Origin of the sequence: Pseudomonas sp. 31 R 17 (genome assembly GCF_900004915.1) — a bacterium.
GTDB classification, from domain to species: Bacteria; Pseudomonadota; Gammaproteobacteria; order Pseudomonadales; family Pseudomonadaceae; genus Aquipseudomonas; species Aquipseudomonas orientalis_A.
In genome coordinates, this window is sequence record NZ_CVTN01000056.1 from 224001 (window position 1) to 278546 (window position 54546).

The 54546-nt window shown below is 60.7% G+C and carries 58 protein-coding genes, 1 tRNA gene and 4 pseudogenes (1 of these 63 cut by a window edge); 39 read left to right on the forward strand and 24 right to left on the reverse strand.

The window, feature by feature from the left end; all coding sequences use genetic code 11:
• Nucleotides 1–181 precede the first annotated feature (181 nt).
• The 6 genes from BFP89_RS08045 to tusD form a co-directional block, all read right to left on the reverse strand.
• Entirely contained in the window at nt 182–1177 is a 996-nt protein-coding gene (locus BFP89_RS08045; RefSeq protein WP_065884971.1) for a glutathione S-transferase family protein, read from the reverse strand.
• 88 nt (nt 1178–1265) lie between these two features.
• Entirely contained in the window at nt 1266–2267 is a 1002-nt protein-coding gene (locus BFP89_RS08050) for a glycosyl transferase family protein (protein WP_065884972.1), read from the reverse strand.
• The gene (locus BFP89_RS08055; protein ID WP_065884973.1) at nt 2264–2599 is read right to left on the reverse strand and encodes a TusE/DsrC/DsvC family sulfur relay protein; all 336 of its coding nucleotides are present in this window, start codon (nt 2597–2599) and stop codon (nt 2264–2266) included. The genes BFP89_RS08050 and BFP89_RS08055 overlap by 4 nt, the downstream gene beginning before the upstream one ends.
• On the reverse strand, nt 2596–2874 hold the full coding sequence (tusB, locus tag BFP89_RS08060; RefSeq protein ID WP_065884974.1) for a sulfurtransferase complex subunit TusB: 279 nt from the start codon (nt 2872–2874) through the stop codon (nt 2596–2598). The genes BFP89_RS08055 and tusB overlap by 4 nt, the downstream gene beginning before the upstream one ends.
• A complete protein-coding gene (gene tusC, locus BFP89_RS08065) occupies nt 2874–3224 on the reverse strand; it encodes a sulfurtransferase complex subunit TusC (protein ID WP_065884975.1) in 351 nt (116 codons plus the stop codon). The genes tusB and tusC overlap by 1 nt, the downstream gene beginning before the upstream one ends.
• A 1-nt stretch (nt 3225) precedes the next feature.
• On the reverse strand, nt 3226–3618 hold the full coding sequence (gene tusD, locus BFP89_RS08070) for a sulfurtransferase complex subunit TusD (RefSeq protein ID WP_065884976.1): 393 nt from the start codon (nt 3616–3618) through the stop codon (nt 3226–3228).
• A 158-nt stretch (nt 3619–3776) separates the two neighbouring features.
• Between tusD and BFP89_RS08075 the strand changes: the two genes are divergently transcribed.
• Nucleotides 3777–4952 (forward strand): CaiB/BaiF CoA transferase family protein, encoded by a 1176-nt coding sequence (locus BFP89_RS08075; protein ID WP_065884977.1) that lies wholly within the window; start codon nt 3777–3779, stop codon nt 4950–4952.
• Nucleotides 4953–5043: 91 nt separating this feature from the next.
• Here the strand turns inward: BFP89_RS08075 and BFP89_RS08080 are convergent, their stop codons facing one another.
• Nucleotides 5044–5538: a SprT family zinc-dependent metalloprotease gene (locus BFP89_RS08080; protein WP_065885050.1), complete on the reverse strand. Its 495-nt coding sequence runs from the start codon at nt 5536–5538 to the stop codon at nt 5044–5046.
• Between the two features lie 128 nt (nt 5539–5666).
• The gene (locus BFP89_RS08085; protein WP_057721811.1) at nt 5667–6269 is read right to left on the reverse strand and encodes a Yip1 family protein; all 603 of its coding nucleotides are present in this window, start codon (nt 6267–6269) and stop codon (nt 5667–5669) included.
• 362 nt (nt 6270–6631) lie between these two features.
• Here BFP89_RS08085 and ttcA point away from each other — a divergent pair, with 362 nt between their 5' ends.
• Both ttcA and BFP89_RS08095 read left to right on the forward strand, forming a co-directional pair.
• Nucleotides 6632–7456 (forward strand): tRNA 2-thiocytidine(32) synthetase TtcA, encoded by an 825-nt coding sequence (gene ttcA, locus BFP89_RS08090; protein ID WP_065884978.1) that lies wholly within the window; start codon nt 6632–6634, stop codon nt 7454–7456.
• Between the two features lie 67 nt (nt 7457–7523).
• Complete coding sequence (locus tag BFP89_RS08095; RefSeq protein ID WP_034106798.1) at nt 7524–8195, forward strand: DNA-3-methyladenine glycosylase I; 672 nt, start codon at nt 7524–7526, stop codon at nt 8193–8195.
• Nucleotides 8196–8198: 3 nt separating this feature from the next.
• Here the strand turns inward: BFP89_RS08095 and BFP89_RS08100 are convergent, their stop codons facing one another.
• Genes BFP89_RS08100 through arsC form a run of 3 tightly spaced genes read right to left on the reverse strand, consistent with a single transcriptional unit; the run spans nt 8199 to nt 9554 of the window.
• Nucleotides 8199–8606, reverse strand: coding sequence for a DUF2069 domain-containing protein (locus BFP89_RS08100; protein ID WP_065884979.1), 408 nt, complete (start codon nt 8604–8606; stop codon nt 8199–8201).
• Nucleotides 8590–9204, reverse strand: coding sequence for an NAD(P)H:quinone oxidoreductase (gene wrbA / locus BFP89_RS08105; protein WP_065884980.1), 615 nt, complete (start codon nt 9202–9204; stop codon nt 8590–8592). The genes BFP89_RS08100 and wrbA overlap by 17 nt, the downstream gene beginning before the upstream one ends.
• Nucleotides 9201–9554 (reverse strand): arsenate reductase (glutaredoxin), encoded by a 354-nt coding sequence (gene arsC / locus BFP89_RS08110; protein WP_065884981.1) that lies wholly within the window; start codon nt 9552–9554, stop codon nt 9201–9203. The genes wrbA and arsC overlap by 4 nt, the downstream gene beginning before the upstream one ends.
• Before the next feature lie 115 nt (nt 9555–9669).
• Here arsC and BFP89_RS08115 point away from each other — a divergent pair, with 115 nt between their 5' ends.
• On the forward strand, nt 9670–10131 hold the full coding sequence (locus BFP89_RS08115) for a TlpA family protein disulfide reductase (protein WP_065884982.1): 462 nt from the start codon (nt 9670–9672) through the stop codon (nt 10129–10131).
• Between the two features lie 63 nt (nt 10132–10194).
• Here BFP89_RS08115 and BFP89_RS08120 read toward each other — a convergent pair whose 3' ends face one another.
• The 5 genes from BFP89_RS08120 to BFP89_RS08140 form a co-directional block, all read right to left on the reverse strand.
• Nucleotides 10195–10599 (reverse strand): META domain-containing protein, encoded by a 405-nt coding sequence (locus tag BFP89_RS08120; RefSeq protein WP_065884983.1) that lies wholly within the window; start codon nt 10597–10599, stop codon nt 10195–10197.
• On the reverse strand, nt 10596–11036 hold the full coding sequence (locus tag BFP89_RS08125; RefSeq protein ID WP_065884984.1) for a hypothetical protein: 441 nt from the start codon (nt 11034–11036) through the stop codon (nt 10596–10598). The genes BFP89_RS08120 and BFP89_RS08125 overlap by 4 nt, the downstream gene beginning before the upstream one ends.
• 71 nt (nt 11037–11107) lie before the next feature.
• Nucleotides 11108–12097: a 2-hydroxyacid dehydrogenase gene (locus BFP89_RS08130; protein WP_065884985.1), complete on the reverse strand. Its 990-nt coding sequence runs from the start codon at nt 12095–12097 to the stop codon at nt 11108–11110.
• 171 nt (nt 12098–12268) lie between these two features.
• A complete protein-coding gene (locus BFP89_RS08135; protein WP_065884986.1) occupies nt 12269–15022 on the reverse strand; it encodes a response regulator in 2754 nt (917 codons plus the stop codon).
• 295 nt (nt 15023–15317) lie between these two features.
• A complete protein-coding gene (locus tag BFP89_RS08140) occupies nt 15318–15833 on the reverse strand; it encodes a DUF2062 domain-containing protein (protein WP_065884987.1) in 516 nt (171 codons plus the stop codon).
• Between the two features lie 135 nt (nt 15834–15968).
• Between BFP89_RS08140 and BFP89_RS08145 the strand changes: the two genes are divergently transcribed.
• The 8 genes from BFP89_RS08145 (at nt 15969) to murB (ending at nt 22825) form a co-directional block, all read left to right on the forward strand.
• Complete coding sequence (locus tag BFP89_RS08145; protein WP_065884988.1) at nt 15969–18194, forward strand: DNA internalization-related competence protein ComEC/Rec2; 2226 nt, start codon at nt 15969–15971, stop codon at nt 18192–18194.
• Between the two features lie 109 nt (nt 18195–18303).
• Nucleotides 18304–18939, forward strand: coding sequence for a MotA/TolQ/ExbB proton channel family protein (locus BFP89_RS08150; protein ID WP_065885051.1), 636 nt, complete (start codon nt 18304–18306; stop codon nt 18937–18939).
• Nucleotides 18936–19364, forward strand: coding sequence for an ExbD/TolR family protein (locus BFP89_RS08155; RefSeq protein ID WP_065884989.1), 429 nt, complete (start codon nt 18936–18938; stop codon nt 19362–19364). The genes BFP89_RS08150 and BFP89_RS08155 overlap by 4 nt, the downstream gene beginning before the upstream one ends.
• Nucleotides 19364–20374: a tetraacyldisaccharide 4'-kinase gene (lpxK, locus tag BFP89_RS08160; protein WP_065884990.1), complete on the forward strand. Its 1011-nt coding sequence runs from the start codon at nt 19364–19366 to the stop codon at nt 20372–20374. The genes BFP89_RS08155 and lpxK overlap by 1 nt, the downstream gene beginning before the upstream one ends.
• A 24-nt stretch (nt 20375–20398) precedes the next feature.
• Nucleotides 20399–20584, forward strand: coding sequence for a Trm112 family protein (locus BFP89_RS08165; protein ID WP_003174668.1), 186 nt, complete (start codon nt 20399–20401; stop codon nt 20582–20584).
• Entirely contained in the window at nt 20581–21345 is a 765-nt protein-coding gene (kdsB, locus tag BFP89_RS08170) for a 3-deoxy-manno-octulosonate cytidylyltransferase (protein WP_065884991.1), read from the forward strand. The genes BFP89_RS08165 and kdsB overlap by 4 nt, the downstream gene beginning before the upstream one ends.
• Complete coding sequence (locus BFP89_RS08175) at nt 21345–21809, forward strand: low molecular weight protein-tyrosine-phosphatase (protein ID WP_065884992.1); 465 nt, start codon at nt 21345–21347, stop codon at nt 21807–21809. The genes kdsB and BFP89_RS08175 overlap by 1 nt, the downstream gene beginning before the upstream one ends.
• Entirely contained in the window at nt 21806–22825 is a 1020-nt protein-coding gene (gene murB, locus BFP89_RS08180; protein ID WP_065884993.1) for a UDP-N-acetylmuramate dehydrogenase, read from the forward strand. Before BFP89_RS08175 ends, murB begins: the two co-directional genes overlap by 4 nt.
• Before the next feature lie 70 nt (nt 22826–22895).
• Here the strand turns inward: murB and BFP89_RS08185 are convergent, their stop codons facing one another.
• Complete coding sequence (locus BFP89_RS08185) at nt 22896–23567, reverse strand: Bax inhibitor-1/YccA family protein (protein ID WP_053256786.1); 672 nt, start codon at nt 23565–23567, stop codon at nt 22896–22898.
• A 152-nt stretch (nt 23568–23719) separates the two neighbouring features.
• Between BFP89_RS08185 and BFP89_RS08190 the strand changes: the two genes are divergently transcribed.
• A tRNA-Ser gene (locus BFP89_RS08190) sits at nt 23720–23810 on the forward strand.
• Between the two features lie 116 nt (nt 23811–23926).
• Here the strand turns inward: BFP89_RS08190 and BFP89_RS27215 are convergent.
• A pseudogene (locus BFP89_RS27215) lies at nt 23927–24097 on the reverse strand (integrase); the annotation flags it as partial.
• A 287-nt stretch (nt 24098–24384) separates the two neighbouring features.
• On the opposite strand from BFP89_RS27215, the gene BFP89_RS08195 reads away from it, so the two are divergent.
• The 5 genes and pseudogenes from BFP89_RS08195 (at nt 24385) to BFP89_RS28385 (ending at nt 27913) form a co-directional block, all read left to right on the forward strand.
• Entirely contained in the window at nt 24385–24948 is a 564-nt protein-coding gene (locus BFP89_RS08195) for a glycoside hydrolase family 19 protein (protein ID WP_065884994.1), read from the forward strand.
• A pseudogene (locus tag BFP89_RS08200) lies at nt 24930–25283 on the forward strand (lysis protein); the annotation flags it as partial. The gene BFP89_RS08195 and the pseudogene BFP89_RS08200, both read left to right, overlap by 19 nt.
• A pseudogene (locus BFP89_RS08205) lies at nt 25231–26053 on the forward strand (DNA adenine methylase). The pseudogenes BFP89_RS08200 and BFP89_RS08205, both read left to right, overlap by 53 nt.
• Nucleotides 26054–26496: 443 nt before the next feature.
• On the forward strand, nt 26497–27507 hold the full coding sequence (locus tag BFP89_RS29670) for a polymorphic toxin type 44 domain-containing protein (protein WP_370671205.1): 1011 nt from the start codon (nt 26497–26499) through the stop codon (nt 27505–27507).
• Nucleotides 27485–27913, forward strand: coding sequence for a hypothetical protein (locus tag BFP89_RS28385; RefSeq protein WP_141689056.1), 429 nt, complete (start codon nt 27485–27487; stop codon nt 27911–27913). The genes BFP89_RS29670 and BFP89_RS28385 overlap by 23 nt, the downstream gene beginning before the upstream one ends.
• A 469-nt stretch (nt 27914–28382) precedes the next feature.
• Here BFP89_RS28385 and BFP89_RS28390 read toward each other — a convergent pair whose 3' ends face one another.
• Nucleotides 28383–28721, reverse strand: a complete 339-nt coding sequence (locus BFP89_RS28390; protein ID WP_141689057.1) for a hypothetical protein — start codon at nt 28719–28721, stop codon at nt 28383–28385.
• Nucleotides 28722–28861: 140 nt separating this feature from the next.
• Between BFP89_RS28390 and BFP89_RS29295 the strand changes: the two genes are divergently transcribed.
• Entirely contained in the window at nt 28862–29437 is a 576-nt protein-coding gene (locus tag BFP89_RS29295) for a hypothetical protein (RefSeq protein WP_256097330.1), read from the forward strand.
• Nucleotides 29438–29530: 93 nt separating this feature from the next.
• Here BFP89_RS29295 and BFP89_RS29675 read toward each other — a convergent pair whose 3' ends face one another.
• From BFP89_RS29675 to BFP89_RS08225, 3 genes and pseudogenes are all read right to left on the reverse strand, one after another.
• Nucleotides 29531–30412, reverse strand: a complete 882-nt coding sequence (locus tag BFP89_RS29675; RefSeq protein ID WP_370671206.1) for a methyl-accepting chemotaxis protein — start codon at nt 30410–30412, stop codon at nt 29531–29533.
• Nucleotides 30389–31156 (reverse strand): annotated as a pseudogene (locus BFP89_RS29680) (MCP four helix bundle domain-containing protein); the annotation flags it as partial. The pseudogene BFP89_RS29680 and the gene BFP89_RS29675, both read right to left, overlap by 24 nt.
• A gap of 272 nt (nt 31157–31428) precedes the next feature.
• Nucleotides 31429–32364 (reverse strand): AraC-like ligand-binding domain-containing protein, encoded by a 936-nt coding sequence (locus tag BFP89_RS08225; protein WP_065884997.1) that lies wholly within the window; start codon nt 32362–32364, stop codon nt 31429–31431.
• A gap of 332 nt (nt 32365–32696) precedes the next feature.
• On the opposite strand from BFP89_RS08225, the gene BFP89_RS08230 reads away from it, so the two are divergent.
• From BFP89_RS08230 to BFP89_RS08255, 6 genes are all read left to right on the forward strand, one after another.
• Nucleotides 32697–33755 carry an aliphatic aldoxime dehydratase gene (locus BFP89_RS08230; RefSeq protein ID WP_065884998.1) on the forward strand — a complete coding sequence of 353 codons (1059 nt, stop codon included), beginning with the start codon at nt 32697–32699 and terminating at the stop codon, nt 33753–33755.
• 81 nt (nt 33756–33836) lie between these two features.
• On the forward strand, nt 33837–34703 hold the full coding sequence (locus BFP89_RS08235; protein WP_065884999.1) for a transporter: 867 nt from the start codon (nt 33837–33839) through the stop codon (nt 34701–34703).
• A 152-nt stretch (nt 34704–34855) separates the two neighbouring features.
• On the forward strand, nt 34856–36370 hold the full coding sequence (locus BFP89_RS08240; protein WP_065885000.1) for an amidase: 1515 nt from the start codon (nt 34856–34858) through the stop codon (nt 36368–36370).
• Between the two features lie 70 nt (nt 36371–36440).
• Nucleotides 36441–37034, forward strand: a complete 594-nt coding sequence (gene nthA, locus BFP89_RS08245; RefSeq protein WP_065885001.1) for a nitrile hydratase subunit alpha — start codon at nt 36441–36443, stop codon at nt 37032–37034.
• A 38-nt stretch (nt 37035–37072) separates the two neighbouring features.
• The gene (gene nthB / locus BFP89_RS08250; RefSeq protein ID WP_065885002.1) at nt 37073–37729 is read left to right on the forward strand and encodes a nitrile hydratase subunit beta; all 657 of its coding nucleotides are present in this window, start codon (nt 37073–37075) and stop codon (nt 37727–37729) included.
• Nucleotides 37726–38979 (forward strand): GTP-binding protein, encoded by a 1254-nt coding sequence (locus BFP89_RS08255; protein WP_065885003.1) that lies wholly within the window; start codon nt 37726–37728, stop codon nt 38977–38979. Before nthB ends, BFP89_RS08255 begins: the two co-directional genes overlap by 4 nt.
• A gap of 86 nt (nt 38980–39065) precedes the next feature.
• Here BFP89_RS08255 and BFP89_RS29300 read toward each other — a convergent pair whose 3' ends face one another.
• A complete protein-coding gene (locus BFP89_RS29300) occupies nt 39066–39200 on the reverse strand; it encodes a hypothetical protein (protein WP_256095189.1) in 135 nt (44 codons plus the stop codon).
• Nucleotides 39201–39433: 233 nt separating this feature from the next.
• Here BFP89_RS29300 and BFP89_RS08265 point away from each other — a divergent pair, with 233 nt between their 5' ends.
• From BFP89_RS08265 to BFP89_RS08275, 3 genes are all read left to right on the forward strand, one after another.
• The gene (locus tag BFP89_RS08265; RefSeq protein ID WP_065885005.1) at nt 39434–40174 is read left to right on the forward strand and encodes a hypothetical protein; all 741 of its coding nucleotides are present in this window, start codon (nt 39434–39436) and stop codon (nt 40172–40174) included.
• Between the two features lie 140 nt (nt 40175–40314).
• Nucleotides 40315–40596: a hypothetical protein gene (locus tag BFP89_RS08270; RefSeq protein ID WP_065885006.1), complete on the forward strand. Its 282-nt coding sequence runs from the start codon at nt 40315–40317 to the stop codon at nt 40594–40596.
• 139 nt (nt 40597–40735) lie between these two features.
• Nucleotides 40736–42847, forward strand: a complete 2112-nt coding sequence (locus BFP89_RS08275; RefSeq protein ID WP_065885007.1) for a TonB-dependent receptor family protein — start codon at nt 40736–40738, stop codon at nt 42845–42847.
• Between the two features lies 1 nt (nt 42848).
• Here BFP89_RS08275 and BFP89_RS08280 read toward each other — a convergent pair whose 3' ends face one another.
• Nucleotides 42849–44666: a sigma-54-dependent Fis family transcriptional regulator gene (locus tag BFP89_RS08280; protein WP_065885008.1), complete on the reverse strand. Its 1818-nt coding sequence runs from the start codon at nt 44664–44666 to the stop codon at nt 42849–42851.
• A 359-nt stretch (nt 44667–45025) separates the two neighbouring features.
• Between BFP89_RS08280 and BFP89_RS08285 the strand changes: the two genes are divergently transcribed.
• From BFP89_RS08285 to BFP89_RS08335, 11 genes are all read left to right on the forward strand, one after another.
• Nucleotides 45026–46120, forward strand: coding sequence for an ABC transporter ATP-binding protein (locus BFP89_RS08285; protein WP_065885009.1), 1095 nt, complete (start codon nt 45026–45028; stop codon nt 46118–46120).
• Nucleotides 46120–47217, forward strand: a complete 1098-nt coding sequence (locus BFP89_RS08290; RefSeq protein ID WP_065885010.1) for an ABC transporter ATP-binding protein — start codon at nt 46120–46122, stop codon at nt 47215–47217. The genes BFP89_RS08285 and BFP89_RS08290 overlap by 1 nt, the downstream gene beginning before the upstream one ends.
• Nucleotides 47214–48080 (forward strand): carbohydrate ABC transporter permease, encoded by an 867-nt coding sequence (locus BFP89_RS08295; RefSeq protein WP_003174635.1) that lies wholly within the window; start codon nt 47214–47216, stop codon nt 48078–48080. The genes BFP89_RS08290 and BFP89_RS08295 overlap by 4 nt, the downstream gene beginning before the upstream one ends.
• Before the next feature lie 10 nt (nt 48081–48090).
• Entirely contained in the window at nt 48091–48891 is an 801-nt protein-coding gene (locus BFP89_RS08300; RefSeq protein WP_065885011.1) for a carbohydrate ABC transporter permease, read from the forward strand.
• Between the two features lie 11 nt (nt 48892–48902).
• Nucleotides 48903–49175 carry a DUF2160 domain-containing protein gene (locus BFP89_RS08305; RefSeq protein ID WP_065885012.1) on the forward strand — a complete coding sequence of 91 codons (273 nt, stop codon included), beginning with the start codon at nt 48903–48905 and terminating at the stop codon, nt 49173–49175.
• A 162-nt stretch (nt 49176–49337) separates the two neighbouring features.
• Entirely contained in the window at nt 49338–51080 is a 1743-nt protein-coding gene (locus tag BFP89_RS08310; protein ID WP_065885013.1) for an ABC transporter substrate-binding protein, read from the forward strand.
• Between the two features lie 157 nt (nt 51081–51237).
• Nucleotides 51238–51432 (forward strand): type II toxin-antitoxin system RelB family antitoxin, encoded by a 195-nt coding sequence (locus tag BFP89_RS08315; protein ID WP_065885014.1) that lies wholly within the window; start codon nt 51238–51240, stop codon nt 51430–51432.
• The gene (locus BFP89_RS08320) at nt 51432–51707 is read left to right on the forward strand and encodes a type II toxin-antitoxin system RelE/ParE family toxin (RefSeq protein WP_065885015.1); all 276 of its coding nucleotides are present in this window, start codon (nt 51432–51434) and stop codon (nt 51705–51707) included. Before BFP89_RS08315 ends, BFP89_RS08320 begins: the two co-directional genes overlap by 1 nt.
• Nucleotides 51708–51905: 198 nt before the next feature.
• Nucleotides 51906–53285 (forward strand): iron-containing redox enzyme family protein, encoded by a 1380-nt coding sequence (locus BFP89_RS08325; protein WP_065885016.1) that lies wholly within the window; start codon nt 51906–51908, stop codon nt 53283–53285.
• Between the two features lie 12 nt (nt 53286–53297).
• Nucleotides 53298–54242 carry a methyltransferase gene (locus BFP89_RS08330; protein WP_065885017.1) on the forward strand — a complete coding sequence of 315 codons (945 nt, stop codon included), beginning with the start codon at nt 53298–53300 and terminating at the stop codon, nt 54240–54242.
• 93 nt (nt 54243–54335) lie between these two features.
• Nucleotides 54336–54546: the 5' end (the start) of a zinc-dependent alcohol dehydrogenase gene (locus BFP89_RS08335; RefSeq protein ID WP_065885018.1), read on the forward strand. It continues 1034 nt past the right edge of the window; only the first 211 of its 1245 coding nucleotides appear in the window; the start codon lies at nt 54336–54338; the stop codon falls past the right edge of the window.

Consider the following 54546-nt stretch of genomic DNA (forward strand, 5'->3'; position numbering starts at 1 on the left):
GCTAACCCGGCGTCCTGCCGGGTTACCCACGGATTCAAGCCTGCGTTCGGCCAGCGTGGTTTAACGGGGCGCCTGAGATCAAGATCAAAAGCAGGTCAAGATCAAGAGCGACTCGCTTCGCATCGTGGTTACGGTTGAGCGCTACAGAGTTGTGTAGATACCTATGCCCCCATGATCCGGATCAGCTCCACACACCTTTGCCACTCAACCGCGCCCGATCATGCCCAACATCAAACCGCTGCAACGGCCCCTTCGGCACAATCCCCGTCGGATTGATGGTCCGATGGCTGGCATAGTAATGCCCCTTGATATGCTCGAAATCCACCGTCTCGGCCACGCCCGGCCACTGATACATCTCCCTTAGCCAGTTCGACAGGTTCGGATAATCGGCAATCCGCCGCAGGTTGCACTTAAAGTGGCTGTAATACACCGCATCAAAACGAATCAGCGTGGTGAACAGCCGTACATCCGCCTCGGTCAGGTATTCGCCGGCCAGGTAGCGATGCTCGCCCAAGTGATGTTCCAGGTGATCAAGCTCGGCAAATACATCATCAAACGCGCTTGCATAAGCCTGCTGCGACGTGGCGAACCCGGCGCGGTACACGCCGTTGTTCACGGCGGGGTAGATGCGCTCGTTCAGGGTGTCGATGGTCGAGCGCAATGCCTGCGGGTAGAAATCCAGGGTATTGCCGGTCAGTTCATTGAAGGCGCTGTTGAACATGCGGATGATCTCCGCCGATTCGTTGCTGACGATGCGCTTGAGCTTTTTGTCCCATAACACCGGCACCGTGACGCGCCCGGTGTAGTCAGCGGTGTCGGCGGTGTAGCGCTGGTGCATGAAGTCGAAACCGTCCAGCGTGTCGCCGCTTGAGCCGTGGGCCTTGTCGAAGGTCCAGCCGTTTTCCAGCATCAGCCAACTGACTACCGAGACGTCAATCAGGCTTTCCAGGCCCTTGAGCTTGCGCAGGATCAGGGTGCGGTGGGCCCAGGGACAGGCCAGGGAAACGTAGAGGTGATAGCGTCCGGCCTCGGCCTTGAAACCGCCTTCGCCGCTCGGGCCGGGCTGGCCGTCGGCGGTCACCCAGTGACGGCGTTGCGCCTGTTCGCGCTGGAAGGCGCCATCTGCGCTACTTTCGTACCACTGGTCTTTCCAGTGTCCTTCGATCAGCAAACCCATGACTGGCTCCTTGGCTAATAAGCGTTGGAGCCCAGTCTACGGGGATGAGTTCGAACTAAAAGCGCAAAGACCGGGGGAGAATGATCGATTAAATCGATTTGTCTCGCGCGTCCCAGTACTGCCGGGCCAGTTCGAATGCCTGCTCGCGGGTGCGTCCAAGGCCGCGCAAAGCCAGGGCCATGGTCGCGATCAGCGCCAGTTGCGGGTAGCTGTCCTCGACGTCGCCACGCCATACGGCTTTCAGATGCTCGGGCTCCAGGGTCGCCGGTTTGACGTGGCGCTGGGCGGAGAGGGCGGGCCATTCTTCGTCCCAGCTCTGGCCGCCGGTGGTGCCATACAAGTGGCTGAGGGTGTCGGGGTTGATCTCGATCTCGCCACCATCGCCCTTGACCACAATCACATTGTCGCCCAGCAGGCCACTGGCATCGCGGTGTACGCCCTGGTAACCCGGGTGGAAAATGCTTTGCAGGCCGCAACGGGCATTGAGCGGGTTGAGCAGGCGGGCCAGGGAGTGGATCGGCGAGCGCAGGCCCAGGGTGTTGCGCAGGTCGATCATGCGCTGCAACTGGGGCGCCCAGTCGCCCAGCGGGATAAACGCCAGGTTGCCGTGTGCATACGCCGCCTCGACCTGTTGCCAATTGCGGCACAGCGGTATGTGCAAGCGCTCCAGCAGTTGCTCGGTGTACAAGCGCCCCGCCGTATGCGCGCCGCCGCCGTGCATGAGGATGCGCACACCCTGTTGCGCCAGGCATTTGGCCGCCAGCAGGAACCAGGGCAAGTGGCGCTTTTTGCCGGCGTAGGTCGGCCAGTCGATATCCACATTCAGTGCGGGCGGGTTCAATCGCTCGCGTACCGCTTCGGTGAAGCCGGCGAGCTCTTCCGGGCTTTCTTCCTTGTGGCGCAGCAGCATGAGGAAGGCGCCCAGCTGGGTGTCTTCGACTTTTTCGTCGAGCAGCATGCCCATGGCTTGCCGCGCTTCCTCACGGGTGAGGTTGCGTGCGCCGCGCTTGCCTTTGCCCAGGATGCGCACGAACGGCGCAAACGGATGTTCTTCAGGCGTCGAGAGGGTCAGGGGGGCAAAATCGGTCATAAGCAATTCGTCGGCCTGGGCAGGCCCGCCAGCTTGGCGGCGAGTTTGGCGGGAGTGCCGTTGAACAGTTTATTGAGGTGCAGGCTGTTGCCCTTTTGCGGGCCGAGCTTCAAGGCGGTGTACTTGATCAGCGGGCGCGTGGCGGGGGACAGCTGGAATTCGCTATAGAACTGGCGCAGCAACAGGAGAATTTCCCAGTGGTCCGCGGTCAGTTCCACCGCTTCGGCGATGGCCAGGGCGTGCGCCACCTCATCGGACCAGTCATCCAGGTCGACGAGGTAGCCGTCCTTGTCCAGTGGCAGGCTACGCGTGCCGACGGTCAGTGTGTTCATAACCAGCTGTTGACCTTGTCATAGTCGATCGACAACTGCACGAACCCCGGATAGTCGACGCTGTCGGCCCAGTCCGGGAGCGGCAGGTTGCGTGCCTGCAGGTCTTCAGCCAGCACAAACACTTTTACCCCTCTGGTTTGCAGCGCTGCGTTATGCAGGCCATAGGTGCCGTCGCCGCAAAGCAGGATGGCATCCGCGTTGCCGCACACACGCAGGCAACTGTCCAGACGGCTGTCGGTAAAGGGGGAGTGGCTCACCACATGTAGAGTCGACATCAGAGGGTAATCACCTGATCGTAACGGTCAATCAGCCTGGAAATGGCCTGGCTGTCCAGGGCCTGCGCATTGTCCGGTGGCGGCAGCCCGCGTGCGGACAGGCTGTGGCCGCAGGCGAACACGTCATCGATGCCGAACAGACCCAGCGCCTGCAGGTTGGCGCTCAGATCCTTTTGTTGCACGGCCCTGGCGTCCTGGTGCCGCGCCAGCTGGAACACGCCGTCGTCCAGAAACAGCAGGCCGACAGGCAGATCGAACGCGCCTCCGGCCAGCACGATATCCAGCGCTTCGCGCGCGCTGGGGCCGGACCACGGCGCCTGGCGGCTGATGATCAGCAATGATTGGGCCATGTCACGCACCTCCAAAACAGATCAGGCGGTCGGCGTCCTGGATCGCATCATGCAACTGCCCCAGGCCCGACAAGGCCCAGGGCGCGTCCAGGTTCACCGCGCTGCGTTGATAGCGCGTGGCTTCCTCGGCATTGAGCACGCCACGGCGCAAGGCGGCGGCGATGCACACGACGCCGTCGAGTTGGTGGGTGCCGACAAATTCGCGCCACTGGCGCGCGATGTCCTGCTCGTCCTGGGGCGCGACGATATTATTGGAGGCGCTGTACACGCCATCCTGATAAAAAAACAGCCGCACAATTTCATGCCCGCCGGCCAAAGCCGCCTGGGCGAACAACAGGGCGCGGCGCGAGGCGGGCGCGTGGGCGGCGCAAAACACTGCAATCGCGAACTTCATGGAACACTCTGCGAACAAACGTGGGCCAATGATAAAGCCGCCGCGACGAAAAAGCCCGCCGTGATCAAAACGGTCACTGCGCTTGATCGTTCTGACGATTGCCGCCGGCACCGAAGGCTGACTACGCTGTGGCCAGTCCAATCGCAAACGGAGTTTGTATGTCAGGTCCCTTGGCGTCCCTCAAAGTGCTGGATTTTTCCACCCTGCTGCCCGGCCCGTTCGCCTCGCTGATGCTGGCGGACATGGGCGCCGACGTGCTGCGCATCGAATCGCCGACGCGGCCGGACCTGTTGCGCGTGTGGCCGCCCCATGATCACGGCACGTCCGCGAGCCATGCCTATCTCAATCGCAACAAGCGCAGCCTGGCGCTGGACCTCAAGCGGGACGAGGCGCTGCAGATCGTCTTCGAGCTGGTCAAGGGCACCGATATCCTCGTCGAACAGTTCCGCCCCGGGGTCATGGACCGTCTGGGCCTGGGGTACGACGCACTGAAGGCGATCAACCCCAGGCTGATCTATGTGTCGATCACCGGCTACGGCCAGACCGGCCCCTACCGGGACCGCGCCGGTCACGACATCAACTATCTCGCTGTCGCAGGCGTGGCCAGCCACACCGGGCGGCGGGACAGTGGGCCGTTGCCGCTGGGCGTGCAACTGGCGGATGTGGGCGGCGGGTCCCTGCATGCGGTGGTGGGCGTGCTCGCGGCGGTGGTTGCGCGGCAGCACAGCGGCGTCGGTCAATACCTGGACGTGAGCATGACCGACTGCTCGTTCAGCCTGAACGCCATGGCCGGCGCGGGTTACCTGGCCTGCGGGGTGGAGCCGGAGCGGGAAAATCATGTGCTCAATGGCGGCAGTTTTTACGATTACTACCGCACCCGTGACGGGCGCTGGATGTCGGTGGGCAGCCTGGAACCGGCGTTCATGCAGCAGCTGTGTGAAGCCCTGGGGCGACCGGAGCTGGCGGCGCACGGTGTGAAGCCTGAGCAGCAGCCGGCACTCAAGCGGGCGTTGCAGGTGGAGTTTGAAAAACGCAGCTTTGCCGAGCTGTGTGCGTTATTTGCGGGCGTGGATGCGTGTGTCGAACCGGTGTTGAGCATGAGTGAAGCGTTGGCGCATCCGCAGTTGCAGGCGCGCGATTTGATCAGCCAGGTGCCGAGGGGCGATGGTTCGACCCAAGCGCAGATGGCCTGCCCGCTGAAGTTCTCCGAGGGTTTGCCGGCGCCACGGCATATTGGGGCGGCGGTCGGGGCGCACAGTGATGAAGTGTTGGTGGAGTTGGGGTTGAGTGCTCAGCGGATTGCGGATTTGCGGCAGGCCAAGGTTATTGGGTGACTGTTCTGGCCTCATCGGGGGCAAGCCCCCTCCCACCTTTGATTTGTGAATACATTCAAAATGTGGGAGGGGCTTGCCCCCGATGAGGCCCTCACTCCACCCGAGTCTCCCCAGTGAACACAAGAGTATGCCGGCACCGCCGACACAGGTACCGCCGCCCCTGGCCGACCATCCCATGGCGTTGGGCTGAAAACGCAAAGTCGCTGTCGGCACACGGGCACCGGTAGATATAGCGAGTCACCTGGCGTCGCTTGACCGCATAGGTGTGACAACGGTCCGGCGGCAGTTCGTAGACCCCACGCATGATCAATTGCCATTCCTCTCCATGGGGCTGGATGCGCTCGCCAAACAGTTGGTGGGCAATCAGGTGCGCCACTTCGTGGGCCACGGTCTGCTTGAGGAAGTGTTGGCTGTTTTCTTGGTAGAGCTGAGGGTTGAAGCGCAGCAGGTTTTCGTGCAAATGCGCGACACCGGCTTTCTGGCCCCGCAGCTTGAGGCTGACGGTGGGGCGTTTGAAGCTTCGTTTGAAAAAGGATTCGGCTTGCAGGAAACACTCTTCGACGCGGGTATTGAGTTGCTCGGGCATGCTGTACATATCTCCAGAGACGCCCAGTATGCCGCAAAGCAGGGGGTTTCCGAATCTCTCAGGCGCCGAATGGTCATGGCTAACGCACAAAGCCACCTTTTCGGTGGCTTTGCCTGCACGCCTGGGGCTCAACTGGTGTAGATGGGCCCGACGCCCAGGCCCCAGACGATCACGGTAAACGCCATGATCGCCACCAGCACCACCAGGCCGACGGCCAATACCGAGCTGGAGAACAGAAAGCCTTCATCCGGGTCGATACTCATGAACGTCGGCAAGCCCACATACAGCAGATACACCGTGTAGCAGATCGCTGCGGTCCCCACCACCATACCCAGCCACATGTGCGGATAGAGCGCCGCCAGCCCGCCGATAAACAGGGGCGTCGCGGTATAGGTGGCGAAGGCCACGCAACGCGCCATGCTGGGGTTGGCGTCATAGGTGCGGGCCATCCAGTGAATGAACGCGCCCATCACCGCCACACCGCCCAGCATGGCGGCGTACGACATCAGGGTCATCCACAGCGCGCTTTCCTGGGTAAGCATGACCGGGGCGCGGTTGCCGATGACCCAGCCGACCCGGGTGGTGCCGATAAACGCGGAAATGGCGGGGATCGCTGCGAGAACCAGCGTGTGAGTGAGGTACATGTGGCTGATGCTTTCTTCTTTATCGCCACGAATTTCCCGCCATTCCTGATCGGGATGGGTAAACAGCCCCACGACGTGATGGATCATGCCAGTCACTCCTGTCGTTATTCCTATCGCCCCCATCGGAGCGCCCACCGGCCAACTGGCCTGCAAGGTCTGGATAGTTGTGCGACCTCACGTCGCAGTATAGGAAGTGATACCCGGGAAAACTGTAGGGCCTTTAGAGTAAATCGCGCTGTAAACACGGGGCTTAATCGCCGCTGGGTCTGTCGATGACAACGCTATCCAGTGTGGGAGGGGGCTTGCCCCCGATGGCAGTGTGTCAGTCGAGGTAGTTGCTACTGATACACCGCCATCGGGGGCAAGCCCCCTCCCACATTGGAACTCGGTCGTTCATGAAGGTAAAATGCTGCGCTTTTCGTCACACACCTTTAGCGGATCCAAGCGCCATGGGCACTCTTACGGTCAACCAGAACAAACTGCAAAAACGCCTGCGTCGCCTGGCCGGTGAAGCGGTCGCTGATTTCAACATGATCGAGGAGGGCGACAAGGTCATGGTCTGCCTCTCCGGCGGCAAAGACAGCTACACCCTGCTCGACGTGCTGCTGCACCTGCAAAAGGTCGCACCGATCAAGTTCGAGATCGTTGCCGTCAACATGGACCAGAAGCAGCCCGGCTTTCCCGAACATGTGCTGCCGGCCTACCTGAAAGCGCTGGGCGTCGAGTACCACATTGTCGAGAAAGACACGTACTCGGTGGTCAAGGAACTGATTCCGGAGGGCAAGACCACCTGCTCGCTGTGCTCGCGCCTGCGGCGTGGCACGCTCTATACCTTTGCCGATGAGATCGGCGCGACCAAGATGGCCCTGGGGCATCATCGCGACGACATCGTCGAAACCTTCTTCCTGAATATGTTCTTCAACGGTTCGCTCAAGGCCATGCCGCCCAAACTGCGCGCCGATGACGGACGCAACGTGGTGATCCGCCCGCTGGCGTATTGCAACGAGAAGGACATCCAGGCTTATTCCGACTTCAAGCAATTCCCGATCATTCCGTGCAACCTGTGCGGCTCCCAGGAAAACCTGCAGCGCCAGGTGGTCAAGGACATGCTGCAGGAGTGGGAGCGCAAGACCCCGGGGCGCACCGAGAGCATCTTCCGCAGCCTGCAGAATGTGATCCCGTCGCAACTGGCCGATCGCAACCTGTTCGACTTCGCCAGCTTGAAAATCGATGAGACGGCCGCCTCGCGTTTCGTCAATGTAGTGAACCTCTGAGCCGCATCGAGGCTCTAGTACACGGCGCTTGCGGGTGCCGTTTTCCATTCAACTGCCAGGAGAGGGCATGCGCGATTACAAGTGGCTGCACGAATATTGTCTGAACCGCTTCGGTTCGGCGGCCAAGCTGGAAGCCCATCTGCCTGTGCCCAAGACGCCGGCGCAATTGCGCAAGATCAGCGATGATCGCTACCTGTCGACCCTGGCGCTGCGGGTGTTCCGGGCGGGCTTGAAACACAGTGTGGTCGACGCGAAATGGCCCGCGTTCGAACAGGTATTTTTCGGCTTCGATCCGGAAAAAGTCGTATTGATGGGCGCCGAACATCTGGAACGGCTGATGCAGGACACGCGCATCATCCGCCACCTGGGCAAGCTCAAGAGTGTGCCGCGCAATGCGCAGATGATTCTGGATATCGAGCAGGAAAAGGGCAGCTTCGGTGCGTTTGTCGCCGACTGGCCGGTGACCGATATCGTTGGGCTGTGGAAATACCTGAGCAAGCACGGCCACCAGTTGGGCGGGCTGTCGGCCCCGCGTTTCCTGCGCATGGTGGGCAAGGATACGTTTGTACCGAGCGATGACGTGGTGGCGGCGCTGAATGCGCAGAAGATCGTCGACAAGGCGCCGACCAGCCTGCGGGATTTGGCGACGGTGCAGGGCGCGTTCAACCAATGGCATGCCGAGAGTGGGCGGCCGATGTGCCAGCTGTCGATGATGCTGGCCTACACCGTCAACCACTGATCGTCAGGCATGCGCCAAGCGCCGATTCAACTGGTGCCGCCAGCGCACATACAACAGCGCCGTACAAAACACCGCCAGGCTCGCCAGCATCTCAAGCACTCCGAAGCCCTGGCGGTTCGGGTCATACGCGGCCAGTGCGCCCTTGATGAAATACAGGTTCACCACAAAGCACATCCACGAATGCCCGCGCGCGCTGCCCGTGATCATCCCTGGCGCCAACACCAGCAGCGGCACCAGTTCGATCAGCAGGATCACCCACGGGCGCGCCCCGTGCAGGTCGGCGACGAACAGGTAATAGGCGCACAACAAGCCCACCAGGCCGAAAAACGCCAGCAGACTCAGTGCGCGCGCCAGCTTGACCCGTGGTTCCAGCCACGCCTGGGACGGCAGGACCTTAGGCTTTCTGGCCAACGCCGTTCTCCAGCAGTGTGGCGGTCTTGGCCAGGCGCAGGCCCAGGGCGCGGCACAGACTGATTTCATGCGGGTCGAGCAGACGCTTGCCGTCAGGCCCGGCGTGGTGGCTGGCGCCATAGGGCGTGCCGCCGCCCTGGGTGTCGAGCAGCGCCTGTTCGCTGTAGGGCAGGCCGGTGATCAGCATGCCGTGGTGCAGCAGCGGCAGCAGCATCGACATCAGCGTGGTCTCCTGGCCGCCGTGCAGGCTGGCGGTGGAGGTGAACACGCCGGCGGGCTTGCCGACCAGGGCGCCGGTGAGCCACAGGTTACTGGTGCCGTCGAGGAAGTACTTGAGCGGCGCGGCCATGTTGCCGAAACGTGTCGGGCTGCCCAGGGCCAGGGCCGAGCAGTGTTTCAGGTCATCCAGGCTTGCATACAGGGCGCCCTCGTCCGGGATACTCGGCGCCACGGCCTCGCACTCGGTGGAGATCGCCGGCACGGTGCGCAGCCGGGCTTCCATGCCGCCCTGCTCGATGCCCCTGGCAATCTGCCGGGCCATTTCGCTGACCGAGCCATTGCGGCTGTAATACAACACCAGCACGTAGGGCGCAGTCACGGCAGGATCTCCAGCACGTTTTCCGGCGGGCGGCCAATGATGGCTTTATCGGCGGTTTCCAGGATCGGGCGTTCCATCAACTTGGGGTGTGCGGCGATGGCGGCGATCAGTTGCGCTTCGCTGAGGCTGGCGTCGGCCAGGTTGAGGCTTTTGTATTCATCTTCGCCGGTGCGCAACAATTGGCGGGCACTGAGGCCTAGTTTGTCCAGCAGGGCCTGCAATTGTGCCGCGTCCAGCGGCGTTTCCAGATAGCGCACCACGGTTGGCGTGAGGCCGCGAGCTTCGAGCAGTTCAAGCGCACCGCGGGATTTCGAGCAGCCCGGGTTGTGATAAAGCGTCAGATCGGTCATGTGCGGGTCGCATCTTGCGTAAGGTGGCGGGTATTCTACCCGTGCTGGCGCCTGTCCTTAAACCGTCAGAGGCGATAGGCCGCAGCCCACGTTCATTTTTGCGAAGGATTACCCCATGACAAGGCGACTGATCGGTGCATTGGCGATCATCACAACCCTGCTGCTCAGCGGCTGCGGTAACGATTACGGCGTTGACCAGTACGGCCGGACAGTGCCGGCCGAACGCCTGGACAAGCAGTGGCTGGTGGTCAATTACTGGGCCGAATGGTGTGGCCCGTGCCGCACGGAAATCCCCGAGCTCAATGCCCTGGCCGAACAATTGAAAGCGCAGAACGTGGGCGTGTTCGGGGTCAACTTCGACAATGTGCAGGGTGAGGAACTCAAGGCTGCCAGTGACAAGCTGGGTATCAAGTTCACCGTGCTGGCGCAGAACCCGGAGGGCATCTTTGATATTCCGCGCAGCGAGGCGCTGCCGGTGACCTACATCATCGATGACCAGGGCAAGGTGCGCGAGCAACTGATGGGTGAGCAGACGGCAGAGGGCGTGTTGGCCAAACTCAAGGCCTTGCGCGGTTAAAGTGTGGGAGAGGGCTTGCCCCCTCCCACATTTGGAACCCCATCAAACTAAAGATTGGAGATATCAGCCTTCTTCAAGCCACAAGCGAATCGGCTTGCCTTCGGCGGGCCAGAACCGCGTCTGCTCGATCGGCGAGATATCCCAGCGCTGTACGCCTTGCAGGGCCTGGAAGAAGCGGTGCTCCTGCTCCATCAGCGCCTCGGCGCACAGTTTGCGGGTGCTGCCGATCGGGCCGAAGCTGAGCTTGTCGCCTTCAAGGGTGTATGGCGCAAACCAGTGGTTGCAGCCGCCATTGCCATAGGCGCGACCATCGGCACCGAGGGTCACGGTCAGGTGCGCGTAGTCCATCAACGGCCGCTCGCCGATCCACTCCACTACATAGCTGTGATCCTGCTTGAGCTTGACCGCATCGCCGGCGCAGCCGCTCAGGGCCGTACCCATGGCGGCGAGCAGCAGCAGGCCCTTCATTGCGCGGCCTGCTGGCATTTCGGGCAGCGGTGACTGTCGCCTTCGCTGGCCCAGCCGAGTGCTTTGATGCGGGCATTGGCGGCCGGTTGCAGCGGTTCCTGGGTGAGCTTGGTTTCCACCGCGAATTCGAACTCCAGCACGCTGTCGCAGCTGTCGCAATTGACCTTCCAGGTGTGAATCTCCAACTCGCCGAATTTCGGCCCCTGGGCCATGGCGACCCACTGGCCCGCCGGGCGGATGGAATAGCGCGCGTCACCTTCCACGGTCAGGCGCATCGACAGGGTTTTGCTGCCGCGCAGGGTGACGATCAGCACGTCGCCATGCTTGATCGAACCACCGTTGCCGGTGACTTGATAACGGCCCGGCACCAGGGCGCGGCATTCGATCAGGGTGTGTTGCGGGCTCAGCAAGCTGAAGCGGAAATCGTGTTCGGCCATGGATCCTCCAAATAGGCGCGGCATCCTATCACGGGTGCTGGACTATCATGAGCCCGGTATGTGACCGCTGATCATCCCTCGACGAGGTTCTGCGCACGGCCGTCGGCCCACGCCGCAATATTGGCCAGTGTAGTGCCAGCAATCGCCGCCAGTGCCTCGCGGGTCAGGAAGGCCTGGTGGGCGGTGATGATCACATTGGGGAAGGTCAGCAGGCGGGCGAGCACGTCGTCTTGCAGGGGCAGGTCCGAGCGGTCCTCGAAAAACAGCTGGGCCTCTTCTTCATAGACATCCAGCCCCAGGTAACCGAGTTGGCCGCTCTTGAGCGCTTCCACCAGCGCCGGCGTGTCGACCAGGCCACCGCGGCCGGTATTGATCAGCATGGCGCCCGGTTGCATGTGGGCCAGGGTGTCGGCGTTGATCAGATGCGTGCTGTCGGCCGTCAGCGGGCAATGCAGGCTGATGACCTGCGCCTCGGCGAGCAGTTCGGGCAGGCTCACGTAGCGCGCGCCCATGGCTTGGACCTCAGGGTTGGGGAAGGGGTCGTGGGCCAGCAACCTGCAGCCGAAACCGCTCATGATCCTGGCGAAGGTGGCGCCGATCTGCCCGGTACCGACCACGCCGACGGTTTTGCCGACCAGGTCGAACCCGGTGAGCCCGTGCAGGCTGAAATCGCCATCGCGGGTGCGGTTGTAGGCGCGGTGCAGGCGCCGGTTCAGGGCCAGCACCAGCGCGACGGCATGCTCGGCCACGGCGTGGGGCGAGTAGGCCGGTACGCGCACCACGCTCAGGCCCAGGCGCTTGGCGGCGCGCAGGTCGACATGGTTATAGCCGGCCGAGCGCAACGCAATCAGGCGCGTGCCACCTTTGGCCAGTTGCTCGAGTACCGGGGCGCTGAGGTCATCGTTGATAAAGGCGCAGACCACCTCATGGTGTTCGGCCAGGGCCACGGTGTCGAGGTTGAGGCGGGCGGGTTGCAATTGCAGCTCGATGCCCTGGGGGAGTGGCTCAGCGCTAAAACTGTCGCGGTCGTAGGCTTGGCTGCTGAAAAGAATGACGCGCATTAAAAGAGGCTCCCTGCGATTTACACGTGAAAAATGCCTGTAGGAGCGAGCTTGCTCGCGAAAAACGTCAACGATAACGCGTGTCGTCTGAATGAACGCGGTGCCTGGGAGTTTTTCGCGAGCAAGCTCGCTCCTACAGGCATCAAGGCAAAGCCCCACCTGAAAATAGCGTCAGGCGCTGACCCGCGCTTCACTGGCCAACCGTGCAATTGCCATGTCCAATTCATCCAGCGCAGCCATGGCCTTGGCGTCGTCCTGCTTGAGCAGGGTTTCGGCGCGCTGGCAGGCCGCGCGCAATTGCGGCACGCCGCAGTAGCGCGTGGCGCCATGCAGACGATGGACGCGTTCGATCAGGGCATGATTGTCATTGGCTTCACGGGCGACCGTGATCGCCAGGCGATCGGCTTCCAGGGAAGCCAGCAGCATGGCGAGCATGTCCGCCGCAAGGTCGGCCTTGTTGGCGGCCAGGCGCAAGCCTTCCTCATGGTCCAGCACCAGCAGTTGCACGCCTGGGCCCGGGCCTTCGGGGACGCGTTCCGGCCCTTGGTTGCGCAGGGCCAGGCCGGTCCATTTCAGCACCACCTGGGCCAGTTGCCGCTCGCTGATGGGTTTGGTCAGGTAATCGTCCATGCCGCTTTGCAGCAGGGCGCGTTTTTCGTTGGCCATGGCATGGGCGGTGAGGGCGACCACCGGCAGCGGCGTGCCATGGCGTTCGCTTTCCCATTGGCGAATCGCTTCGGTACTCTGGCGCCCGTCCATGCCCGGCATCTGCACGTCCATCAATACCAGATCGAAGGTTTCCTGCTTGACCGCGTCAATGGCCGCATAGCCGCTTTCCACGGCCATGACCTTGGCGCCCATGTCTTCAAGCAGGGTTTGCACCAGCAACAGGTTCGCCGGGTTATCGTCCACGCACAGTACACGCGGCGCACGGCTGGACAATGGCTCGCCCGGTTCGCTGCGCAAAGGGCGCGGGCTGATCAGGTCGGCCAGGGACCGGCGCAGCTTGCGCGTACACGCGGGCTTGGCCTGCAACTGGCTGTTGGGGTTGGGCACCGATTGGTTGAACAGCATCTGCTCGGTCGTCGGGCACAGCACCAGCACCTTGCAGCCCAGGTGTTCGAGGTCCCACAAGTGCTGGTTGAGGCGCTCGGGCGGGATGTCGTTGGCGGTGACGCCGAGCACTGCCAGGTCAATCGCCTGTTCGGTCTGGTGCGCGCTGGTAATGCCGTTGGTCAGGCTTTCCAGGGTATTGAACGGGGTCACCTCCAGGCCGCAGTCTTCCAACTGGTGTTGCAGGGCCTGGCGCGCCAGCTCGTGGTTCTCCAGCACGGCCACGCGGCGTCCGAGCAGCGGCGCGCTGGGCAAGTCTTCAACGTCGTCGCGGGTCTTGGGCAGGTTCAGGCTGATCCAGAACTCCGAGCCTTCGCCCGGCGTGCTGTCGACGCCGATTTCGCCGCCCATCTGTTCGATCAGGCGCTTGGAAATCACCAGGCCCAGGCCGGTGCCACCCGGCTGGCGCGACAGCGAATTGTCCGCCTGGCTGAAGGCCTGGAACAGCGCACGCACGTCCTGGTTGGACAGGCCGATGCCGGTGTCCTGCACGCTAATGCGCAGCTGCACGCTGTCTTCCTGTTCGTCCTCGATCATCGCGCGGGCAACAATGGTGCCTTCGCGGGTGAACTTGATCGCGTTGCTGATCAGGTTGGTCAGGATCTGCTTGAGGCGCAGCGGATCGCCCACCAGTGACAGCGGCGTGTCACGGTAGACCAGGCTGACCAGTTCGAGCTGTTTGGCGTGGGCGGCGGGAGCGAGGATGGTCAGGGTGTCTTGCAGCAGGTCGCGCAGGTTGAAGGGCACGCTGTCGAGCACCAGTTTGCCGGCTTCGATCTTCGAGAAGTCGAGGATTTCGTTGATGATGCCCAGCAGGTTGTCGGCGGATTTTTCGATGGTGCCCAGGTAATCCAGCTGACGCGGCGACAATTCGCTTTTTTGCAGCAAGTGGGTGAAGCCCAGGATGCCGTTGAGCGGGGTGCGGATCTCATGGCTCATATTGGCCAGGAATTCGGATTTGATCCGGCTGGCTTCCAGGGCTTCCTTGCGGGCCAGGTCCAGCTCGATGTTCTGGATCTCGATGGTTTCCAGGTTCTGGCGCACATCCTCGGTGGCCTGGTCGATGCTGTGTTGTAATTCTTCCTGGGCGTTTTGCAGGGTCTCGGCCATGCGGTTGATGCCCGACGCCAACTGATCCAGCTCCTGGCTGCCCAACGGCGGCAGACGGGTTTCCAGGTTGCCGTCCTTGAGCTGGGCCACGGCTTGTTTGATCTGGCCGATCGGCGAATTGATGGTGCGGCTGATGCGCAGGGCCAGCGCCGCGGTGCAGATCAAGCCGATGGCGATCAGCAGCAGGCTGGCGAACAGGCTGCGATAGCCGCGCAGCAACATGCCATTGTGGGACAGTTCCACTTCGACCCAGCCCAACAGGCGGTCGGACTCATCCGGGATCAGCTCGCCCGCGAGGTTGCGATGGCGTCCGAACACGGGCATGAGGTAGCGGGTGGCATCATTGCCGCTGCGCTGCAGCAGATGCGAACTGTTGCCGGTGGGCGGTTGATTGAGCATGGTCGGGCCGGCATGGGCCAGGGACGAGCGGTCCGGCGCCAGGATCGACACCGTACGCACATCCGGTTGTTCCAGGGATTGGGTCGCGATGCGTTCCAGCAGGTCCGTGTTCCTGCTGCTCAGGGCGGGTGCGACCAGCGGCGCCAACTGCTCGGCGATCATTTCGCCGCGTTGCAGCAATTGCGTCTGCAGTTCGGAGAGCTGCATCCAGGTGAAGTAGCCTCCCAACAGCAGGGCCATCAGGCTGGTCGGCAATAAAGTCAGCAACAGTACGCGGCCTTTTATTCCCATTCTTCTAAGCACGCCACTCTCCTGCTACCACATTGATATCAATCATCCACGCAGGCATCCGGCCCACGCCACGTGCGCAGTGTAGCCATTTGCGCCCTCGGGAATCTCGTAAATTAGTGACATGTAGCAATCTTCGGGCGATTCGGCGCCGGCCGGCGTCTGGCGGGAGGATCAGGGGAGAGGTACCGATGAGGCTGACTTGGAACGTATCTTCGCGCCCTTTATTCGGTTGGACGGTTCACGGCCCGGGCTTGCGCATTGCGCGCAGGGCCAGCGCGTACCTCTGCACCTGCCTGCCCGTTAGCCCTCAGCGGCGGCGCAATTTGCGTTTTTTCCACTGGTGCGCGACCCACCAGCGCCAATATCCCATGGTCAGGCAGTAGGCCAGGGCTCCCAATACCAACCCGCAGACCACCGAGCCCAGCAGGAATGGTTGCCACATTGTGCTCAACTCGCCGCTGATCCATTCCCAGGTGAGGTTATCGGGCAGGCTGCGTGGCGGCACGTTCATCAACCAGGCGCCGGTCATGTAGGTGCAGAAAAACACCACCGGCATCGTCACCGGGTTGGTCAGCCACACCAGGCTGACGGCAATCGGCATGTTGCCGCGCACCGCAATCGCCAGGATCGCGGCCAGCAACATCTGCAACGGGATGGGGATAAACGCGGCAAACAACCCCACGGCCATGGCGCGGGCCACCGAGTGCCGGTTCAGGTGCCAGAGGTTCGGATCATGCAGCAGGGTGCCAAGAAACTGTAATGACTTGTGTTCCCTGATACTGCTGGGGTCGGGCATGTACCGTTTGAATAAGCGCCGGGGCATAGGGGGTCCAGGTCAGTTCGAGGGGCAAGTATGCGCGTATTCTATAAACAGAAAATTCAGACTTTGTGACAAAACATCAAAGGCGCCCCTGGGAACTCCGGCTAAGACTGAGTGAGTCATTGAAAGGAATGATTCATGAGGACAGGGATGTTCGCGCTCGCGCTGGGGTTACTGACTCTGCGCTTTCTTCCGGCGTTGCCGCCCACGGGATGGCTTTTGGCCATGCCGGTGTTGGCCTTGATGCTGCTGCCGTTTCGCACCTATCCGCTGGCGTTTTTCCTGCTGGGCTTGAGCTGGGCTTGCATCAGCGCGCAGTGGGCACTGGATGACCGATTGCGCCCGGCGCTGGACGGTGAGACGCGTTGGGTGGAGGGGCGTGTGGTCGGGTTGCCGCAACAGACGGACACCGGCGTGCGCTTTGAACTGGCCGACAGCCGGTCGCGCAAGGCCCGGCTGCCCAAGCGCATCCGGGTGTCCTGGCACGGCGGGCCGCCGGTGCGCAGTGGGGAACGCTGGCGCTTGGCTGTCACCCTCAAGCGGCCGTCCGGGCTGCTCAATTTTCATGGCGTCGACCACGAGGCCTGGCTGCTGGCGCAACGCATTGGGGCCACGGGCTCGGTGAAAGACGGCCAGCGCCTGGCGCCGGCCCGCAACGCCTTGCGCGACAGCCTGCGTCAACGCCTGATGGCCACCGATGCGCAAACCCATGAGGCCGCCCTGGCGGCCTTGGTGCTGGGTGACGGTTCCGGGCTGCGGGCGGAGCAATGGCAGGTGTTGCAAGACACCGGCACCGTGCATTTGTTAGTCATTTCCGGTCAACACATCGGCTTGCTGGCCGGGTTGATCTACGCGCTGGTGGCCGGGATGGCCCGTTACGGTTGCTGGCCGCGCCACCTGCCATGGCTGCCGTGGGCGTGCGGCCTGGCCTTTGCCGCAGCGCTGGGGTATGGCCTGCTGGCGGGGTTTGGCGTGCCGGTGCAGCGGGCCTGCGTGATGGTCGGGCTGGTGTTGCTGTGGCGGCTGCGCTTTCGACATCTGGGCGCGTGGTGGCCGTTATTGCTGGCGTTCAATGGCGTACTGCTGCTTGAGCCGCTGGCCAGTCTGCAGCCGGGCTTTTGGTTGTCATTTGCGGCGGTTGCGGTCCTGGTCCTGACGTTCGGCGGACGGCTGGGCCCCTGGAGTCTCTGGCAGGCGTGGACGCGTCCCCAGTGGCTGATTGCTATCGGCCTGTTTCCAATCCTGCTGGTGCTGGGTTTACCCATCAGCCTCACTGCGCCGGTGGCCAATGTGTTCGCCGTACCCTGGATCAGTCTGGTGGTGTTGCCTCTGGCGCTGCTGGGCACGGTGCTGTTGTGGGTGCCGGTGATCGGTGACGGCCTGCTTTGGTTGGCCGGCGGTGCGCTGGAAGGGTGGTTCAAGGTGCTGGCCCTGCTCGCCGGGCAGTTGCCGGCCTGGACGCCGGCCCAGGTGCCGCTGGTGTGTTGGCTGGTCAGCCTGCTGGGCGCGCTGATGCTGCTACTGCCCAAGGGGGTGCCGTTTCGGTTGTTGGGCTGGCCCATGCTGTTGCTGGCGGTGTTTCCTCCCAGGGAGTCGGTACCCCACGGGCAGGTGAGGGTGGTGCAGTTGGATGTCGGCCAAGGGCAGGCGCTGATCCTGCGCACCCGCAATCATGCGCTGCTTTATGATGCAGGGCCGCGTTCCGGGGCGGTGGATCTGGGCGCGCGCGTGGTTTTGCCGTCATTGAAAAAGCTCGGGGTACAGCGACTCGACATGCTGCTGCTGAGCCATGCCGATGCCGATCACGCCGGTGGCGCGGCAGCGATAGCCCGTGGTTTGCCCATCGCACGCGTGGTAGGCGGCGAAACCGAGGGGTTGCCGGCATTTCTCGGGACCGGGCCCTGTATCAGTGGCGAACGGTGGGAGTGGGATGGTGTGTCTTTCGCGTTGTGGCAGTGGTCCGGCGCCATAAGTGGCAATCCAAAGTCCTGTGTGTTGCAGGTGCAGGCCAGGGGTGAACGGCTGTTGCTCACCGGCGATATCGACAGCGCAGCGGAGCGCGCCTTGCTTGATACGCCGCTGGCGGTGCCAACCGATTGGCTGCAAGTGCCCCATCATGGTAGCCGCAGCTCGTCATCCCGATCCTTTGTGCAGCGGCTCGCCCCCGCGTCGGTGCTGATTTCCCGAGGGCGGGGCAACGCCTTCGGTCATCCTCATGCGCAAGTGGTCGCGCGCTATCAGGCCCAGGGCAGCCGACTATACGACAGCGCCGAACACGGGGCCGTGAGCTTTCAGTTGGGCGCCTTCCAGCCCGCCATTGTTGCGCGCAGTCAACGCCGGTTCTGGCGCGAACCGTTGCCGTAATCCGGCGTTACCAAACACCGCAGGCTGCGACAGCCTGGTCTGCGGCCAACGAACCCTGCCGCCGAACCTATATGATAAAGTGGCGCACTTTTTCGAGGGGGCATTCACTGTGTGGGAATTGGTCAAATCCGGCGGCTGGATGATGTTGCCGATCATCATGAGTTCCATCGCCGCACTCGGCATCGTCGCCGAACGCCTGTGGACCCTGCGCGCCAGTCGCGTCACCCCCGAGCATCTGCTGGGGCAAGTCTGGGGCTGGATCAAGAACAAGCAGCTCGACAAAGAGAAGCTCAAGGAGCTGCGCGCCAATTCGCCGCTGGGTGAAATCCTTGCCGCCGGCCTTGCCAACTCCAAGCATGGTCGCGAGATCATGAAGGAGTGCATCGAGGAAGCCGCCGCGCGGGTGATCCATGAGCTGGAGCGCTACATCAACGCCCTCGGCACCATCGCCGCCATGGCGCCGCTGCTCGGTTTGCTGGGCACGGTGCTGGGTATGATCGATATTTTCAGCTCGTTCATGGGCTCGGGCATGACCACTAACGCCGCCGTGCTGGCCGGTGGTATTTCCAAAGCACTGATCACCACGGCCGCGGGCCTGATGGTGGGTATCCCTTCGGTGTTCTTCCACCGCTTCCTGCAACGGCGCATCGATGAACTGGTGGTCGGCATGGAACAGGAAGCCATCAAGCTGGTGGAAGTGGTGCAGGGCGACCGTGATGTGGACCTGGTCGAGGGCAAAGCGTGAAATTTCGCCGCAAGCAACGGGAAAATGTCGATATCAACCTCGCGTCGCTGATTGACGTGGTGTTTATCCTGTTGCTGTTCTTTGTCGTCACCACCACATTCACCCGGGAAACCCAGCTGCGCGTCGACTTGCCCGAAGCCGTCAGCGGCTCGCCGGCCGAAGACCAGCAGGTCAAGCAACTGGACATTGCCATCAGCGCCGATGGGGTGTTTTCGGTGAATAACCAGTTGCTGGAGAAAAACGACCTGGCCAGCCTGATGCAAGCCCTGCAGAAGGAATCCGGCGGCGATACCAGCCTGCCACTGTCGATCAGTGCCGACGGCAAGACCCAGCACCAGGCTGTGATTACCGCGATGGACGCCGCCGGCAAGCTCGGTTTCAGTCATCTGCGCATGACCACCGTCGAGGCGGCGAGCCCACCCTGATGGCCATGTCCGATCGTTTGCTCAAGGCCTGGTATGAGGGCCATCCGGCGCTCGTGCTGTTACGGCCGCTGGAGTCGTTGTATCGCCGGGTCGTGCAGCGCAAGCGCGCGCGCTTCCTGGCGGGCGAGGGCGCTATCTATCGGTCCCCGGTGCCCGTTGTGGTGGTGGGGAACATCACCGTCGGGGGCACGGGCAAGACGCCGCTGATCCTGTGGATGATCGAGCACTGCCGCCGCAGTGGCCTGCGCGTGGGCGTGGTCAGTCGGGGGTATGGTGCCAAGCCGCCACAGTTGCCCTGGCGAGTCGAAGCCGATCAGAGTGCCGACGTGGCCGGCGACGAACCTTTACTGATCGTGCAGCGCTGCGGTGTCCCGTTGATGATCGATCCGGACCGCAGCCGCGCGGTAAAAGCGCTATTGGCCAGCGAAACCCTGGACCTGATCCTCTCCGACGACGGTCTTCAACACTACCGCCTGGCCCGCGATCTCGAACTGGTACTGATCGATGCCGCCCGTGGCCTGGGCAATCGCCGTTGCCTGCCGGCCGGGCCGTTGCGCGAGCCGGTCGAGCGCCTGCACAGCGTGGATGCGCTGCTCTATAACGGTGCCGCCGAGGACCGCGAAGACGGCTTTGCCTTTGGCCTTGTGCCTGCGGCGCTGATCAACCTGCACAGTGGCGAGCGGCAGCCGGTTACCTACTTTCCGCCTGGCCAGCAGGTACACGCAGTTGCCGGTATCGGCAATCCGCAACGTTTCTTCAATACCCTTGAAACGCTACACTGGCAGCCGATCCCCCATGCGTTTGCCGACCACGCGCCCTACAGTGCCCAGGTGTTGGATTTCACACCGCATTGGCCGCTGGTCATGACTGAAAAGGACGCGGTGAAGTGCCGCGCCTTCGCCCGGCCTGACTGGTGGTACCTTGCGGTGGATGCGCTGCCGTCGCCGGCGTTTGTCGCCTGGTTCGACACACAACTGATGCGCCTGCTGCCCAACCGTCTTTTGCCTTAAACCGTTTATTTCCAGGACATACCCATGGACACCAAATTGCTCGACATCCTTGCTTGCCCGATCTGCAAAGGCCCGCTCAAGCTCAGCGCCGATAAAACCGAGCTGATCAGCAAAGGTGCCGGCCTGGCTTATCCGATCCGTGACGGCATTCCGGTGATGCTCGAGAGCGAAGCGCGCACCCTGACGACCGATGAGCGCCTGGATAAATGACTACCGCCTTTACCGTGGTGATTCCCTCGCGCTATGCGTCGACCCGCCTGCCGGGCAAGCCGCTGCAAATGATCGGCGCCAAGCCGATGATCCAGCTGGTATGGGAACAGGCCTGCAAAAGCAGCGCTGAGCGGGTAGTGGTGGCGACTGACGATCCGCGCATCATCGAAGCTTGCAACCGTTTCGGCGCCGAGGCGGTGCTGACCCGCGAAGACCATAATTCCGGCACTGATCGCCTGGCCGAAGTGGCGACGCAACTGGGCCTGGCGCCCGACGCCATCGTGGTGAACGTGCAAGGTGACGAGCCGTTGATCCCGCCCAGCGTCATCGACCAGGTCGCCGCCAATCTGGCGGCCCATGGCGAGGCGCGCATGGCGACCCTGGCCGAACCGATCGAAGACAGTGAAACCTTGTTCAACCCGAACGTGGTGAAAGTGGTCAGCGATATCAACGGCCTGGCCCTGACGTTCAGCCGTTCGACCCTGCCCTGGGCGCGGGACGCCTTTGTCAGCAACCCCGGCGTACTGCCGCCAGGCGTGCCGTACCGCCGCCACATCGGCATCTACGCCTATCGCGCCGGTTTCCTGCATGACTTCGTCAGCTGGGGCCCGTGCTGGCTGGAAAACACCGAATCCCTGGAGCAACTGCGGGCCTTGTGGCACGGCGTGCGTATCCACGTGGGCGATGCGCTGGAAGCACCGCCTGCAGGCGTCGATACCCAGGAAGATCTTGAGCGCGTCCGCCGCCTGCTGGGGGCTTGATGGAAGTCCTGTTTGTCTGCCTGGGCAATATCTGCCGCTCGCCCACCGCCGAAGGCGTCTTGCGCCACAAGTTGCGTGAGGCAGGCTTGTCCGGCCAGGTTGAGGTGGCGTCGGCGGGGACGGGGGAGTGGCATATCGGCAACCCACCGGACCTGCGCAGCCAACGCGCAGCGCTGGCGCGAGGCTATGACTTGTCAGCCCAGCGTGCCCAACAGGTCAGCCGCGCTGATTTTGCGCGCTATGACCTGATCCTGGCCATGGACCACAGCAACCTGCGCAACCTCAAAGCCATGCAGCCTGCGCAGGGCAAGGCGCAGCTGGATTTGTTCCTGCGCCGCTTCGACGGCGAAGTGGACGAGGTGCCAGACCCTTATTACGAAGGCGAACAAGGCTTTGACCGGGTGCTGGACCTGATCGAGCGCGCCTGTGATTCATTGGTGATCGAATTGAAGGGCCGGCTATGACCTTGCACCTACAAGCGCAGGTATCGCTCAAGCCATTCAACAGTTTTGGCATCGACGTACGCGCCCAGCTGTTTGCCGAGGCCCGCAGTGATGCCGATGTGCATGACGCCCTGGCCTACGCCGACGCGCACAGTGTGCCGCTGTTGGTGATCGGCGGCGGCAGCAACCTGCTGCTGACCCGGGACGTAACTGCGCTGGTGTTGCGCATGGCAACCCAGGGCATTCGCGTGCTGCACGATGATGGCGTGCACGTGGTGGTTGAAGCGGAGGCGGGCGAAGCCTGGCATCCCTTTGTGTCGTGGACCCTGGAACAGGGTTTTTGCGGCCTGGAAAACCTCAGCCTGATCCCCGGCACGGTTGGTGCCGCGCCGATGCAAAACATCGGCGCCTACGGCGTCGAGATCAAGGACGTGTTTGCCGGCCTCACGGCGCTGGATCGCCAGACGGGCGAGCTGCGGGATTTCAGCCTGGACGAATGCCAGTTTGCTTACCGCGACAGCCTGTTCAAGCACGAAGTCGGGCGTTGGTTGATCCTGCGGGTACGCTTTGCCCTGAGCCGCGCCAGTCACCTGAAACTCGATTACGGCCCGGTGCAACAGCGCCTGGCCGCGCAGGGCATCACCGAGGCCACGCCGAAGGATGTGAGCCAGGCGATCTGCAGTATTCGTCGCGAAAAATTGCCGGACCCGGCAGAGCTGGGCAATGCCGGTAGTTTTTTCAAAAACCCGTTGGTGCCCCAGGCCCTGGCTGCCGAGCTGAAAAGCCAGTATCCGGACTTGGTGGCTTACCCTCAGGCAGACGGGCAAGTCAAGCTCGCCGCCGGTTGGCTGATCGACAAGGCGGGTTGGAAGGGCTTTCGTAACGGCGATGCCGGCGTGCATAAAATGCAAGCGCTGGTGCTGGTGAACTATGGCTCAGCCACCGGGCGGGATATTGCCAACCTGGCGCTGCGTATCCAGCAGGACATTGCCGAGCGCTTCGGGGTGGAGCTTGAGATGGAACCTAACAGGTACTGAGCGTCTACCGCCCCACAAATGAAAATGCCCCGTATCTCACGATACGGGGCATTTTTTATAGCGCTGACAATCAGTCGTCACGGCTCATGATGCCGAAGATCTGCAACAGGCTGATAAACAGGTTGTAGATCGACACATACAGGCTGATGGTCGCCATGATGTAGTTACGCTCACCACCATGGATGATGGCGCTGGTCTGGAACAGGATGCACACCGAGGAGAACAGCACGAAACCTGCGCTGATCGCCAGTTGCAAACCGCTGATCTGGAAGAACATGCCGGCTACTACCGCCGCCAGCAACACGAAGAAGCCTGCAGTGATGAAACCACCCAGGAAGCTCATGTCCTTGCGGCTGATCAGCACGTACGCCGACAGGCCACCAAACACCAGTGCAGTCATGGCAAATGCCGAACTGACCACTTCCGCGCCGCCGGCCATGCCGAGGTAACGGTTAAGGATCGGGCCGAGGATAAAGCCCATGAAACCGGTCAAGGCAAACGCCGACACCAGGCCCCAGGCCGAGTCGCGCAGCTTGTTGGTCAGGAAGAACAGACCATAGAAGCCGATCAACACGACAAAGATATTCGGATAACCGACGCGCATCTGCTGGGCCACGTAAGCCATCACGCCGCTGAATGCGAGGGTAAGGGCGAGCAGGCCGTACGTATTGCGCAACACGCGGCTGACTTCAAGCTGCTCAGCCTGCGCGTTGCCATTCACTGCGTAATTCTGTTCGCGCATGGCGACACTCCTTCAGTTTTGAAACGTTCAGTCGCAAAGATCATAACAGACGCTCTGTAACAAGCTATGCAGAGAGTTTGACAGTGTGTTTCATTCGGGTATTATGGCGCCCGCTGAGACGGGATGAGCGACTATAATCCCGTGATGCACAAGGGAAATTGGCAGAGTGGTTGAATGCACCGGTCTTGAAAACCGGCGAACGTTAATAGCGTTCCCAGGGTTCGAATCCCTGGTTTCCCGCCAAGATTTACACGAAAGCCCCGCTATTGCGGGGCTTTTGCGTTTTCGGGGTTTGGATAGGCAGAGGCGGTTTCTGAGAGGGGTTCCGAAACTTTCGGGTAGGCGTCCCGAAACTTTGCCTATTTTGAGGGTTTAGCGGTGGCGCCGATCCGCCTGTAAACCCGCTTGGTAATCTCCTGGTTGCTATGCCCCAGCAGTAGACTTGCGTCGCCAATATCGATGATTTCCGATGCGGCCTTGGGCCGAATGTCACGAAACTGAAACCCTTCTATTTTTGCTGCGAGCATAGGGTCCCCCTAATCCAGCGCGTTCTGCGGTTCCTACTCCCTTGCCTTGTCCCAACATAAGCGCAACGCGCGCAGGGCTTAAAGAACGGATTGGATGGGGGCTTTCTAGTGGACTCGATGGAACAGGTGTTCATCCAGCCGGACTGGTCCACGACCGCCGAGTGCAACGCCGGAAAAAAGGCAAGGTCAAGGCCGAAGGTAAGAAAAAGAAAAAGCCGCTCACTGTGCTGGCGGTGCCGTGATCGCTAAATGCAATCGACAGACCCGCGACGATGAACTCAGGAGGCGCCATGCCAATCACCGAGCAACAACTTCAACGAATCATGCCCAACGCCCGCCGCCAAGCGGGCGTTTTTGTATCTGCTCTAAATGCAGCGATGATTAACAGAAAGATCAATACACCCAAGCGCCAGGCCGCATTCCTCGCCCAGATCGGCCACGAGTCGGGCCAGTTGCAATACGTACGCGAGCTGGGCAGCGATCAGTACCTCAGCAAATACGACACCGGCGCCCTGGCGGCCAAGCTCGGCAACACTTCGGAAGCCGATGCTGATGGTCAGTGCTACCGTGGTCGTGGCCTGATTCAGGTCACAGGTCACGACAACTACCTATGCTGCAGCCTGGCGCTGTTTGGCGATGAACGATTGTTGCGCACACCGGAGCTGCTCGAGCAGCCGCAATGGGCAGCAGAGTCGGCGGCGTGGTTCTGGTCGGTGAATGGGCTGAATGCGCTCGCGGATCAGGATCAGTTCAACATCATCACCCGCCGGATCAATGGCGGCCTCAACGGCCTGGAGGATCGGCTGCAGCTTTGGGGCAGGGCGAGGGCAGTGTTATGCGCCTCTTCGATCTGATTCCTGCGCAGTTTCGAATCGCTGTCGTCGGCGGCTTGTTGCTGATGATCGCCGCCGGATCCGCGGCGTTGGTCTGGACTGCGCAGGACTGGCGTTATGGCAGTGTGTTGGAGCGCCAGGCCCGGCTGTAGGCGGACACCCTCAACGAGATATCCCAAGCGTCTGCTACTCAGCAGCGCACCGAGCAGGATAAACGCCTGGCCCTGGAGCAAAGCCTGCAGAACAAAGACCAAAATCACCACAAGGAACTGACCGATGAGCAAATCAAGCAGGCTCGTCTGCGTGATCGCCTGGCTACTGCTGATCTGCGGCTGTCAGTCGTACTCGCCGCCACACGAATGCTACGTTGAAGTCTTCGCCGGCGGCGCCGCGCTCTACTTCATGCGTCCCCAGGCAGCGCCTGTTGAAGTTCTTAACGATATCAACGGCGACCTGGTCACGCTGTACCGGGTCGTGCAGAACCACCTGGAAGAGTTCGTGCGCCAATTCAAATGGGCGCTCAGTTCCCGCCAGGTGTTCGAGTGGCAGAAGATGACCCGTCCGGAAACCCTCACCGACATCCAGCGCGCCGCCCGATTCTTTTACCTGCAGCACCATGCCTTCGCCGGCAAAGTGATGGGGCAGACGTTCGGTAATGCAACCACGGGGCCGGCCATCAACCTGCTGCGGATCGAGGAAAATTTGTCTGCTGCTTGGCAGCGGTTGTCCGGCACATACGTTGAGAACCTTCCTTGGTTGGACTGCGCTGAGCGCTACGACCGTGCGCACACCTTTCACTACATGGATCCGCCTTACTGGAAGACCGCAGGCTATGGCGTGGATTTTCCTTTTGAAAATTACGAGCGCATGGCCGACTTTATGCGGCGCTGCAAAGGCAAGGTGATGGTCAGCATCAACGATCACCCTGATATCCGGCGGGTGTTTGGGGGGGCACTTTGAGATGGTGGACATTCGGTACAACACCACAAACCAACGGCAGGGAAGGGCCGAGATCAGCGGAAAGTTGGTGATCATGAACTGGGAGCCAGCGGAGTTAGGGGGGGCTGTTTTGATGGTCTCAAGCGTCGATCAGATGGGCCTGCTATGTGTAGCAACTCGCGTTTGAAAACACACGGCGTTGCATTCAGCGACGTTTATGGCTCACGTTAACGGCAACCAGTCACGGGCTTCGGATCATATTATTGCAACTGGGCATGACCCGAGCGCTAACCTAATAATCCAGAAAAAACGCACCGGCGTTGAGAACGAGCTTCCATGTCGTGCTCAATGGCAGGCATTATATGCATAATTGTGAATGCCAATCACTAGCATTTGCTGATTTTTTATGCGTAAATGCATTATTTGTTGCGTATCGTGACTGGATGGATATACAGTGGTTGTGTGACAAGCTCAAAGGCGCGGAAAACGGGATTCTGTCCGTTGAGCCTTCACAAGAGCCGAAAACCTGAAACCGTTCGTCAGAGAGCAGTAAGGTGTCGGAAGAATAAGCCGCCCATTTTACTGTGATCTGCAGCGCACTTACACTGGACTAGCGAAAAGGAAATCACTATGCCAAATAGCGGCACAATTTATCTTCCAGATATTGAAATCAACGTTATTAATAAATATGAACCTCAAACATTCGGAGGTGGGGGGCTTGACAGTGATTTTTCACACAGTCACACAGGGCAGCTAATTAACGTTGCCACGCGTACTTACGTACTTAATACATATCCACCAATCATTGCCCAAAATGTTAGGGATCAAGAGGCAGCTTTTGCAGCGAATCTTCAGTCTATGCCTGCGGCTATCGCGCAAAGCATTTATTCAATAGAGCAGAGTGCAGGAGGCTCTGAGAGTGGAGTCGAAAAAATTGAAAGGCATATTCAGTCGATTGACACTCTTATTGTTCAAAAAACACAGGCGTACACGACTCAGAAAGGAATTGCTGATAAGTATTACTATGGTCATGATTTTTTTGGCTATCCAACTAGCCGGTTCATCTCTGATGCGATCAGCGGCAGTAAGACAAATTATCCTCCAGATAAGAACTATAAAGAATGGTACGCATCACTGGCGGCTGCGTATGCTGCGAAATATATCAGTCGTGAAATCGATTATTTGAATGCTTTAAAGCGGAAGCTTCAAGAACCCGTTAGGCTACTTAACGAAGCTAGGGAAAAGGTTCGACTTAACCAGTATCCAATCGCTCCACCAGGGGTGTGGTTGGATGGAAATTTACAAGAGACAAAAGCACAAGATAGCTATTATCCTAGTAGCGGCTCTGCTTTTATGTACACATGGTTCTATATGAAAGTCCGAAATAAAGGGCCTTGGGACTACAAACAACAAGGACGCCAGTATGCAGATTTCGGGAATTTCAATTATGGAGCCGTAGGGACCGCGGCGGGCATTCCAGAGCAAGTTCTTCTAAGAGGGGCGGGTGCTGCGCAAACTGTAGCTGGGACATCCTCTACGGAATTTGGTGAGTGGTGGGCAGGAGCGCCTTACGGCGATGACCCTGTTGATCAAGTTTGGATTAAATTTGGGATAGATTATGCAAAAGCAAAGGGTTATTAAATGGCTAGTCTGGGGGTTGTTGCTTGTTTGTCTGGCGCAGGCGTTGTATATTTTTGTGTCCTCGCCATTCAGACCAGATCCTAGAAAAGTTATTTCAGTCACCAAAGTTGCTGAAGGTGGTGCTATTTATGAAGTATTGTATGAGTCCGGCGGGGCCACCAATGGAGATGTATATCGGTATTTTCTCATGGAGATTCAGCCGAGCGAAGAGATAGCTTTGGAAAGGACGAGAAATAGCACTCCTTTTCTTGTTACTAAGAGTGAAAATGCTGTCAAGAAGATCGTGGGAGACAGAGTTAAGTTAAAAACTAATGATACGGTTTATGAATTTCATAGCATATCATTATTCAAAATCAAAGGCGAAATCCAGACGGTAGGTTTCGATCTTGATGCTGCACTTCCATAGATAGATATACAAAAAACACCGGCCAATGCTGGTGTTTTTTTGTTTTAAATCTCAATGGAATTCTCAAGAAAGGATTTTCAGAGCTTCTTATTATTGTGTCTATATTAAATGGCGAGCTGTTGAGCTATCACTCAATTCGCTGACCTCAGAAGGCATGCTGTTAGGCTGAGTCGGTGCTCCAGGCAGTGAACGAATACCAGCGGTGTGCCATAGGCGGTCTCCTTCAACGAGACGTTAAGTAAAAGCCTGTCCGGTATCATGGGGCCAAAATGGGGCAATCCTTACGCCCATCTATGCCATCCAATGCCCATTATGCATTTATGCAACCTGCCTTGAACGAGCGTTACAGCCCGTAATTACGGGTCTATCCCTTTAAATTCCCCACATACTCCTACACAATTGGCGTGTGCTGCACTTAGCGGTTTACTGCTTTTGGATGCGGTCCCACTCGTTCGCGTACTGTTCGGTCTCATTGATGCAATTTTCGCAGAGAGCGGCCCCCGTAGTAGGCCTCTTGTTCCAGTGCTGTTGCTAGCTCTTTACCTTCGAGGACTACCTGGCATTCGTTATGGTAGCCGCCTGAGTCCGTAGCTTGATCGGTTGCCTTGGGTAATGGAACGCCGACGGCTTTCAGGACGTCGGCCCGCTTGAATTTACAAAGCGGTCTTGAAAACCGGCGAACGTTAATAGCGTTCCAAGCGTTCGAATCCCTGGTCTCCCGCCAAACACATAAAAACTCCCGCGAGCTAAACGCCCAGCGGGATTTTTTTTGCCCGCGATTGCGCAGCGCCGGGACGGCCAGCGCCATTGCCCCATAAAATCCGTGGTCTTTCTGACGAGCTTTTACTCGTCACCTCGCTGTTTTTTTACTACCATCGTTAATCTGCGTACTCAAGGAAGAGCGGCTGAGCGCCTTGAGGCTGGTAGAAATTCATGCTCGATCATTGAATGAGTCATGGCTTTTACCCAGAACCTAACGACTCAGCTAACCGAAATGACCTGTTGGTGGAACCGATGAATAAAATGTGTGGCATCGTTGCAGTGCTAGGGATTGCCCTCTCGGGATGCGCTATTAAAACTCCAGAAAAACCTGAAGTGACACCACCTCCTGCCGTCGTCCAGCAAGAAGCGCCTGAAGCCGCAACTCCGGCACCCGCACAATCGCCTGCGCGATATGAGGCTGCACCTGCGAACGCCAGTGCTTACGCCGCAGTGCCTTATGCACCGCAGGCGGCAGAGCCGGAGCAAGAGCCGGAATCAGAGACGAAACTCAACCAGAATCGCGCTGAGCAGTGCCGTAAAGAGTTGGATGTCCTGAAGGTTTACAACAAGGCCTCTTACGAGAAATACGAGGTCGAATACCAGGCCATTGCCAGCAAGACCGCTAAATACATGGAAGTTAAGGATTCACTGGGCGCCGATTTGAACTATATGGTCATGCCTGCCTATCAATTTCAAATTCGTGAGTTCTGCTTCCGCGTTAAGACCCGTCTGTCGGAGCTTGTGCTTCGCCAAGCTAAATAAATCCCGGGTTGCACGCCAAAACATCCAAGAGAAATCCCGCGAGCCAGCTGCTCTGCGGGATTTTTTTTGCCTGTGATCGGTGTTGATCCAGCTTCAAGTCTTGAACCGCAGCACCAAGTCGTTCAAGTTGACGGCCAGGCGCGACAACTCATTGCTTGCCATCAACGTCTGGCGGGTGCCTTCGGTGCTCTGGATGGCCAGGTCGCGAATGCTGATAAGGCTGCGATCCACGTCGCGCGCTACGTGAGCCTGCTCCTCGGAAGCGGTTGCAATCTGGATATTACGGTCGTTGATTTCCAGTACCGAATCGATGATTTGGCGCAGCGAGTGGCCTGCTTGCTCTGCGGTATCTCGGGTGGTGTACACCTCTGAGGTGCTCTTTTGCATCAACTCGACGGCGGCTGAAGAACCGGCCTGAATCGCGGAGATCATCTGTTCGATTTCCTGGGTCGAGGTCTGGGTGCGGTGCGCCAGGGCCCGAACCTCATCGGCCACCACCGCAAAACCACGGCCTTGCTCGCCTGCACGTGCCGCTTCAATGGCGGCATTCAATGCCAACAGGTTCGTTTGCTCGGCAATCGCCCTGATCACGCTGAGAACTTTGGAGATGTCTTGAGCCTGGCCCGCCAGTTCTTTTACCTGGCCTGACGAGACTTCTACCAGTTCCGTCAGTCCACGCATTGCCGTCAGCGTTTCAGTCACTTTCTGGTTGCCCAGATCAGCCGAGACGCTGGACTGCATGGCCGCTTCGGAGGTGGAGTTGGCATTCCTGGCGACCTCTTCAACCGCCGCACTCATTTCGGTGACGGCGGTGGCCGCTTGCTCTATTTCGCTGTTCTGCTGTTGCAGGGTGCGGTCGGCACTCTCGGTGATCGAGGTCATTTCAACGGCGGCGGTACTCAGTTGAGCAGACGCTCCCGAGATTTCTGAAATGGTGCTCCTGAGGTTGTTCTGCATCAGATTGAGTGCCTGCATCAAGCGCGAGGCTTCATCCGAACCTGTCACTTCAAGGTCGTGGGTGAGGTCGCCAGACGCTATATTTTCCGCCAACTCAAGCGAGGAGTTGATGGGGCTGACAATGCTTCTGGTAAACAAGCTCGCCAAGACGATTGTCAGGATGAATGCGACGACCAGTACCGAGATCAGCACGCTCACGCTATGGGTGTATACCGCTGTCGCCTCTTCGCCGGACTCCACCGCCTGACGCCCATTCTGCTCACGCAAGATGGTGAGCTGATCCTGATAGGCGATTGCTCGCTGCGCCTGCTCGGTGTTCGCAAAAACAACAGCCTGGTCATGATCGGAATTATCGAGGGCAAGCACTTGCTTGAGGCCGTCGATGTATACATTCATCGCCTGGATGGTCTTCGCAAACTGGATTTCATCCTGCTGGCCGGAGATGAGGTGTTCACGGTAAAACGCGGTCTTCGACTGAAGTGCCTGTATGGCGTCTTCGACCAATGACTGCGATTTGTCATGCACCTCCCTGGTCGTACTCGAAAGCATGCGGATGCTTTCAAGGCGCGCGTGGAGCAGGGCGATTTGAATATCGTCAATGACCTGGACGCTGGGCAGTGAGTTTTGCTCGATGTCCTGCTCTGCGCTACGCAGGTGATCGATCTGTACATAGGAGAAACCTGCCAGGCTGATCAGCAGCAGTGTGATCAGCCCAAAGCAGACGAAAGCCCTGCGCGCGATATTCAAGGATCTTAATTTCATAAAGGCCTCCGGGGGCCGGGATTCAGTGGCGTGGCTTCTCCACGTCCATTTGTGGAGCGCGGACAAAACATCCACGCGGCGCAGTGACGCTCACTCGCAGCTTGGGGGGCAGGTGCACATTCAGGAATACAAAAGAATGAATTGAGATAATAGGCGCGCTAAATAATTGCGCGATTACTAATCGCGCAGATTCTGCTGGAGGGGGGACGGGGGCAGTTTATCCAAGCGCAGGCGCTCAGGGGCGGCCGTGCCGAAGATGACAGCCGTGCGCCTCAGCCGCGGTGCAACAGCGTGTTCGGCGCCACACCGAATGCCTTGCGAAACGCGTGGCTGAAATGGGAGAAGTCGGAAAACCCGAAGTCCAGTGCCGCCTGGGACACACTGCGCACCTGACCGCGTTCGATCGCTTCACGGCTGGCGTTCAGCCGTTCTTTCCAGATCTCTGCAACGGGGGTCTTCTGGTAGCGTGCGAAGGCGCGCGTCACGGTGCGGGTCGATACATGATGAGCCCGTGCGATGACTTCAATCGACAGGTCCGGCTCGGTCAAGTGCCGTTGAATGTACTGCATGATGCGGCCGTACAGGTCGAGTTCCTGGTGGGTGGTTGTCAGGTCCTGCAGCTCAAGGCTGATCACCAGCAGGTCAAGCAATGTCGCGGCATAACGCTTTGCGATGTGCTCATCCTGCATCGACGTCGGCGTGCTCGCGGCCTGGCGCAGCATTTCGCGCAAGGGGATGACCCCCGGGCGACGGTCGTCGAGGACCATCGCGGTGTATTGCGCAATGCGCGGCAGACGCTCGGTGAGCAAGGCCCGCGGAATACGCACCAAGTGATTTTCGGTACCACCGAAGCTGAAGCGAAACGCCTGGGTTGCGTCGTAAAGAAACAAATTCCCCGCTGCGAGGTTGGCTTTGCGTGCACCTTGTTCAATTTGACCATGGCCATTTCGGGCGAAACCCAGCCATAAGTCTTCCGCCGGACCGCTGCGCAGATGCCGCTCGGATCGCTCCCAATAATGCAACGGCGAGGACAGCGAACAGAGGTCCAGATCGCCGACGGTGTTGACCGTCAGGGCGCCATCAAAACTGCTCTGGGACAAGGGTTTGCTGTCGGCCGCCAGACAGTGGCGGCAGACCACTTCTTTCCAGTAATCAAAGCGACGGGGCGCAGGAACGGCAAGGGTCGAATAGTGAGTGCTCGGGTTCATGGCACGGACCTCGGTACAGCGGGCTCGAGAAGGGGTAACGGGCGTTTTTTGGCAAGCAATTAGCAGGCCAGGCGTTTGCACGGGACCTTGTGTGCCTGCCGCCTCGCTTATCTGTAACCGCAGGGGGGGGAGTTCGCCCCGGGCATGCCCACCGAAAGTACGCATGCACCATCGCCGATCACGGTCGGCCCGGCGGCCGCCGCCTGTCTTGTCCAACCAAACGGTTGTCTCGACGAGCCAAGCGACCCCTGGTCGTCCCGGTCTAATTTGCACCTCGCAGCCGCTCATACCGCCCATCCGCAGGCCTGAACGAAAATAACGAGGAGCTCACTATGGAATCTGCAATCGACACCCATCTCAAATGCCCACGCAGCCTGTCGCGCCGGGTGCCCGAGGAGTATCAACCACCGTTCCCGATGTGGGTCGCCCGCGCAGACGAGCAGCTTGAACAAGTGGTGATGGCGTATCTCGGCGTGCAGTATCGAGGCGAGGCCCAGCGCGAAGCCGCGCTGCAAGCCATGCGTCATATCGTCGGCAGTTTCAGCCTGGCCGACGGCCCGCAGACCCATGACTTGACCCACCACACCGATAACAGCGGCTTTGACAACCTGATGGTCGTTGGCTACTGGAAAGACCCCGGCGCGTATTGCCGCTGGTTGCGCTCGGCGCCGGTCAACGACTGGTGGGCCTCACCGGACCGGCTCAATGACGGCCTTGGCTATTTCCGTGAAATCAGTGCACCGCGCGCCGAACAGTTCGAGACGTTGTATGCCTTCCAGGACAACCTGCCCGGCGTCGGCGCCGTCATGGATTCGACCAGCGGCGAAATCGAGGAACACGGTTACTGGGGCTCGATGCGTGACCGTTTCCCGATCTCCCAGACGGACTGGATGAAGCCCACCAGCGAACTGCAAGTGGTCGCCGGTGATCCGGCCAAGGGTGGCCGGGTGGTGATCATGGGGCATGACAACCTCACGCTGATTCGCTCGGGCCAGGACTGGGCGGATGCCGAGGCGGACGAGCGCTCGCTGTATCTGGACGAAATCCTGCCGACCCTGCAGGACGGCATGGATTTCCTGCGTGACAACGGCCAGGCCCTGGGCTGCTACAGCAACCGGTTCGTGCGCAATATCGACCTGGACGGCAACTTCCTGGATGTGAGCTACAACATCGGCCACTGGCGTTCGGTGGAGAAACTCGAACGCTGGGCCGAGTCGCATCCGACCCATCTGCGCATTTTCGTGACGTTCTTCCGTGTGGCTGCGGGTTTGAAAAAGTTACGCCTGTACCACGAAGTGTCGGTGTCGGACGCCAAGAGCCAACTGTTCGAATACATCAACTGTCATCCCCACACCGGAATGCTGCGCGACGCGCAAACCGCAGCCGCCTGAGCCTGGCCACACGCAAAGCCCTGACTTCACCGGCTTGCCACCTCATCAGGTGGCACGGCACCCGTTTGCGAGGAATACACCATGAACAAGCTCCGCCTGCTCACACTCACCACGGTATTGCCGGTGTTCCCCGCGCACGCCGTTGAGGTCGCCCCCGGCGACTATGAGCAATACCCCGTTGGCGCGACTATCGGTGCGCTCTATTACCAGCACTCCACCACGGACTCGGCCTACGCCAAGGGGCATAAGGCGAGTTCGGATTTCAGGCTGAATTCGGATGTCGGCATCCTGCGTCTGCTGCATGTGTACGCCCTGAGCGACACGGTCACCATCGACCCGCAATTCCTGCTGCCCTTCGGACATGTCTCCAGCGCCGGTGACGCCTCGGCGCTGGGCAGTACCCGCGGGATTGGCGACCTGATCCTGACCGCACCGGTGAAGTGGCGCTTCAACGACGCCCGCGACACCCTGAGCATTGCGCCCTACGTCTTCGTCCCAACGGGCACCTATGACAAGGATGACGGGCTGAACATCGGTGAGAACCGCTGGAAATTCGAACTGCAGAGCGCCTACGTCAAGCACTTCACGCCACACTGGGCGGTGGACGTGGTGGGGGGCGCGACCTGGTATGGCGACAACACCGACTACGGTGCCAATGCCGACCGGCTCAAGCAGGATGTTTCCTACGCAGCGCAGCTGATGGGGCGCTATATGCCCGACGCCACCACCACCTTCGGGATCGGTTTTGGACGCACCTGGGGCGGTGAAACCAACGTCGAGCACGTCAACCAGGATAACGAGCTGGGCACCACCAACTTCCGGCTGACGGCCACCAAGTTCGTCACCGCCCAGGACCAGATCCAGCTGCAACTGGGCAAGGATCTGTCGGTGGATAACGGGCCCCGGGAAGATTTCCGCATGAACCTGCGCTACGCCCGCGTGTTTTAAGGTCGCCGTCTTGCACGCCAGTGGCCGGCTGCCCTCGATGGTTGCGCGGGGTGTCCGGCCCAGCCAAGTCGCTGTCCGTTTCAACCAAGCCTGTGCCCACTGGCGCAGATTATCTTGAGCGCCAGGCCACCCAACGATAAGGACTGCCCTCCATGGCAATCGTTCGCCCCACTCTTGAGCAACTGCAGCACATTGCGAGTCGCTTGCACATGCAGCTTCGCCCCGAGCAAGCCAGTGAATACCTGGCCCTGATGCAGGGGAGCTTTGACGCTTATGACCTGATCGACGAACTGCCCGATTTCATTCCGCCGACGCGCTACGAGCGCAGCGTGGGTTATCGCCCGTCGGCGGCGCACAACCGGCTTAACGCCTGGTATTACCGCACCGAAGTCAGCGGTGCCCGTGAAGGCAAACTGGCAGGCAAGACGGTTGCGCTCAAGGACAATATTTCACTGGCCGGCGTGCCCATGATGAACGGTGCCAAGCCCCTGGAGGGCTTTGTGCCGTCGTTCGATGCCACCGTTGTCACCCGTTTGCTGGAGGCGGGCGCAACCATCCTCGGCAAAGCCACCTGCGAGCATTACTGCTTGTCCGGCGGCAGCCACACGTCCGATCCGGCGCCGGTGCACAATCCCTACCGCCAGGGCTATGCCTCGGGCGGCTCGTCTTCCGGCAGCGCGGCGCTGGTGGCCGCGGGCGAGGTCGATATGGCGGTGGGCGGCGATCAAGGCGGCTCCATCCGCATCCCTTCGGCATTCTGCGGCACCTACGGCATGAAACCGACCCACGGCCTGGTGCCGTACACCGGCATCATGGCCATCGAAGCAACCCTAGACCACGCCGGCCCCATTACCGCAACAGTGCGCGATAACGCCTTGATGCTGGAAGTCATGGCCGGCGCGGACGGCCTCGACCCGCGCCAGGCCGCGCCGCGGGTCGACACCTACAGCGATTACCTGGAGCGTGGCGTGCAAGGGCTGAGGATCGGTGTGCTGCGCGAAGGCTTCGAACTGGCCAACCAGGACCCGCGTGTCGCCGCCTCGGTGCGCACGGCCATTACCCGGTTCGAGCAACTGGGTGCACAGGTCGAAGACGTGTCGGTGGCCGAACACCGGATTGCAGGCTCGCTGTGGCACCCGATCGGTTGCGAAGGCCTGACCATGCAGATGATGCACGGCAATGGCGCCGGGTTTAACTGGCAGGGGCTGTATGACCTCGCCTTGCTGGACAAGCAGGCCGGATGGCGCGAGCAGGCGGATGAGCTGTCCGCCTCCCTGAAGCTGTGCATGTTCGTCGGCCAGTACGGGGTCGAGCGCTACAACGGGCGCTACTACGCCAAGGCGCAAAACCTCAGGCGCCTGGCGCGCGCCGGCTATGACGCGGCCTTGGCCCGTTATGACCTGCTGGTGATGCCCACCGTGCCGATCATTGCCCAACCCCACCCGGAACCGGGTTGCTCGATCACCGATTACGTGGCCCGCGCCCTGGAAATGATCGGCAACGCCTCGGCCCAGGACATTACCGGCCATCCGGCCATGTCGATTCCCTGTGGCCTGGTGGACGGTTTGCCGGTCGGGCTGATGCTCGTGGGCAAACACTACGCCGAAGGCACGATCTACCAGGCGGCCGCCGCGTTCGAAGCGGCCGTCGACTGGAAAACCGCCTAGCCGCTCCCGTGCAGCGCAACAACCACAACGCCAGGCGCTGCTTCGACCTTCAATGATGAGGAACTCACCGATGACCCCCCTTGAAAAAACCACATCAACCCCGGGCGAACGTGCGCAGGCGTTATTGCAGCTGCTCAAGCAAAAGGACCTGATCCCCGAGGGCTACATCGAACACATGACGCAACTGATGGCGCACGAATGGAGTCCGCAGAATGGCGCCCGGGTGGTCGCCAAGGCCTGGGTCGACCCGCAGTTCCACGCGCTGTTGCTCGAGGACGGCACCGCCGCGTGCGCGCAGTTCGGTTATACCGGCCCGCAGGGCGAGTACATCGTCGCGCTGCAAGACACGCCGCGCATCAAGAACGTCATTGTGTGCAGCCTGTGCTCCTGCACCAACTGGCCTGTGCTGGGCCTGCCGCCCGAGTGGTACAAGGGCTTTGAGTTCCGCGCACGCCTGGTCCGGGAAGGGCGCACCGTGTTACGCGAACTGGGCACTGAGCTGCCCGCCGACGTGGTGGTCAAGGTCTGGGACACCAGCGCCGAAACCCGTTACCTGGTGGTGCCGATGAGACCTGAAGGCACCGAGCATATGACGCAAGAGCAGCTTCAGGCACTGGTCACCAAGGACGTGCTGATTGGCGTCGCCTTGCCTCGGGTTGGCTGAGCCCAGCCCCTTATCGTTCAATTCCCGGAGGTTTCAGTATGGATGGCTTTCACGATCTCGGCGGTTTCCAGGGCTTTGGAAAAGTCCCCCACACCATCAACAGCTTGAGCTACCAACCGGTGTTCAAGCAGGACTGGGAACACCTGGCCTACAGCCTGATGTTCATCGGTGCCGATCACTTGAAGATGTTCAGCGTGGACGAAGTGCGCCATGCCGTCGAACGCCTGGACGTTCGCCAGCACGTCGGTACCCAGTACTACGAGCGTTATGTGATTGCGACCGCAACCTTGCTGGTCGAGAAAGGCGTCATCACCCAGGCGGAGCTTGATCAGGCCCTGGGGTCTCATTTCAAGCTGGCAAACCCTGCCCGGTCGAGTGGGCGTGCGGCACTCACCGGCCGCGCCCCCTTCGAAGTGGGCGACCGGGTGGTGGTGCGAAACGAATACGTGGCCGGGCATGTGCGCATGCCGGCTTACGTGCGCGGCAAGACGGGCGTGGTGCTGCACCGCACGGCTGAAAAATGGCCATTCCCGGACGCGATTGGCCATGGCGATACGCGTGCGGCGCATCAGCCGACCTACCACGTCGAGTTTCGCGTGAAAGACCTGTGGGGCGATGCGGCCGATGAGGGGTTGGTGGTGGTCGACCTGTTCGAAAGCTATCTGGACCACGCCGACGGCACGGTGAGCGCATGACGGACGACGCCTTGACAGGCCGACTGCCGGTGACGGTGCTGTCCGGTTTCCTCGGCGCCGGCAAGACCACGCTGCTCAACCATATCCTGCGCAACCGCGAAGGCCTGCGGGTGGCGGTCATCGTCAATGACATGAGCGAGGTCAACATCGATGCCGCCGAGGTGCAGCGCGATGTGTCGCTGCACCGGGGGCGCGACGAGTTGATCGAGATGAGCAACGGTTGCATCTGCTGCACGCTGCGCGCCGATCTGCTGGAGCAGATCAGCGCCCTGGCACGTCAGCAGCGTTTCGATTACCTGCTCATCGAGTCCACCGGCATCTCTGAACCGATGCCGGTCGCGGAAACGTTCGCCTTTCTCGACGCCGACGGTTTCAGCCTCAGCGAACTGGCACGGCTTGATACGTTGGTGACGGTGGTCGATGGCAGCCGTTTCCAGGGGTTGCTGGAGTCATCCGACACCGTCGCCCGCGACGACGCACAAGGCACGACCAGGCGGCCTCTGGCGGATCTTCTGATCGAGCAGGTGGAGTACGCCAACGTCATTCTCGTCAACAAACTGGACCTGCTCGATGCGCCGGGTTACCAGGCCGTGCAGGCGATCCTGGCGGGCCTGAACCCCAGCGCGCGGATCGTGCCGATGGCCCACGGCAACACCGCGTTAGCCGGCATTCTCGGAACCCGCCTGTTCGATTTACCCAGCCTTGCGGCATCACCGGGCTGGATGAAACAGATGGAGGAGGGCGACGCAGCGGCCTCCGAGTCGCACACCTATGGCGTGACGTCCTGGGTCTACCGCGAGCGCGCACCTTTTCACCCGCAGCGCCTGCTCGACTTTCTCAGCCGTCCCTGGAGCAACGGACGCCTGTTGCGCAGCAAAGGTTATTTCTGGCTCGCCAGCCGACATCAGGAAACCGGTCTGCTGGCACAAAGCGGCAGGCAGTTTCAGTGGGATTATGTCGGCCGCTGGTGGAATTTCATCGACCCGGCGCAATGGCCGCAGGACCACTATCGGTTGCAGGGCATCATGGCCAAATGGGACAGCATTGTCGGCGATTGTCGCCAGGAACTGGTCTTCATCGGCCAGGATCTGGACATCCCCGCACTGCAACGCGCGCTCGACACCTGCCTGCTGAGTGCCGAGGAAATTGCCGCCGGCCCCGCCGTCTGGCAGGCCCTGCCGGGGGCTGCAGTCTTTGATTCACGGGCGTTGTCCACGTCAACGCACGCCTTGCAGACCGATCGCCTCTGATGGAGACGTTCCGTGTTCAGCTGAACAGCTCGGCGTGGTCATCCTGGAACACTGACGCCAGACTGAAATCGGCGCAAAACGATTCTCTACTCTACGGTGCAGATCCAGCGGTGATTGTGCCGGTAGGGCGCACGGGTGAAGTGCACGTCGGACACCAGATTCAGGCCACGCTCTTTCAGGGCTTGGGTCAGTTGTACGAGTGTTTCTGCCTGGATAGTCATTTCGCTTACCTCGTCAGATTGACTGCGTTCATAATTCTTGACCGAGAGGGCAACTCGCTAATTCAAATTTTCTACAGCGGCGATTGATGCGTTCTGAAAGCCATCGTCGCAACGCCCTGTAGTCCATTGCTTATCTGAACCCGTGGGGCTGCACTTTTTTCCATTCTCCTGATCTACCTCTGTCCCAGCCACCCGATTCCTGCGGGTGGCCAACAGCCATAGACCCGGTGCCGATGGATCGAACGTCAATTGCTTTTATCACCCGCTGGCCGCTGTTGCTGGCTGCACTGTTAGCGTTGTGTACCACTGGCTGCAGCCAGCAGCAGGGGCGTGACATCGCCAGGCAGTTCAGCGACGGCAAGCCTGATGAGTTTTTTCAAACCAGCGTGGATCGCATGGCCACCCTGGGCATGCGCGACAACCTTCAAAGTCTCTATCTGCTGATGAGCAAGCTGTACCTGCGCAACCCCAGCCAGTGGCGCCGGTCCGGTTACCCGGATGCGGTGACCGCTGCGCGGACTATTCGTCAGGCGATCGAAAACCGTCAGCCGTTGCCAGCGCTGGGGGAGCGTCGTGACCTGGCGGCCCTGAGTTATTCCTTGAGCCCGGAGTTTCGCGGGGATCGGGTGGGGGCGTTTATCTACGCGATCGGCAGCATGCTCGTGACCGCCCACGGTGGGCGCACGCAGTTTTACGTGACCGACTCCATCAACCCGCAGTTCGTCAGCAATGCCGCACGTAATATCGAGAAAGCCACCTGGCTGCTCGGCCAGCGCCAGGACGCCAATGGCGTGTTGCTGCTGTTTTCCAATGAGATATCAGAGGAGGGCAGCAACCTCAGTTTCGCCGTCGAGTTCGGCAAGATTGTCGCGCGCCTCGACCTGCTGACCCAGATACTCGATGAGCGCTACCGACGCATTGGCCTCAACTACGCGCAAAGTCTGCTGCTGATGAATTTCTTGCCTGTGCAGTGACACGCCGGTTCCAACGAACGATTAATCGGTACGGTGCGTCCCTTTCCTCTGTAGGAAGTTGCCTATCATGCCCTCGACCGCTTGAAACCTGCCCCCGGTCGGCCCTAGCCTCGGACTTTTCTTAAACATGAGGGCCTACCTTGGGTAAGCGAAAAACGGTTTGGCCTACTGATCGCGAAATCCGCCTGCGATTTATCCTGTTTGCCGTCATCGACGCCGCGAGTGTCCAAGGGGTCGCTTCGGAGGTGCTGATACCCGCGCACAAACTGCTGCGCGACGCGCCGACGGAGGCGCAGCTATGCGACACGCTGGCCGACATATTGGCCACCGATCAGATGTACGGTTTCAGGTTTCCCGTCGGCTCCGACGCTGACGATCTGATGCAGACGCTGGAATGGTCGGGCAAGCGGGGCAGCGATTGATCACTGGTTTTTCATTTAAATAATCCTGGTCCTATACGGTTGTGGGAAACGTCCGTGACTTGGCGGGTGTGGGAGCCTTCCCATGACTGCTCGCGTGCCGGCATTGCCATGCACGCTCCCGTATTTCAAGGACCTGCCCATGCTGTTGCGCCAACCCCCGCTGCTGTTCGCCGCCCTGACCCTCAGTTCACTGGTACAGGCCGAAGACCTGCAGTTGGCGCCGGTCGAAGTCACCGCGTCCGAAGCCAGCGCCGGCGAGATCGCCCAGGCACAGCTCAACAGCGTGCCCGGCGGTACCAACTTCATCGACATGGACAGCGTGCAGCAGGGGCGGGTGAGCACCAACGAGGATGTCTTCAAGTATCAGGCCGGGGTGTACGCCAAGGCGGCGAATAACGAAGGGGTCAAGTTGTCCATTCGCGGTTCGGGCTTGAACCGCAGCCCGGGTTCCCATGCCTCCGGGCTGTATGAAATGTTCGACGGCCTGCCGCTGACCGGCCCCGGCGGCACGCCCTATGAACTCAAGGACCCGTTATGGCAGAGCCGGGTGCAAGTGCTGCGCGGCGCCAACGGTTTCGATCAGGGCGCGTTGGCCCTGGGCGGCGCCGTCAACTATGTGACCCGCACCGGTTATGACGCGCCCAAACTGCAAGTGCGCTATGAGGCGGGCAGCCGGGGTTACGTCCAGCGTGAAATCAGTTCCGGCCAGGTGCTCGGTGATGCCGATTACTACATCAGCCTCACCGATTCGCAGTCCGACGGTTACCAGCGGCAAAGTGCCGGGACGGGCAAGGGCATCGCGGCCAACTTCGGCTATCGCTTCAACCCCAACCTGGAAACGCGCTTCTATCTGCGCTACCGCGAAACCACCAATGACACGCCGGGCAAGCTCACCCGCGGGCAGATCAGCCATGACCCGCGCGCCGCCAACAGCCTCAACGCCGCCCGTGATTCCAAACGCTTGCAACCGGGTTCCACCTGGCTTGCCAACAAGACCACCCTGCAGTTGGATGACGCCTCCCGCGTCGAGGTCGGGCTGGCCTATCACGACTACCCGATGGACCTGCGTGAAGGCACCAATCGCCTGAAAGTCGCCTACACCGACATCAGTGGCACGCTCAATTACATTCGCCAGGACAGCCTGTTCGGCCACGCCAGCACCACCACCCTCGGTCTGCGCACCACCCAGGCGATGCCCAACAATGGCGCCTCCGAGTATGTGCGCGTCCCGGCCGGCAACACGGCGGGCTATGCGCCCGGCACCAAGACCCGTGACTACACCTACCTGGGCTCCGACACGGTGCTGCATATCGGCAACGAGCTGGAGCTGGTCCCCGACCTGTGGCTGAGCACTGGCGTGGCCGCGATTTATACCCGCCGCGAAACCCAGGTCACCTATCCGGACGGCCAGGCACCGACGCGTCAGCACGATTGGGACTACGCGCCACGCATCGGCCTGCGCTATGACTTCACCCCGCAATTGCAGGTGTATGCCAACCTGAGCCGTTCGGTCGAGCCGCCGCACGCCTGGTCGATGATCTGGGGTTCCAATAAATACTTCAACGCTGGCCCTGCGAATGGGCTGGCACGCGAAGGCGTCAGCCTGAAGAACCAGACCGCCACCACCCTGGAGATCGGCGGGCGCGGCGAGGCCTGGCTTGGCCAATGGGACCTGGCGCTCTACCGCTCCGAAGTGCGCCACGAACTGTTGACCGTGGAAACCCAGGCCCAGACCGCGACCGCCAGTGCCATCGTCGCCGAAGCCAATGCCAGCCCCACCGTGCACCAAGGCGTGGAACTGAGCCTGCTCAGCCCGTTGTGGGACGGCGGCCGCCATGGCCGGCTTGCGCTGCGTCAGGCCTATACCTTCAATGACTTCCACTACCGCGACGATGATCGTTTCGGCGACAACACCTTGCCCGGCATCCCCAGGCACTATTACCAGGCGCAACTGCGCTACAGCCACCCGAGCGGTTTCTACACCAGCCTCAACACCGAGCATGCCTCGCGGGTGGCGGTGGACTACGCCAACTCCTATTACGCCGCGGCCTACACCACCCTTGGCGCCACGTTCGGCTACGACGCGCCCCGGCAGGACTGGCAAGCCTGGGTCGATCTGCGCAACCTGACCAATCGGCGTTATGCCAACACCGTGACGCCGGGTTACGACGACAAAGGCATGGACGCAGCCCGTTCCACACCCGCTGACGGGCGTGGTGTTTACACCGGCGTGTCGTGGCGTTGGCGCTGAATCAACCTTCGTGCTGGCGCAGGCGCTTATAGAGGGTATTTCGGCTCACCCCCAGCTCCCGCGCCAGGTGGGAAATGTTGCCGCCCGCGGCGGCCAGGCGTTGGTTGAGGTCAAGGTTGTCATCCAGGCGTTCGCGGCGCGGCAGCGGCGCCGCCTGTTTCAAGTCGGTAAAAAAGTCATCGGGCAGGTGCTCCGGGCGAATCGGCTGTTCTTCGGCCATCGCCAACGCCACTTGCAACACACTGCTCACCTGCCGCAAATTGCCCGGCCACGGGTGATGGTCGAACAGCTTGAGCACCTCGCCACTCAGCCCGGCCCACTGGGTGGGCTCGCGGTGTTGCTGCCACAGTTGCTGGAACAGCGCCTGCTTGTCGCTGCGCTCGCGCAATGGCGGCAGTTCCAGGGTCAGGCCGCCGATGCGGTAATACAAATCCTCACGAAAGCGCCCGGCCTGCACCAACTCCCGTAGCGCGCGGTTGGTCGCCGAGATGATGCGCAAGTCCACCGCGAACACCTCGCCGCTGCCCACCGGTTGCACGCACCGCTCCTGCAGCACCCGCAGCAGGCGCGCCTGGGTGGGTAACGGCATATCGCCGATTTCATCGAGAAACAGGGTGCCCTTGTCGGCCTTGCGGATCAGGCCGATGCTGCCTTTTTGATTGGCGCCGGTAAACGCGCCTTTTTCATAGCCAAACAGTTCCGATTCCACCAGCTCGGCCGGAATCGCCGCACAATTCACCGCGATCAATGCCTGTCGGCTGCGGGAGCTGGCCTGGTGCAGGGCTTTGACGAACACCTCTTTGCCCACGCCGGTTTCGCCGTGGATCAACAACGGAATATCCTTTTCCAGCAGGCGCTCGGCCTGGCGCACGGCTTTCTCCACGCGCGCATCGCCAAAATGCAGGGTGTTGAGGCTGACGGCGGTCGGCTTCGACGGCGCAGGCTGATTGAACACCCGCGCCTGTACCGGCGTCTGCCTGGGCCGCTTGAGCAGGCACTGGAAACGATTGCGTCCCGGCGCCTGCAGGGAAAACGGCAGCCCCTGCGGCTGATTCAACAACTCCAGCAGCGACACCTTGAACAAGCTGTCGATCATCACCCGCGACAAACTGATGCCCAGCAGGTTGTCTGCGCGGCGGTTGGCCGACAGCACCTGGCCGCTTTCATCGAAGATCAGCAGGCCCGCCCACTGGCTGTCGAGGTTGCTCAGGCCGGTGTTGAACGTCAGCTGGAAATGCTCGCCGCGAAACAGGTTGAGGATCAGCCGGTTCTCCACGGTCTGGCTCATCATCTTGACCATGCCCAGGGTGTGGGAGGGCGGCAGGTAGCTGTCGCTGGACACATCCAGCACCGCAATGATCTCGCGTTGGGCGTCGAAAATCGGCGCCGCCGAACCGGTCATGAAGCGATTGGCCTTGAGGAAGTGTTCGTCGTGTTCGATATGCACCGCCTGGGCGCAGGCCAGGGCGGTGCCGATGGCATTGGTGCCGCTGGCGCGCTCCATCCAGCTGGCGCCTGCGCTGAAACCACGGGCCAGCCCGGGTTCGATAAACCGCTGGGTGCCCCACGACGTCAGGACCTGGCCCTGGTTGTCGGCGAGCATGATCAGGCAGTTGGAATTGCTCAGGATGTTTTCGTAGTAGGGCAGCACCTCCTGGTGGGTGGTCTGCACCAGTGAATGCTGGCTCTCCAGCAACTGCCGAATGCCCTCGGCGGGCAATTGATCGAAGCTGGGGACGCTTTGGTGATCCAGCCCGAACGCTCGGCAACGGCGCCAGGAGTCCTGGATGATGGTGTCGTGAGCCAGTGGTTCGGCCATGGTGCGACCTTCTTTTTATTGTTATTGGGCTTACACAATTCAACGGATGTAACCAGACCCATGTGGGAGGGGGCTTGCCCCCGATAGCGGTGTATCAGTCAGCACTTCCGTTACTGATGTACCGCCATCGGGGGCAAGCCCCCTCCCACATTTGATCTTCATCGCCCATAAAGTGTTGTTCACAACTGTTCATTGTCAACTGCAAATCTGTTCAATTGTTCAGCCTGAACTGTTCATTTTATTCACGCTTGAACATGCCTCTGAGCCCATTCCCTTGTGAATCAATCACCTGCCATCCTTGGCACGAAACTCGCTCTGACAACTGGCCAGATTCATTCCAATAATAAAAAGGTCGTGTCATGTCATTGACCCTGGAACATGTCTCCCGCGTCGTCGAAGGCCAAACCTGGATCGACGACGCCACCCTGCGTTTCGAGCCCGGTTCCTTCAACGTATTGCTCGGTCGCACCCTGTCCGGCAAGACCAGCCTGATGCGCCTGATGGCCGGGCTGGACAAGCCCGACAGCGGCCGCATCCTGATGAACGGTGTGGATGTCACGCAAAAGCCGGTACGCCTGCGCAACGTGTCGATGGTCTATCAGCAGTTCATCAACTACCCGACCATGACCGTGTTCGAGAACATCGCCTCGCCCTTGCGCCAGGCCGGTGTGTCCAATGAGCTGATCCAGAGCAAGGTGCTGGAAACGGCGCGGATGCTGCGTATCGAGAAATTCCTGCAACGCCACCCGCTGGAACTGTCCGGCGGCCAGCAGCAGCGTACGGCCATGGCCCGGGCCCTGGTCAAGGACGCCGAGTTGATCCTGTTCGATGAGCCGTTGGTCAACCTGGACTACAAGTTGCGCGAGGAACTGCGCCAGGAAATGCGCGAGCTGTTCAAGGCGCGCCACACCATCGCCATTTACGCCACCACCGAACCCAACGAAGCCCTGGCGCTGGGCGGTACCACCACCATTCTTCACGAGGGCCGGGTGATCCAGAGCGGCAAGGCCGCCGAGGTCTATCACCAGCCGCAGACGGTGCTGGCGGCCGAGCTGTTTTCCGAGCCGCCGATCAACCTGATGCCGGGGCGCATCAGTGGCAATGAAGTGAGCTTCGCCAACTTCGTGCACTTTCCGCTGAATGTCGACCTGCGTCCCATCGGCGAAGGCGAATTCCGTTTCGGCGTGCGCCCCAGCCATATCAGCCTGGTACCCAGCAACGACGATGACCTGGAACTGGCGGTGACCGTGGAAGTCGCCGAAATCAGCGGTTCGGAAACCTTCCTGCACGTGCGCAGCGAACATTTCCTGCTGGTGCTGCACTTGCCGGGGGTGCATGAGTACGACGTCGACGCGCCGATCCGCGTGTATATCCCCACCCATAAACTGTTTGTGTTCGATGGCCAGGGCCGTTTGGTCCAGGCCCCCGGGCGCCGTATTGCGAGGGTTGCCTGATGGCCGAGATCCATTTGCGCAACCTGGCGCACAGCTACAGTCCGACGCCGAATGGGCCGGAAGACTACGCCATTCGGGAAATGAATCACGTGTGGGAGCAGGGCGGTGCCTACGCCTTGCTCGGGCCGTCGGGCTGCGGCAAGTCGACCCTGCTCAATATCATCTCCGGCCTGCTCAGCCCGTCCGAGGGCCAGGTGTTGTTCGACACCCAGGTGGTCAACGACCTCACCCCGGAGAAGCGCAACATCGCCCAGGTGTTCCAGTTCCCGGTGGTGTACGACACCATGACGGTGTTCGACAACCTGGCGTTTCCGCTGCGCAACCAGGGCATGGCCGAGGCGAAAATTCACAGCAAGGTGCAGGAAATCGCCGAAGTCCTTGACCTGCAGAACCTGCTGAGCAAAAAGGCCCGCAACCTGACCGCTGACGAAAAACAGAAAGTCTCCATGGGCCGTGGCCTGGTGCGCGACGACGTCTCGGCGATCCTGTTCGATGAGCCGCTGACGGTGATCGACCCGCACCTGAAGTGGAAACTGCGGCGCAAGCTCAAGCAGATCCACGAGCAGTTCAACATCACCATGGTCTACGTCACCCACGACCAGTTGGAAGCCTCCACCTTCGCCGACAAGATCGCGGTGATGTACGGCGGGCAGATCGTGCAGTTCGGCACGCCGCGTGAATTGTTCGAGCGCCCCAGCCACACCTTTGTCGGCTATTTCATCGGCAGCCCCGGGATGAATCTGATTGAGGTGCAGGCCGAGGCGGGCGGGGTGCGCTTTGCCGGCACCCACCTGCCGTTGTCCGAAGCCTTGCAGCGACGCCTCGAGGCCGCCGATTACAAAAAGCTGCAGGTGGGTATTCGTCCGGAGTTCATCCACGTGTGGGACGAGCCCAACCCTGACGCCCTGCAGGCCGACGTCACCCACGTGGAAGACCTGGGCACCTACAAGATCATGACCCTCAACCTCGACGGCGCCACGCTCAAAGTGCGCCTGGCCGAAGACAAACCAGTGCCCGAAGGCCGCGCCTGCATCAGCTTCCCCGCGCAATGGCTGATGCTCTACGCCGATGATTACCTGCTGGAGGTGCTGCCATGAACAAGGTGCAGAACAACAAGGCCTGGTGGCTGGTGCTGCCGGTGTTCCTGCTGGTGGCGTTCAGTGCCGTGATCCCGATGATGACTGTGGTCAACTACTCGGTGCAGGATATTTTTGACCAGTCCAGCCGCTACTTCGTCGGCGCCGACTGGTACAAACAGGTGCTGCTCGACCCACGCCTGCATGACTCGCTGCTGCGCCAGTTCATCTATTCGGCCTGTGTGCTGCTGATCGAAATCCCCCTGGGCATCGCCATCGCCCTGACCATGCCGACCAAGGGGCGCTGGTCGTCGCTGGTGCTGATCGTGCTGGCGATCCCCTTGCTGATCCCGTGGAACGTGGTCGGCACCATCTGGCAGATCTTCGGGCGCGCCGATATCGGCCTGCTCGGTTATAGCCTGAATGCCCTGGGCATCAGCTACAACTACGCGGCCAACACGGCGGACGCCTGGGTCACCGTGCTGGTGATGGATGTGTGGCACTGGACATCCCTGGTGGCGCTGCTGTGCTACTCGGGGCTGCGCGCGATTCCGGACGTGTACTACCAGGCGGCGCGCATCGATCGCGCATCGGCCTGGGCGGTGTTCCGACATATCCAGCTGCCGAAGATGAAAAGCGTGCTGTTGATTGCGGTGATGCTGCGCTTCATGGACAGCTTCATGATCTACACCGAGCCGTTCGTACTCACCGGCGGCGGGCCGGGTAATGCCACCACGTTCCTGAGTCAGACCTTGACCCAGATGGCCGTGGGCCAATTCGATCTCGGCCCGGCGGCGGCGTTTTCCCTGGTGTACTTCCTGATCATCCTGTTGGTGTCCTGGCTGTTCTACACCGCCATGACCCACTCCGACGCCAACCGCTGAGGCCGCCAACATGAGCAAACGCAAAGTTATTCCGCTACTGGTTTACATCCTGTTCCTGCTGGTGCCGATCTACTGGCTGCTGAACATGTCCTTCAAGAGCAACACCGAAATCCTCGGCGGGCTGACCCTGTTTCCGCAGGATTTCACCCTGGCCAACTACAAGGTGATCTTCACCGACCCGAGTTGGTACACCGGCTATCTCAACTCGCTTTACTACGTGAGCCTGAACACGGTGATCTCCCTGAGTGTGGCGTTGCCGGCAGCCTACGCGTTTTCGCGCTACCGTTTCCTCGGCGACAAGCACCTGTTCTTCTGGCTGCTGACCAACCGCATGGCGCCGCCGGCGGTATTTTTGCTGCCGTTTTTCCAGCTGTATTCGTCCATCGGCCTGTTCGATACCCATATCGCGGTGGCGCTGGCGCATTGTTTGTTCAACGTGCCGCTGGCGGTGTGGATTCTTGAGGGTTTCATGTCCGGCGTGCCCAAGGAAATCGACGAAACCGCCTACATCGACGGCTACTCGTTTCCCAAGTTCTTCGTGAAGATTTTCATCCCGCTGATCGGCTCCGGCATCGGGGTGACGGCGTTTTTCTGCTTCATGTTTTCCTGGGTCGAACTGTTGCTGGCGCGCACGCTGACCTCGGTCAATGCCAAGCCCATCGCGGCGGTGATGACCCGCACGGTGTCGGCCTCGGGTATCGATTGGGGCGTGCTGGCGGCGGCGGGGGTGTTGACTATCCTGCCGGGCATGCTGGTGATCTGGTTTGTTCGTAACCACGTGGCCAAGGGCTTTGCCCTGGGCCGGGTCTAGAGGAATCGATGATGGAATGGATGGCCTGGACCACCCCCACAGCCCTGTTCTTTGGCGGCATCGTGCTGATTCTGGCGGGCATGACCACCTGGGAGTTGCGCTCGCCGAGTATCCCTCGGCGCGGTTTTCTGCCGATCAGCACCACCCGTGGTGATCGCTTGTTTATCGGTCTTCTTGGCAGCGCCTACCTGCATTTGCTGGTCATCGGCGTTACCGACTGGAGCATCTGGGTGGCGTCCGCGCTCTCCCTGGTATGGCTGTTGAGTGTGATGCGTTGGGGCTAGGTAGGCACCACCCTGTAGGAGCGAGCGTGCTCGCGAAAATCGTCAACGATAACGCAGTGCTCCTGGTAGCCCGCGGTGTTTGTGAGTTTTTCGCGAGCAAGCTCAGCTCCTACAAGAGAGGGGTGTCTGCGAGTCCCGTGTGAAATTAACCTGGAGGTCTCTATGTTGAATAAAAACAATAAGCTGCGACATAGCATTTCATTGGCCGCCGTACTGGCCCTCAGTGGTTTGAGCGCTTCGGCCTGGGCGGATGCGTATGAAGATGCGGCGAAAAAATGGATTGGCAGCGAATTCAAACCGTCCACGCTCACCGAAGCCCAGCAGCTTGAGGAGTTGAAATGGTTTATCAAGGCCGCCGAACCCTTCCGTGGGATGAAGATCAACGTGGTGTCGGAAACCCTCACCACCCACGAATATGAATCCAAGGTGCTGGCCAAGGCCTTCAGCGAAATCACCGGGATCAAGCTGACCCACGACCTGCTGCAGGAAGGCGACGTGGTGGAGAAGCTGCAAACCCAGATGCAATCGGACAAGAATATCTATGACGGCTGGGTCAACGACTCGGACCTGATCGGCACGCACTTTCGCTACGGCAAGACCGAATCCATCACCGACCTGATGGCCAACGAAGGCAAGGACTTTACCTCGCCGACCCTGGACCTCAAGGACTTCATTGGCCTGTCCTTCACCACCGCGCCGGACGGCAAGATCTACCAGTTGCCCGACCAGCAGTTCGCCAACCTTTACTGGTTTCGCGCCGACTGGTTCGAGCGCCCGGAGCTGAAAGCCAAGTTCAAGGAAAAATACGGCTACGAGCTCGGCGTGCCGGTGAACTGGTCGGCCTATGAAGACATCGCCAAATTCTTCAGCGAAGACGTCAAGGAAATCGACGGCAAGCGCGTCTATGGGCACATGGACTACGGCAAGAAAGACCCGTCCCTGGGCTGGCGCTTCACCGATGCCTGGTTCTCCATGGCCGGCGGCGGCGACAAGGGCCTGCCCAACGGCTTGCCGGTGGACGAGTGGGGCATTCGCGTGGAGGACTGCCACCCGGTGGGCTCCAGCGTGACGCGCGGCGGCGACACCAACGGCCCGGCGGCGGTGTTCGCTACGCAAAAATACGTGGACTGGATGAAGGCCTATGCGCCACCGGAAGCGGCGGGCATGACCTTCTCCGAATCCGGTCCGGTGCCGTCCCAGGGCAACATTGCGCAGCAGATCTTCTGGTACACCGCGTTTACCGCCGACATGGTCAAGCCGGGCCTGCCGGTGGTGAACGCCGACGGCACGCCGAAATGGCGCATGGCGCCGTCGCCGGTCGGGCCGTACTGGGAGAAGGGCATGAAGAAGGGCTATCAGGACGTGGGCTCCTGGACCTTCCTCAAGTCCACGCCGGAGAAACAGAAACTCGCGGCCTGGCTCTACGCGCAGTTCGTCACCTCCAAAACCGTGTCCTTGAAGAAGACCATCGTCGGCCTCACGCCGATTCGTGAGTCCGATATCAACTCCCAGGCCATGACCGACATGGCCCCCAAACTCGGCGGCCTGGTGGAGTTCTACCGCAGCCCGGCGCGCACTGAGTGGTCGCCGACCGGCACTAACGTGCCGGACTATCCACGTCTGGCGCAACTGTGGTGGAGCAACATCGCCGCCGCCGCCAGCGGCGAGAAAACCCCGCAACAGGCGCTGGACAACCTGGCCAAGGAGCAGGACGCGATCATGACGCGCCTGGAACGCTCCAAGGTGCAACCGGTGTGCGGCCCGAAAATGAACCCCGAGCGCGACGCGCAATACTGGTTCGACCAGCCTGGCGCGCCGAAACCGAAACTGGCCAACGAGAAGCCCAAAGGCGAGACCGTGAACTACAACGACCTGCTCAAACAGTGGGAGGCGGCGCGTAAATAACAACGCAGCAACCCAGGATGTAAAAAATGTGGGAGGGGGCTTGCCCCCTCCCACATTTTCACCGCTCGGATAAGCTGGCCTGCATTTCATCTGGTGGTCCGAGACAGCTTGCCGGGTTGCGACTAGACTGCTGAACATTCATACAGGAGGTCATCTGATGGGTGTTCCACTTTCCCCAATTGTTTCGGAGTTTGAAACCGAAGAGCAGGCGAGTAGCCATGATCGCTGGTTTCGTAAAAAGGTCGAAAAAAGCCTGAGCAATCCCGGCCCTGGTGTACCGCATGATGAGGTCATGGCGAGGGTTGAGGCGATCATTCAGGAAGCGGAGCGTAAACAGAGGGCGAATGCCTGATGCTGTCCGTTGTTTGGCTTGATGAAGCTATCAGCGACCTGATTGATATCGTGACCTTTATCGCAGCACACAACCCTGGCGCCGCCCGACGCCTCAAAACCCGCCTTGAAGGTGCGCCGTTACCGCTGACGGAACATCCGTACTTGTATCCGAACGGTCGAGTTCCAGGGACTCGCGAGATCGTCGCTCACCCTAATTACGTGCTGGTTTACCGAGTCACCGCAGAGCGCATTGAGATCGTCAGCGTATTGCACGCCCGGCAAGAATATCCCTGACTTTCTGCGCCTCAAATCTCATCGGTAGGAAAAACCATTAACCCAGGCATCACGACCGCTTATCCCCCCTTCAACAACCTCATTTGAATTTTCCGCACCTCCCAAGGCTCTGCATTTTATAGGCGCGTGGTTCAAGCGCTTTTGCGGGGCCGCCTTGCAGGCTGGCCCGTTGTAACGGACTTTGCGGAAACTGCCACCATGACACTCCTCACAGCGCTGTCGGGCCAACCGGCCTCTGTCACAGACTCGGCCCAGGGCCGCCATCAACGGGTCTACCAACAGCTGTATGGTGAATCTGCGGATGCCACGCAAGTGGCGCGTGACTACCTGCAGGACCAATTGGCGCAGGTGGAAGCGACCGTCAGCGACCTGCCGGAGGTGCCCGAGCAGTTGCCGGCCTGGGTGGAACAGCGCTGCGCCGCCGTGGCCCAGGCCTACGCCGAGTACCTGGAGCAACGCCAGCAAGGCCGGCCGCGCCGCTACTTCCACAACAAGGCGCACGCGCTGTATGTGCTGCAACGCGTGGCCCCGACCAAACAGGTCGACGGCGCGTGGCTCTACGGCCTGCTGCGCTATTGGCAGGATCAGCGCTTCGACGGCCTGCTGACCACTTACCTTGAAGAGTTGGGCGACGGCGAAGCCGCACAGAACCATGTAGTGATCTATCGCAAGTTGCTCAGCGAGCATGATGCCGACAGCGAGGCGGGGCTCGAGGACGGCCACTATCTGCAAGGCGCGTTGCAACTGGCCCTCGGCCTGTGCGCCGAAGAGTTCCTGCCGGAAATCATCGGCTACAACCTGGGTTATGAGCAGTTGCCGCTGCACCTGCTGATCACTGCCTACGAACTGAGCGAGCTGGGCATCGATCCCTATTACTTCACCCTTCACGTGACCATCGACAACGCCAGCAGCGGCCACGCCAGCAAAGCGGCGCAGTCGGTACTCAATCTGCTGCCGCTGGGGGAGGGCAGGGAAGACTTCTACCGTCGCGTCGTCGCCGGCTATCGCCTCAGTGACCTTGGCCCAGGCACCACTGCGGTCATCGAGGGTTTTGATCTGCAGGATGAAGTGATGGCCATGCTCGAACGCAAGCGCAGCTTTGGCCAGCATATGCATTCGGACTACTGCCGCTTCGAAGGCAAGACCGTCAATCAGTGGCTGGCCAAGCCCGGGCAGATGGGGGAATTCCTCAGGGCGATGGAGGAAAAGGGTTGGATCAAACGCAACCAGGACCCCGCCGAAAGCCGTTTCTGGCAGTTGATCGAAGGCGCGGGCGCGGCGATGTTCGGGGTGTTCAGCGGCTATGAAAAACAGGTGCTGCATGACTGGATCGCCGGTGACTGGATCGGCACCCAGCGTGTGGCCCCGGTACGACCGGGGCGCGGCAGCCGTTTCAGCCGCGAACAGCACCGCCCGGCTGACCCGGATACCCAGGCCCTCGTCGAATCACTCTGGAGCCTGCCCGATGAGCAGCAACTGGGCGCGCTGATCCCGTGGATGTCGGCGCGGCGCCACTGCAGCCCTGCCGGGTTGTATGCCACCCGCCGTTTTATCCAACTGCGCGCGCGTCTGCGCTAAGGAAATCTGTCCATGTCTGCACAACAACTGGCCGATCGTGCCCTGCTCAACCTTGGCCGAGGCTTGAAGGAGAGCGGTTATCGTTTTATCACCCCGACACCGCTGACCCACGAGCGCGTGTTCCGGCGCTTGTCGACCCCGCTGGCGATGAACCTGCGCGATGTGTTCGGCTGGTCCATGCCGTTCGACAACGACCTGCTGCCCGAGGCCTTTCGTGAAGAGCTGCAGCAGGCCGGAGTGATTGAAAAACACGACGCGCTGTGGCGCAGCAGCGTGCGCTGGTCGAGCCTGGGTGACCTGTTGTTTGCCCATTCGCCTTATCCCACGGTCGCGGCGGACGCAGTGTTTTTCGGCCCTGACAGCTATCGATTCGCCCAGGTAATCGAAGCCCATTTGCAGCAGCGCTTCGAGCCGCTCAAGCGCGCGGTGGACATTGGCTGCGGGGCGGGGGTCGGTGCGCTGGTCGTCGCCCATGCGCGGCACGACGCCGAGGTGCTCGCGGTGGACATCAACCCGCGCGCCCTGCGCCTGACTGCGGTGAATGCCGAGCTGGCCGGCCTCGCGAATGTAAGTGTCTACCAGAGTGACGTGCTGACCAGCGTCGAAGGCGAATTCGACCTGATCGTCGCCAACCCGCCGTACATGAATGACGACCGCCAGCGCGCCTATCGCCATGGCGGTGGTGCATTGGGCGAGCAGTTGTCGGTGCGCATCGCCGGCGAATCCCTCGGGCGCCTGGCCGTTGGCGGTAGCCTGCTGCTGTATACCGGCGTGGCGATGGTGGCCGGCGGCGACCCGTTCCTGGACGCGGTCAAGCCGTTGCTGGCCAGCGATGCCTATGGCTGGACCTACCGTGAGCTGGACCCGGACGTCTTCGGCGAAGAACTCGAAAAGCCCGGGTATGAGCGCGTCGAGCGGATCGCCGTGGTGGCGCTCACGGTCACGCGCCTGCGCTGAACGACCATTTATCGCTTACCGCCGCACGGTGATGGAACACCCGGCGCGGGGCGTGCCCTTAACTAGTAAGTCCCCATCACAGGAGTGCAGCCCATGCGCGCGATGACCTACCAAGGCGCCCATAAAGTCCAGGTCGATACCGTCCCTGACCCGATCATTGAGCAACCCGACGACATCATCTTGCGCGTCACCGCCACCGCGATCTGTGGCTCGGACCTGCACCTGTACCGGGGCAAGATCCCCACGGTGGAGCACGGCGATATCTTCGGGCATGAGTTCATGGGCATCGTCGAGGAAACCGGCC

Excerpts from the sequence above, each read along its gene's own strand:
- BFP89_RS08130 (WP_065884985.1), bottom strand. The coding sequence starts at position 12,097 with ATGCGCGTCATTCTTTTCAGCAGCCAAGCCTACGACCGCGACAGTTTT.
- BFP89_RS08075 (WP_065884977.1), top strand. The coding sequence starts at position 3,777 with ATGTCAGGTCCCTTGGCGTCCCTCAAAGTGCTGGATTTTTCCACCCTG.
- BFP89_RS08235 (WP_065884999.1), top strand. The coding sequence starts at position 33,837 with ATGAACAAGCTCCGCCTGCTCACACTCACCACGGTATTGCCGGTGTTC.
- BFP89_RS08125 (WP_065884984.1), bottom strand. The coding sequence starts at position 11,036 with ATGGCCGAACACGATTTCCGCTTCAGCTTGCTGAGCCCGCAACACACC.
- BFP89_RS08275 (WP_065885007.1), top strand. The coding sequence starts at position 40,736 with ATGCTGTTGCGCCAACCCCCGCTGCTGTTCGCCGCCCTGACCCTCAGT.
- BFP89_RS08195 (WP_065884994.1), top strand. The coding sequence starts at position 24,385 with ATGCCAATCACCGAGCAACAACTTCAACGAATCATGCCCAACGCCCGC.
- BFP89_RS08085 (WP_057721811.1), bottom strand. The coding sequence starts at position 6,269 with ATGATCCATCACGTCGTGGGGCTGTTTACCCATCCCGATCAGGAATGG.
- BFP89_RS08225 (WP_065884997.1), bottom strand. The coding sequence starts at position 32,364 with ATGAACCCGAGCACTCACTATTCGACCCTTGCCGTTCCTGCGCCCCGT.
- BFP89_RS08305 (WP_065885012.1), top strand. The coding sequence starts at position 48,903 with ATGGAATGGATGGCCTGGACCACCCCCACAGCCCTGTTCTTTGGCGGC.
- BFP89_RS08050 (WP_065884972.1), bottom strand. The coding sequence starts at position 2,267 with ATGACCGATTTTGCCCCCCTGACCCTCTCGACGCCTGAAGAACATCCG.
- BFP89_RS08280 (WP_065885008.1), bottom strand. The coding sequence starts at position 44,666 with ATGGCCGAACCACTGGCTCACGACACCATCATCCAGGACTCCTGGCGC.
- tusC (WP_065884975.1), bottom strand. The coding sequence starts at position 3,224 with ATGGCCCAATCATTGCTGATCATCAGCCGCCAGGCGCCGTGGTCCGGC.
- BFP89_RS08095 (WP_034106798.1), top strand. The coding sequence starts at position 7,524 with ATGCGCGATTACAAGTGGCTGCACGAATATTGTCTGAACCGCTTCGGT.
- BFP89_RS08300 (WP_065885011.1), top strand. The coding sequence starts at position 48,091 with ATGAGCAAACGCAAAGTTATTCCGCTACTGGTTTACATCCTGTTCCTG.
- BFP89_RS28390 (WP_141689057.1), bottom strand. The coding sequence starts at position 28,721 with ATGGCGCTGGCCGTCCCGGCGCTGCGCAATCGCGGGCAAAAAAAATCC.
- BFP89_RS08295 (WP_003174635.1), top strand. The coding sequence starts at position 47,214 with ATGAACAAGGTGCAGAACAACAAGGCCTGGTGGCTGGTGCTGCCGGTG.
- BFP89_RS29675 (WP_370671206.1), bottom strand. The coding sequence starts at position 30,412 with ATGCAGGCACTCAATCTGATGCAGAACAACCTCAGGAGCACCATTTCA.
- BFP89_RS08330 (WP_065885017.1), top strand. The coding sequence starts at position 53,298 with ATGTCTGCACAACAACTGGCCGATCGTGCCCTGCTCAACCTTGGCCGA.
- kdsB (WP_065884991.1), top strand. The coding sequence starts at position 20,581 with ATGACTACCGCCTTTACCGTGGTGATTCCCTCGCGCTATGCGTCGACC.
- murB (WP_065884993.1), top strand. The coding sequence starts at position 21,806 with ATGACCTTGCACCTACAAGCGCAGGTATCGCTCAAGCCATTCAACAGT.
- BFP89_RS08145 (WP_065884988.1), top strand. The coding sequence starts at position 15,969 with ATGAGGACAGGGATGTTCGCGCTCGCGCTGGGGTTACTGACTCTGCGC.
- BFP89_RS08080 (WP_065885050.1), bottom strand. The coding sequence starts at position 5,538 with ATGCCCGAGCAACTCAATACCCGCGTCGAAGAGTGTTTCCTGCAAGCC.
- nthA (WP_065885001.1), top strand. The coding sequence starts at position 36,441 with ATGACCCCCCTTGAAAAAACCACATCAACCCCGGGCGAACGTGCGCAG.
- BFP89_RS08255 (WP_065885003.1), top strand. The coding sequence starts at position 37,726 with ATGACGGACGACGCCTTGACAGGCCGACTGCCGGTGACGGTGCTGTCC.
- BFP89_RS08115 (WP_065884982.1), top strand. The coding sequence starts at position 9,670 with ATGACAAGGCGACTGATCGGTGCATTGGCGATCATCACAACCCTGCTG.
- BFP89_RS08320 (WP_065885015.1), top strand. The coding sequence starts at position 51,432 with ATGCTGTCCGTTGTTTGGCTTGATGAAGCTATCAGCGACCTGATTGAT.
- BFP89_RS29300 (WP_256095189.1), bottom strand. The coding sequence starts at position 39,200 with ATGACTATCCAGGCAGAAACACTCGTACAACTGACCCAAGCCCTGAAA.
- BFP89_RS08290 (WP_065885010.1), top strand. The coding sequence starts at position 46,120 with ATGGCCGAGATCCATTTGCGCAACCTGGCGCACAGCTACAGTCCGACG.
- BFP89_RS08140 (WP_065884987.1), bottom strand. The coding sequence starts at position 15,833 with ATGCCCCGGCGCTTATTCAAACGGTACATGCCCGACCCCAGCAGTATC.
- BFP89_RS08310 (WP_065885013.1), top strand. The coding sequence starts at position 49,338 with ATGTTGAATAAAAACAATAAGCTGCGACATAGCATTTCATTGGCCGCC.
- lpxK (WP_065884990.1), top strand. The coding sequence starts at position 19,364 with ATGGCCATGTCCGATCGTTTGCTCAAGGCCTGGTATGAGGGCCATCCG.
- arsC (WP_065884981.1), bottom strand. The coding sequence starts at position 9,554 with ATGACCGATCTGACGCTTTATCACAACCCGGGCTGCTCGAAATCCCGC.
- BFP89_RS08175 (WP_065884992.1), top strand. The coding sequence starts at position 21,345 with ATGGAAGTCCTGTTTGTCTGCCTGGGCAATATCTGCCGCTCGCCCACC.
- BFP89_RS29670 (WP_370671205.1), top strand. The coding sequence starts at position 26,497 with ATGCCAAATAGCGGCACAATTTATCTTCCAGATATTGAAATCAACGTT.
- BFP89_RS08165 (WP_003174668.1), top strand. The coding sequence starts at position 20,399 with ATGGACACCAAATTGCTCGACATCCTTGCTTGCCCGATCTGCAAAGGC.
- BFP89_RS08120 (WP_065884983.1), bottom strand. The coding sequence starts at position 10,599 with ATGAAGGGCCTGCTGCTGCTCGCCGCCATGGGTACGGCCCTGAGCGGC.
- tusD (WP_065884976.1), bottom strand. The coding sequence starts at position 3,618 with ATGAAGTTCGCGATTGCAGTGTTTTGCGCCGCCCACGCGCCCGCCTCG.
- BFP89_RS08315 (WP_065885014.1), top strand. The coding sequence starts at position 51,238 with ATGGGTGTTCCACTTTCCCCAATTGTTTCGGAGTTTGAAACCGAAGAG.
- nthB (WP_065885002.1), top strand. The coding sequence starts at position 37,073 with ATGGATGGCTTTCACGATCTCGGCGGTTTCCAGGGCTTTGGAAAAGTC.
- tusB (WP_065884974.1), bottom strand. The coding sequence starts at position 2,874 with ATGTCGACTCTACATGTGGTGAGCCACTCCCCCTTTACCGACAGCCGT.
- BFP89_RS29295 (WP_256097330.1), top strand. The coding sequence starts at position 28,862 with ATGAGTCATGGCTTTTACCCAGAACCTAACGACTCAGCTAACCGAAAT.
- BFP89_RS08045 (WP_065884971.1), bottom strand. The coding sequence starts at position 1,177 with ATGGGTTTGCTGATCGAAGGACACTGGAAAGACCAGTGGTACGAAAGT.
- BFP89_RS08240 (WP_065885000.1), top strand. The coding sequence starts at position 34,856 with ATGGCAATCGTTCGCCCCACTCTTGAGCAACTGCAGCACATTGCGAGT.
- BFP89_RS08265 (WP_065885005.1), top strand. The coding sequence starts at position 39,434 with ATGGATCGAACGTCAATTGCTTTTATCACCCGCTGGCCGCTGTTGCTG.
- BFP89_RS08185 (WP_053256786.1), bottom strand. The coding sequence starts at position 23,567 with ATGCGCGAACAGAATTACGCAGTGAATGGCAACGCGCAGGCTGAGCAG.
- ttcA (WP_065884978.1), top strand. The coding sequence starts at position 6,632 with ATGGGCACTCTTACGGTCAACCAGAACAAACTGCAAAAACGCCTGCGT.
- BFP89_RS28385 (WP_141689056.1), top strand. The coding sequence starts at position 27,485 with ATGCAAAAGCAAAGGGTTATTAAATGGCTAGTCTGGGGGTTGTTGCTT.
- BFP89_RS08285 (WP_065885009.1), top strand. The coding sequence starts at position 45,026 with ATGTCATTGACCCTGGAACATGTCTCCCGCGTCGTCGAAGGCCAAACC.
- BFP89_RS08230 (WP_065884998.1), top strand. The coding sequence starts at position 32,697 with ATGGAATCTGCAATCGACACCCATCTCAAATGCCCACGCAGCCTGTCG.
- BFP89_RS08325 (WP_065885016.1), top strand. The coding sequence starts at position 51,906 with ATGACACTCCTCACAGCGCTGTCGGGCCAACCGGCCTCTGTCACAGAC.
- BFP89_RS08055 (WP_065884973.1), bottom strand. The coding sequence starts at position 2,599 with ATGAACACACTGACCGTCGGCACGCGTAGCCTGCCACTGGACAAGGAC.